This is a genomic window from Leifsonia sp. P73 (assembly GCF_051059105.1).
Lineage (GTDB): Bacteria > Actinomycetota > Actinomycetes > Actinomycetales > Microbacteriaceae > Leifsonia.
In genome coordinates, this window is the sequence record NZ_CP194931.1 from 4,073,485 (window position 1) to 4,130,447 (window position 56,963).

A 56,963-nucleotide genomic window follows, 5' to 3' on the forward strand; every position below is an offset into this window, starting at 1 on the left:
CGGAGCCGTGCGTGTGACGGTTGGGCAGGAGGTACCGCGCGCCGAGGCCGAGGATGGCGCCGGCGAGCGCGACGAAGAGCAGTTCCACGCTCGGAATCTAGCCGACGAAGCCGATGCGGCGCGACTCCTCGGTGCCGACCTCGACGTAGCCGATGCCCGCGGTCGGGACGATGTAGACGCGGCCCTTGTCGTCCGAGAGCTTCAGGATGCCCGTGCCGCTGGTGAGGCCGGCCTGGATCTGCTCGGTGAGCTCCTCGGCCGACAGGGCCGACTCGAAGCTGAGCTCGCGGGGGCGTTGACGATTCCGATGCGGATCTCCACGGGATGTGCCTTTCGAATCAGACCGGCGGTTGAAAGTTCAGACTACGGCACGCGGCTCGCGGGCTCCGGTCGCGTTCTCTGTCGGCGGACGCCGTTACCGTGAATGCATGTCCACCCGAGGTTTCCGTCCGCGCGTCGACGACGCGGCCGGTGGCCTCGCCGTCGCGCTCGACGACGCGCAGCGCGCGGTGCTCTCACTGCCGGACGGCGCGTCGGCCGCGGTGCTCGGCGCGCCGGGCACGGGCAAGACCACCGCGCTGGTGGAGGCCATCGCCGAGCGCGTGCACGAGCGCGGCTACGCGGCGTCGGAGGTCCTGGCGCTCAGCGCCTCCCGCACCGCAGCGACCGCCCTGCGCGACCGGATCTCGCTGCGGCTCGGCGTGCCGACGCCCGGCCCGTTGGCCCGCACGGCGACCTCCCTCGCCTTCCAGCTCTCCGGCGAGCAGGCCAGGCGCAACGGCTGGGAGCCGCCGCGGCTGCTCACAGGCGGCGAGCAGGACCAGATCATCGCCGAGCTGCTGACCGGCCATCTGGAGGACGGCACCGGGCCGGTCTGGCCGCCGTCGCTCGGGCCGGAGGTGCGCATCCTGCGCGGCTTCCGTACCGAGCTGCGCGAGCTCATCGGCCGCTGCGCCGAGCGCGGAGTGTCGCCGTCGCGGCTGGCCGAGCTCGGCGCGATCACCGGACGGGACGAGTGGCGCGCGGCCGGCCGGTTCATCGCGGAGTACCAGAACGTCCTCGACAGCTTCCGCGGCGGCTACGTCGACTCCGCCGAGCTGATCGCCTCCGCCGTCCCCGTCGTCGCCGAGGGAGCAGCCTCGACGGCCTCAGAGCGCTGTTCGTCGACGACCTCCAGGAAGCCACCGTGGCCACGATCGCGCTGCTGCGCGCCGTCGCGGCCCGTGGCATCGCGGTCATCGCGTTCGGCGACCCCGACGTCGCGTCCACGACCTTCCGCGGCGCGGAGGTCGCCGCGCTCGGCCAGCTCGGTGCGCGGCTGGGCGTGCCCGTGACGCGCGTCGTGCTCGGCACCGCGCACCGCCAGACCCCCGCACTGCGCGAGCTGACCTCGCGCGTCACCGAGCGGATCGGCGCGGCGGCCGCCGGCGTGCACCGCGTGGCCGTCGCGGGGCGCGAGCAGCCGGAGGACGCGGGCCCCGCCGTCGTGGTCGTGAAGGCGTCGTCGGCTCCGGCCGAGGCCGCGCGGCTCGCCCGGCTGCTGCGCGAGCGCCGGCTCATCGACGGCGTGCCGTGGAACCGGATGGCCGTCGTGGTGCGGTCGGGCGCGCACATCCCGGGCCTGGCCCGGTCGCTCGCCGTCGCGGAGGTCCCGACCACCACCAGCATCGCGGGGCGGCCGCTGCGCGACGACTACGCGGCGCGGCAGCTCATCACGATCGCGGGCGTCGCGCTCGGCGCGATCGAGCTGACCCCGGTCGTGGCGACCGAGCTGCTGCTCGGGCCGTTCGGCGGCCTGGACGCGATCAGCCTGCGCCGGTTGCGGCTCGCGCTGCGCCAGGAGGAGCTGGCCGGCGACGGCAACCGGCCCGGCGACGACCTCCTGGTGGAGGCGCTGGCCACGCCCGCGAACCTCGCCACCATCGACTCCTCGCCCGCCCGCCGGGCCGCGCGACTGGGCGAGACCCTGCGAGGCGGCCGCGAGAAGGCGGCGGCCGGCTCCACGATCGAGGAGCTGCTGTGGCACGCCTGGGAGCGCAGCGGCCTGGCCACGCGGTGGCTGGAGCAGTCCGAGCGCTCCGGGATCGTCGCCGACGAGGCCGACCGGCACCTCGACGGCGTCGTGGCCCTGTTCACCGCTGCCCGGCGCTTCGTGGAGCGCTCGCCCGAGCGTCCGGCCTCCGACTTCGTGATCGAGCTGCTCGGCGCGGAGGTGCCGGAGGACACCCTCGCGGCCCGCACGACCGGCGACGCGGTGCTGGTGTGCACGCCGAGCGCCACGGTCGGCCGGGAGTTCGACGTCGTCGCCGTGGCCGGCCTGCAGGAGAGCGTCTGGCCCAACCTGCGGCTGCGCGGCTCGCTACTGCACCCGCAGGAGCTGGACGACGCGCTCGACGGCCGCCGTGCCGACACCGTGGACGACGGCAGCGACACCGCGGACCAGCGGGCGGAGGTCCTGAGCGACGAGCTGCGGATGTTCGCGCTCGCGGTCTCCCGCGCCCGGCGTCAGGTGCTGCTCACCGCGACCGCGAATGACGACGAGCAGCCCTCGCCGTTCCTGCGACTCGCCGCAGAGCTGGCGGTCGAGGACGACGATGACGGCATCCACCCGCTGTCGCTGCGCGGCATGGTCGGCCGGCTGCGCCGCCGGCTGGTGACCACCGGCTCGCCCGACGCCGCCGACGCGCTGGCCCGGCTCGCCGAAGCCGGGGTGGAGGGCGCCGATCCCGCCGACTGGTACGGCCTCGCGGAGCCGTCGACGACCGAGCCGCTGATCGACCTGGACGACCCGGAGGCGCGGGTGAAGGTCTCGCCGTCGCGGCTGGGCACGTTCGAGAAGTCGCCGCTGGCCTGGTTCGTGGACGAGATGGCCGCCTCCCCGAGCGGCCTCGCCGCGGGCATCGGCACCGTGGTGCACGCCGTCATGGAGGAGGCCGCCGCGACGGAGGAGACGAGCGTCGACCTGCTCTGGTCCGGCATCGAGCGGCGCTGGGCGCAGCTCCAGTTCGAGTCGCCCTGGATCGAGGAGCGCGAGCGCCGCCGCACGCGCGGGCTCGTCGCCGGCGTCTCGGAGTACCTGCGCGACTTCGGGCGCGCCGGCGGCCGCCTGCTCGGGTCGGAGGGCGAGTTCCAGCTCGAACTGGGCCGGGCGCGCATCAGCGGCAAGATCGACCGGGTGGAGGAGACCCCGGACGGCACCGTGGTGATCGTCGACCTGAAGACCGGGCGCACGGTGCCCACGGCCGCGGAGACGGCGTCGCACGCCCAGCTCGGCGTGTACCAGCTCGCGCTGGAGCACGGCGCCGTCGAGGCGGCGGAGCTGCCGCCCGGCGGCGCGAAGCTGCTGTTCGTGGCCAAGGGCGTGCGCGGCAAGGCGTACCGCGAGGTCGTGCAGGAGCGCGTCGACGCGGAGGCGCTCGTCCGGCTGGAGGAGCGCGTGGCGCAGGCGGCCGAGGGCATGGCCGGCGCGACGTTCGCCGGGGTCGTCGACCTGGGCGACCGCGACCCGCATGCGGCCTACGGGTACCGCATCCATCTCGTCCCGGCGGTCAGCGCATGACGTGGGAGGCAGCACAGTGAACGACGACGGACTCCTGGAGCTCGCCGAGGACCAGCCCGGCCTGGACCTGGTCGAGCTGGCCTTCGCGGCCGAGGCGGCGGCTCCCGAGCCGCAGCGCCCGGCCCGCCGCCTGAGCGCGGCCGAGATCGCCGACGCGCTCGGCCTCCCGCGGCCGACGCAGCAGCAGCAGGCTGTCATCGAGGCGCCGCTCGCGCCCGCGATCGTGGTCGCCGGCGCGGGCAGCGGCAAGACCGAGACGATGGCGAACCGCGTCGTCTGGCTGCTCGCCAACGGGCTGGTGCGGGTGCCGGAGGTGCTGGGCCTGACCTTCACCCGCAAGGCGGCAGGCGAGCTCGCCGAGCGGATCCGGCGCCGCATCGAGCAGCTCGCGGCCTCCGGCCTCACCGACGTGGTCTTCGACCCGTTCGACGCGCCCGAGGTCGCGACCTACAACGCGTTCGCCAACGCGATCTTCCGCGAGAACGCCCTGCTGATCGGCCGGGAGCCCGAGTCGGCCATCCTCAGCGAGGCCTCGGCCTGGCAGCTCGCCCGCCGCGTCGTCGTGGGCTGCGACGACGAGCGGCTCGTGGAGCTCGACAAGAGCGTGGACGCGGTCACCACCGCTGTCCTCGACCTCAGCCGCGCGCTCAGCGAGAACGTGGCCGACGCCCGCGACGTGCACCGCATGGTGGAGGGCTTCGGCCGGCTGCTCGAACTGCCGACCGGTAGCGGGCGGGTCAAGGACGCCTACGCGTCGGTCCGCACCGCCGTGGCCTCGGTCGGCTCGCTGCGCCCGCTGCTCGACCTCGCCGAGCGGTTCGCGGACGAGAAGCGGCGGCGCGGCTTCGTGGAGTACTCCGACCAGGTCGCCCTCGCCCTGGCAGTGTGCGAGCGGTTGCCGGAGGTCGTCGCGGACTACCGGCGCCGCTACCGCGTCGTGCTGCTGGACGAGTACCAGGACACCTCGGTGGTGCAGACCCGGCTGCTGTCCGCGCTGTTCTTCGACCAGGCCGTGATGGCGGTGGGGGACCCGCACCAGTCCATCTACGGCTGGCGCGGCGCGAGCGCGGCCAACCTGGGCCGGTTCGCCCTCGACTTCACCGGGAGGAAGGAGGGCGCTGCCGCCTTCGCGCTCAGCACCAGCTGGCGCAACCCGACGACCGTGCTGGACGCCGCGAACGCGCTCGTCGCCCCGCTCTCGGCCGACTCGCCCGTGCACGTCGAGCAGCTGCAGCCGCGGCCGGGCGCGATAGTCGGCGAGCTCGACCACGCCTTCGGGCAGACCGTCGAGGACGAGGCGGCGACGATCGCCGAGTGGCTGCGCGTGCGGCTGGCCCAGCGGGATGCGCAGGGGATGCCGCCCTCGGCCGCCCTGCTCTGCCGGTCGATCAAGAAGATCGACGCGTTCACCGGCGCCCTCGCGGCGCGGGGGTGCCCTTCCACGTCCTCGGGCTCGGCGGCCTCCTGGAGCAGCCGGTGGTCGCCGACCTGGTGAGCGCGCTGCGGGTCATGCACGACCCGACGGCGGGCTCCGAGCTGATCCGGCTGCTGACCGGGGCGCGCTGGCGCGTGGGTCCGCGCGACATCGCCGCGCTGCGCCGGGTCGCGAGCTGGCTGGCCGCGCGCGACCACCGCTTCCAGACCCTCGACCCCGACGTGCGCGACCGGCTGCGCGGCTCGGTCGTGGCGGAGGAGTCGGCCTCCTGGTCGACGCGCTCGACTTCGTGGTGGAGGCGCCGGAGGGCCACGGCCAGCTCGGCGATTTCAGCGCGCTCGGCCTGGAGCGGCTGCGGGCGGCGGGCGGGCAGCTCGACCGGCTGCGCTCGCGGGCCGGGCTCGACCTCCTCGACCTGGTCACGCTCGTGCAGCAGGAGCTGCGGCTCGACATCGAGGTCGCCGCCAACGAGACCGCCCAGCTCGGCCAGGCCTCCCTCGACGCCTTCGCCGAGCAGGTGGCGTCGTATCTCGCCAGCGACGACCGGGCTACGCTCGGGTCGTTCCTGGCCTGGCTGGCGGAGGCGGAGCAGCGCGACAACCTGGCGCCGCGCAGCGAGGACGCGGAGCCCGGCACGGTGCAGATCCTGACCATCCACGGCGCGAAGGGCCTGGAGTGGGACGTCGTCGCGGTGCCGCGCCTGGTCGAAGGCGAGCTCCCAGGCCCGCCGCAGAGCAAGCGCGGCTGGCTGGCGTTCGGCCAGCTCCCCAACGAGTTCCGCGGCGACTCGGCCGAGCTGCCCGTCCTGCCGTGGCGCAACGCCGAGGACCAGAAACAGGTGGACGAGGCGATCTCCGCGTTCGAGGCGGCCAATGTGGCGCGCCACCTGGAGGAGCAGCGCCGGCTGATCTACGTCGCCGTCACGCGCGCGCGGCACAGCCTCCTGCTGACCGGGTCGTACTGGTCGACGCAGTCCCGGCCGCGGTCGCCCGGTGCGTACCTCCTGGAGCTGCAGCAGGCCGGGCTGCTGCCGGAGGACGCGTTCCCGCCGTGCGACGAGCCCGACGAGAACCCGCTGTCGCCGGAGTCGCGCACGGTGATCTGGCCGCTCGATCCGCTGGGCGTGCGCCGCACCAGGGTGGAGGCCGCGGCGGCGGCGGTGGAGGCGGCGCGCGAGCGCGGCCCGGGCGACGGCGGTGTGTACGCGCTCGACGTCGACCTGCTGCTCGCCGAGCGCGCCAGGCGCGAGGCGGAGGACGGCCTGGTCGAGCTGCCCGCGCGCATCCCGGCCTCCCGGTTCAAGGACTTCGTGAGCGATCCCGCCGGCGTCGCCGCCCAGCTCCGCCGCCCCATGCCGGAACGGCCCTACCGGCAGACCCGGCTGGGTACGCTCTTCCACCGCTGGGTCGAGGAGCGCTACGGCGTCGCAGGAGGGGCCACCGACGCGCTCGACGCCGCGGTCGCCGAGCTGGACGATCCCGCGGGTGAGCTGCTCCGTGCGGAGGCCCTGGCCGAGCTGCAGGCGACGTTCGCCGCGAGCGAGTGGGCCGACCGGGCGCCCGCCGAGGTCGAGCTGGAGATCCATGTCACGCTCGCCGGCCAGGTGGTCGTCTGCAAGCTGGACGCCGTCTACGCGGTGGACGACGGGCGCCACGAGGTCCAGATCGTCGACTGGAAGACCGGCAAGGCCCCCGCGACGCCGCCGACCTGGAGCGCAAGCAGCTCCAGCTCGCCCTCTATCGCCTCGCCTACGCGAAGCACGCGGGCATCGACCCGGCCCGTATCGACGCCGTGTTCTACTTCGTGGCCGACGACCGGGTCGTCCGCCCGGAGCGGCTGTACTCCGAGGCCGAGCTGGTCGAGCTGTGGGAGGCGTCGACGCGCTGAGGCGTCAGACCTCTTCGTCCACCGGGCGCATGCCGCCCGGCCGGACCGACGCGCGGTCGCCCGGCGTGCGGTCGAGCAGGGCCTCGACGTCGTCGATCGCCATGATCGGCCCGGTGGCCGTCGAGAGCGGGGTGACGGAGTTGCTGTGCACCCGGTCGACCAGGCCGTCGAGCATCTGCACGGCGTCGTCCACGATGTCCTGGTCCCGCAGCTCGCGGCCGTGCAGTAGCCAGCGGGCGACCTCCAGCTCGGCGTACAGCATCGCGCGCTGGGTGAACTGCCGGTCGGTGGCGACCTGGCGGGTGGAGGCATAAGCGAGGAGAGCGCCGTCGGTGGCGTCCGGGTTCATGGCGAGCAGCCAGTGCAGGTCGCGGGCGGGGTCGCCGACGCGCAGCGCCGACCAGCCGAGCACGCCGGTGACGGACTCGCCGTCGACCAGGAACGAGTCGGCGGTCAGCGCCCCGTTGATCACCGTGGGCTGGAACTGCCACACCGAGTGGTCGGCGACGGCGTCGCGCCAGCGGTCGCGGAGCGCCGCGGGCAGCTTGCCGGTCGCGGCGGCGGACTCGATCAGCGCCGCAGTCGAGGACAGGCACTCGGCGGCGGAGAGGACCGGGAGTCCGGCCTCCCCGACGAAGCTGGTCGGGAGCGTGTGCATGGCCGCGATGGCGTGGCCGATCGACCCGGCGAGGCCGTCGCCCGGCGGCACATCCTCCACGGCGACGTGCTCGCCGGGCAGGAAGTCGTAGACGATGGCGCGCGTGCCGCCGACCGGCGCCTGGCCCAGGTAGGTCGGCACGTCGAACGGGAGGCGGCTGCGGATGCCGGTGGTGAGCGCGCGCAGCGCGACCAGGTCGGAGCTCTGCTCGGTTTCCGCCGCCTGGGTGAGCGGGACGCGCACGATGCGCGCGCTCCCGTCGGCCGTCGTGAGCACGGCGGCGTCGAACTCGCCCGCGCCGTGTGCGGTGTGCGCGCGGGTTCCGGTGACATCCAGGTCGGGCACGGCCGAGCTGGCCAGCGCGGCTAGAGTGAGTGGGGATCTGGCCATGCACCTAGGCTAAATGGACATCCGCGCGTGGGCAGTTCCGCCACGCCTTGCATCTTTCTCCACGCCTCGAAGGGATCCCGATGTCGTCCGCATCGACGTCCGCGCTGCCGCTCGCCGCGCTCCCGCTCTCGCGCCACGCCATCGACCGCGATCACGCCGCCCGCGCGCGGCCGGCGCTGTTCGACGAGCTGTGGGAGGAGCCGACGACCCGGGTCCTCGCGCTCTGGAAGGGCAGGGCGCTGCTGACGCCGGAGAGCGTGGCCGCCGCGACGCCCGCGTCCGACGGCTGGAGCGCACCGGACGCCGGCCCCGCAGAGCTCGACCTCCTGACGGTGGACCGGGTGACGGCGGCGCTGATCCGCGTCTACCTCGGCCGCACGCTCGTGGACGTTCCCGGCCAGCCGGCCGGCTCCGCGGTCGTGCTGGAGGTGCTCACCGACGCCGCCGCGACCGAGCTGGAGCCGGACGAGGCGCGCTGGGGCAACCTCCGCACCGTCGCCACCGCCCTCAGCGACCGCGACGCCGGGCTCTTCACCGAGGCCCTGGCGATCGCGAACTGGCACGCCTCGCACACGCACTGCCCGCGCTGCGGCACGCCGACCGTGGTCGAGCAGGCCGGCTGGGTGCGGCGCTGCTTCGAGGACGGCTCCGAGGTCTTCCCGCGCACCGACCCCGCGGTCATCGTCACCGTGCTCGACGCCGACGACCGGCTGCTGCTCGGCTCGAACGCCATGTGGGAGCACTCCCGCTACTCGCTGCTGGCCGGGTTCGTGGAGCCGGGGGAGTCGTTCGAGTCCGCCGTCGAGCGCGAGATCTTCGAGGAGGCCGGCGTGCGGGTGACCGATGCCAGGTACAAGGGCTCGCAGCCGTGGCCGTTCCCGGCCTCCGTCATGGTCGGGATGACGGCGCGGCTCGCTGACGACCAGGCCCCTGCAGCGCTCGCGCCGGACGGCGAGGAGATCCTCGACCTGCGCTGGTTCAGCCGCGACGAGCTGTGGGAGGCGCGCGAGCAGATCATCCTGCCCGGCCGGTCCTCCATCGCCCGCGCGCTGATCGAGGACTGGTACGGCGGCCCGCTCGACGAGCCTCCCGCGCTGTGAGCGCGGCGTGAGCACGGCGACGGCCCCCGGTCCCGACGGCCTGCTGGGCGGTCTGGACGCGCAGCAGCGCGTGGCCGCCGAGGCCCTGTTCGGGCCGGTCTGCGTGCTGGCGGGCGCCGGCACGGGCAAGACCCGCGCGATCACGCACCGGATCGCGTACGGCGTCGCCTCGGGCGCGTTCACGCCGAACCGGGTGATGGCGCTGACCTTCACCAACCGCGCGGCCGCCGAGCTCCGCGGGAGGCTGCGGCAGCTCGGCGCCGGGGGCGTGTCGGCCCGGACGTTCCACTCCGCCGCCCTGGCGCAGCTCAACTACTTCTGGCCGCAGGTGGTGGGCGGCCAGCTCCCCAGCGTCCTCGACGGCAAGGGCCGCGTGCTCGGCCACGCCGCCGAGAAGCTCGGGCTGCGGGTGGACACCGCGACTCTCCGCGACGTCGCCGCCGAGATCGAGTGGCGCAAGGTCTCCAGCATGGGCCTGGAGGAGTACGCCGCGGCGCTGGCCTCCCGCCCGCTGCCCGGCAGCCTGAAGGCCGAGCAGCTCGTGGACTTCCACCGCGCCTACGAGGAGCTCAAGGACGAGCGCAAGCAGATCGACTTCGAGGACGTCCTCCTGGTCTGCGCCGGGATGATCGAGACCGAGCCGTCGGTGGCCATGCAGGTGCGCGAGCAGTACCGCTACTTCGTGGTCGACGAGTACCAGGACGTCTCCCCGCTGCAGCACCAGCTCCTGCGGCTCTGGCTCGGCACCCGCCGCGACCTCTGCGTCGTCGGCGACGCCAGCCAGACCATCTACTCGTTCGCCGGGGCGCGCAGCGAGTACCTGTTGGACTTCGAGCGGGAGAACCCGGGCGCCACCGTCGTGCGGCTGGAGCAGAACTACCGGTCGGCGCCGTCGGTGATCGACACCGCCAACCGGCTGATGCGCGGCCGCTCCGGCGCGCTGACCCTGCGCGCCGTCCACGAGGCGAAGGCCGGGGACGAGGTGCCGCCGCCCGCGGTGTTCGAGGACGACCGGGCCGAGGCGCGCGCCGTCGCCCAGAGCATCGCGGCGCAGCTGGAGGCGGGCGCCAAGCCGGAGAACATCGCGATCCTGTACCGCGTGAACGTGCAGGCGGCCGCGCTGGAGCAGGCTCTCGGCGACCTCGGAATCAGCTACCAGCTCCGCGGCTCCAAGCGCTTCTTCGACCTCCCGGAGGTACGCCAGGCGGTCATGACGCTGCGCGCGGCGAGCGTCGCGGCGACCGACGAGCCGCTGTTCAAGTCGGTCAGCGACGTGCTGCGGACGCTCGGCTGGTCGGTGCGGCCGCCGGAGGGACGTGGCGCCGTGCGCGAGCGCTGGGAGTCGCTCAACGCGATCATGGGGCTGGTGGACGAGATGCCGGAGGGCGCGACCTTCCGGCGCTTCACCGACGAGCTGATGGCCCGCCAGGCAGGCCAGCACGAGCCGACGATGTCCGCCGTGACCCTGGCGACGCTGCACGCGGCGAAGGGCCTGGAGTGGGACTCCGTGTACATCGTCGGCCTCTCGGAGGGACTGGTGCCGATCAGCTACGCCGCCGGCTTCGAGCAGATCGACGAGGAGCGCCGCCTGCTCTACGTGGGCGTCACCCGCGCCCGGCGCCGGTTGCGGCTGAGCTGGGCGCAGCGCGGAAGCCAGCCCGGTCGGCCGGTGTCACGGCAGGCGTCGCGGTTCCTGGCCGAACTGGCCCCGGTGCGGACGGCGGCGCAGCCAGCGGGCTGAGGCAGCCGCACTCGGGATGCGGCTCCCAGCGCAGCTCCGACCAGCGCGCGGCGTCCGCGTCGTAGCGCGCCGCGGCGTCGGAACGTCCGGGGGCGTCGCGCAGCAGGGCCAGCACCGCGCCGGCCGCGGCCGACGCCGCCGCTCCGCAGACCAGCTCCGTCTCGGCGGGCAGCGGTCGGGTGTGGAGCTGCGCCGCGAGCGCCGGCCACGCCGGGTCGGCGTCCCGGCGATGGAGGTCGACGCAGCGCAGGCAGGCGCCGTCGCCCGGCTGCACGAACGGCCCGACGGTCACCCCGCCGTCGCCGAACACCACCGCCAGGTGCGGGATGTCGCGGCGCAGCCAGCGCTGGTGCCTGTGCGGCGCGATCGCGAAAGCGCCGACCACGACCGCCGCCGCCGCGAGGTCGACCGCCGGGTCATCCGCCGCGAGGCCGCTGCGCACGTCGATCCCGGCCTCCGCCAGCAGGGCGAGGATGCGGGCCGCCGTCGGACCGGCGCCGTCGAGCACCACGATCGGCGCGGCGCCGACCCCGGCCTCCGGCGGCGACTCCAGCACCGGCCCGAGCCGCGCGAGCAGGGCGTCGACCGCGGCCGGTGCCGCCCCGGCGCCGCGGGCGATCATCCGCAGCGCGCTGCGCGTCGAGCCCGCCGAGAGCGCGGAGATCATCCGCTCCTCCGCGACGCCGACCGGTTCGAGGATCAGCAGCGGCCGTTCGACGCCGAACTGGAGGGCGCGCGGCGAGCGCCACACGCGGGGGATGCGGGGATCGAGTTGGTGGACCATCCCGCCATCCTGACGTGACGAGACGGCCGAGAGGCAGTTATCCACAGCTCCCGCGCGCTACGCACTTTATCCACAGGCGTCGTCGGTCGGCACGGCGCAGCGGGGTCGCAACACGCCGTAATCGCGTGGGCACAGCGGCGTGTTGCGACCCCGCTGCGGAGACACCCTGCGCTCAGCCCTCGGCGGGCCGGTCGCCGTCGCCGCGCAGCAGGTCCTCGATGGCCTGGTCCAGCTCGTCGCGCTCCGGCTCCTGGCCGGTGGCCGCGGCGGTGAGGCGGGCGACCAGGCGCGACGGGTCGTCGAGGTCCGCCGCCTGCGGGAGCAGGTCCGGGTGCGACCACAGCCGGTCGCGGGCCTCCTGGCCGACGGCGTCGGTCACGGCCTGCCACATGGCGGCGGCGTCGCGGAGCCGGCGCGGGCGCAGCTCCAGCCCGACCAGCGTCGCGAAGGCCGACTCGGCCGGCCCTCCCGCCGCGCGCCGGCGTCGCACGGTCTCGGCGATCGCGTCGGCCTTCGGCAGCAGGCGCGTGGCGCCGGCGGTGACGACGTCGACCCAGCCCTCGACCAGCGCGAGCACGGTCTCCAGGCGGCCCAGGGCCTCCTGCTGCTCCTCGGTCTTCGGCGGGATGAGCGCGCCGGAGACCATCGCCTCGCGCAGCTCCTCCGGGTTGGACGGGTCGAAGCTCTCGGCGAGCGACTCCAGCCGGTCGGTGTCGATCGTGATGCCGCGCGCGAACGCGGTGATCTGGGTGATGAGCTGCAGCCGCAACCACTTCGCGTGCCGGAACAGCCGCGCGTGCGCGAGCTCGCGCACCGCGAGGTAGAGCTGCACCTGATCGGTAGGGATGTCGAGCCCGTCGCCGAACTCGGCCACGTTCTGCGGGATGAGCGCCGCGGTGCCGTCGGCGAGCAGCGGGATGCCGATGTCGCCTCCGGAGACGACCTCCTTCGCGAGCTGCCCGACCACCTGGCCGAGCTGCATCGCGAACAGGGCGCCGCCGACCGAGCGCATGACCTGGCCGGCGTTCTGGATCATGCCCTGCATCTCCTCCGGAGCCTGCTCGGTGAGAACGCGGGTGAGCGCGTCCGAGATGCTGAGCGCGACCGGCTCGGCGAGCTGGGTCCACAGCGGCATGGTCTGCCGTGCCCACTCGGCGCGGCCGATGAGCTCGGGCGGCGTCGAGAGGCCCGCGACGGTGGTGGCCTCGTCCAGCCAGAGCGCGGCGACGTGGAAGGCCTGGTCGAGGGTGGAGCGCTCGGCCGGGGTCACGGCGTGGGCGCCCTCGGAGGCGAGGGTGCGCGCCTGCTGGTCGGCCAGGTCCCAGTTGATGCCGCCGCCCGGGTTCATCAGGGCGTTCTGGAGCTGCCCCAGGAGCTGCTGGATGGCGGCGGGGTCGTTCGGGAGGCCGGCGGCGCCCGCGAGCTGGCTCGGGTCGATGGAGGAGTCACCGGACAGGAACTCCCGCAACATGTCCCGGAACTCGTCGTCCGGTTCCTTGTTCGGATCGTCGGCCATCTGGCTCGCCCCCGTCTCGATTGGTGTCGGCCGCGCGATTACGGCTTTCCAGGCTTGGCATCTACGCTAGCCCGAGATCACCGCGAGCCGGGTGAGAATCGGCTCGGGCGATGCCGTGGGCGGTGCGCCCGTGGCGAACACGACCGAAGGGACCGCGCGTGACCCTGTTCACCGACGACGACAGACCAGCGCCGCTCCCGGACGGCCCGCGGGTCGCGCCGTCGCGCCGGACGATCGTCGGCTGGGTGGCCATCGCCGTCGCCGTCGTGCTCGCCCTGGTCCTTGCGCTCGCGCCTGCGCCGTTCGTGATCGAGCAGCCCGGCCCCGTCTTCAACACGCTCGGCACCGACCAGGCCGTCGGGAGCGTGCCGTCGGGCGACGCCAAGCCGCTGATCAGCATACCGGGCAAGACCACCTACCCGACCGGCGGCTCGCTCGACCTCCTCACCGTGTCGGTGGTCGGCAACCCCGACCAGAGCCCGAGCTGGCTGAGCATCCTCCAGGCCTGGTTCGACCCGAGCCGCGCGGTGACGCCGATCGACGAGGTGTTCCCGCCCGGGACGACCACGGAGCAGTCCAACGCCGCGAACGCGGCCCTGATGGTCGACTCCCAGCAGGACGCGATCGCCGCGGCGCTCAACCAGCTCGGCTACCACTTCCCGCAGGCGGTCGCGGTCAAGCAGCTCCTGCCGGGCACCCCCGCGGCGAAGGTGCTGAAGACGGGCGACGAGATCACCAGCGTCAACGGCGAGACCATCGAGAGCGTCGCCGCGCTGCGCAAGGCGGTCAACGCCAACGGCACGGGCAAGGCGGCCGAGATCGGGATCGTGCGCGACGGCGCGGCCTCCACGGTCTCGATCACGCCCACCGAGACGCAGGGCCAGGTCGTCCTCGGGATCGGCGCGGGCATGGACTACACCTTCCCGTTCGACGTGAACATCCAGCTCAACAACGTGGGCGGCCCGAGCGCCGGGCAGATGTTCGCGCTCGGGATCATCGACAAGCTGACGCCGGACAAGCTCAACGGCGGCAAGAAGGTCGCCGGCACCGGCACGATCGACAATGTCGGCACGATCGGGGCGATCGGCGGCATCCGGCAGAAGATGTACGCCGCCCGCGACACCGGGGGAGCGAGCTACTTCCTCGCCCCCGCGTCGAACTGCGACGAGGTCACCGGGCACATCCCCGCCGGGCTGCACGTGTTCGCGGTCAAGACGCTGAAGGACTCGCTCGCGGTGCTCCAGGCCGTGAGGAGCGGGTCGAGCACGGCGACGCTGCCGACCTGCCCGGCGTCCTGACCGTCGACCGGGCGCTCGGCGAGCATCCCGGCTCTTCACCGCCGGGCCGCAGCATTCTCCAAGCGACGCCCGCCTAGGATGGACCTCTGAGTCACCCCACGAGGAGCACGAGGGCCCACACGTGAGTTCAACCGCCGCAGTTCGACCCCCTGGACGTCGCCGGGCCGCCATCTGGATCACCCTCGGGGTGGTCGTGGCGCTGGTGATCCTGTTCTTCGTCTTCGCCGGGCTGTACGCCGACATCCTCTGGTACCAGCAGCTCGGGTACCTCAACGTCCTGACCACGCAGTGGTTCGCGGGCGCGGCGATGTTCTTCATCGGATTCTTCGCGATGGCGATCCCGCTCTGGCTGTCCATCCAGCTCGCCTACCGGCTGCGCCCGGTCTACGCGAAGCTCAACACGCAGCTCGACCGCTACCAGCAGGTCATCGAGCCGCTGCGCCGGCTGGCGATGTACGGCATCCCGATCGTCTTCGGCATCTTCGCGGGCGTCTCGGCGGCCAGCCGCTGGCAGGCCGCCGCGATGTGGCTGAACGGCACGTCGTACGGCAAGACCGACCCGCTGTTCCACCTCGACATCGGCTTCTACCTGTTCGCGCTGCCGTTCTACCGCAGCGCCGTGGGCTTCGCCTCGGCCGTCGTGCTGATCGCGCTGCTGGCCACGCTCGCCACCTGCTACCTGTACGGCTCCATCCGGGTCAGCGGCCGGGAGGTCCGCATCTCGAAGGCCGCGCGCGTCCAGATCTCGGTCATCGCCGGGCTCTACCTGCTGCTGCAGGGCATCAGCATCTGGCTCGACCGCTACGCCGCCGTGACGGACTCGAACGTCAACGACATGATCAACGGCGCCGCGTACACCGACGTCAACGCCACCATCCCGGCCCGCGCCGTGCTCGCGGGGATCGCGGTGCTCGTCGCCATCATGTTCTTCGCGACCGCGTTCATCGGGCGCTGGCGCTTCCCGCTCGTCGGCACCGCGCTGCTCATCGTCGCCGCCCTCGTCGTCGGCGCGATCTACCCGTGGATCGTCCAGCGCTTCCAGGTCGACCCCAGCCAGAAGACGCTGGAGACGCCGTACATCCAGCGTTCGATCGACGCCACGCGCGACGCCTACGGGCTGAGCAACATCGACGTGATCCCGTACAACGCGACCACCAACGCGCAGCCGGGAGCGCTCCGCCAGGACGCCCAGACCACCGCGCAGATCCGCATCATGGACCCCGCGGTGATCAGCCCGTCGTTCCAGCAGCTCCAGCAGTTCCGGCAGTACTACGCGTTCCCGCGCAACCTCAACGTCGACCGCTACCAGATCAACGGCAACGAGCAGGACGCCGTGGTCTCGGTCCGCGAGCTCAACCAGAACGGCCTCACCAGCCGGAGCTGGTTCAACGACACCGTCGTCTACACGCACGGCTACGGGATGGTCGCCGCCTACGGCAACCAGCGCTCCAGCGACGGCCAGCCCGTGTTCCTGGAGTCGGGCATCCCCAGCACGGGCACCCTCGGCCAGTACGAGCCGCGCGTCTACTTCGGGCAGCAGTCGCCCACGTACTCCATCGTCGGCGCCCCGTCGGGCTCCAAATCGGTCGAGCTCGACTACCCCGGCGGCGCCGACAACGCGCAGCAGACCTACACGACGTTCAAGGGCAACGGCGGCCCGAAGCTCGACAACGTGTTCAAGCGGCTGGTCTACGCGCTCAAGTTCCAGGACGAGCAGATCGTGCTCTCCGACGCCGTCAACAGCGACTCGCAGATCCTCTACGACCGCGACCCGATCAAGCGCGTCCAGAAGGTCGCGCCGTACCTCACGCTCGACTCCCAGGCCTACCCGGCGGTGATCGACGGCCGCATCAAGTGGGTCATCGACGGCTACACGACCAGCGACCAGTACCCGTACTCGCACGTCGGCAGCCTGAGCGATGCGATCGCGGACACGGAGACGCCGAAACCGGCCTACGCCTTCGACGACATCAACTACATCCGCAACTCGGTCAAGGCCACGGTCGACGCCTACGACGGCTCCGTGCAGCTCTACGCGTGGGACGCCAACGACCCGGTGCTGAAGACCTGGGAGAAGGTGTTCCCGACCACGGTCAAGCCGGTCAGCGACATGAGCGCGCAGCTCCTCAGCCACGTCCGCTACCCGTCCGACCTGTTCAAGGTGCAGCGCGCCGTGCTCGGGCAGTACCACGTGACCGACGCGGGCTCCTTCTACTCCCGCGACGACGCCTGGACGACGCCGAACGACCCGACCTCGTCGCCGTCGGACCCGACGCTGCAGCCTCCGTACTACCTGACGCTGCAGATGCCGGGGCAGGAGACCCCGTCGTTCTCGCTCTACTCGACCTTCATCCCGCAGGCCGCCAGCGACTCCAGTCGCTCGATCCTGAAGGGCTATCTGGCGGTCGATGCCGACGCGGGCTCGACGAAGGGAGAGGTGTCGTCCGGCTACGGCAAGCTCAGACTCCTGTCGTTGCCGTCGAGCGACACCATACCCGGGCCGGGTCAGGTGCAGAACAACTTCAACTCCGACCCGACCGTCTCGCAGGAGCTCAACCTGCTCAGGCAGGGCAAGACCGACGTGATCAACGGCAACCTGCTGACGCTGCCGGTCGGCGGCGGCCTGCTCTACGTCCAGCCGGTGTACGTGAAGTCGACAGGGGAGACGAGCTACCCGATCCTCCAGAAGGTGCTCGTCGCCTTCGGTGACAAGATCGCGTTCGAGGACACGCTCGACCAGGCCCTGGACGCGCTGTTCGGCGGCGACTCCGGAGCGAGCGCGGGTGACAACAACATCCCGACGACGGGTGGCGGCGGCTCGTCCGGCGGCGGATCGAGCGGCACAGGCTCCGGCACGGGCTCGGGCTCGGGGTCGACCGGCGCGAACAACGCCGCCCTGCAGCAGGCGCTGCAGCAGGCGAAGCAGGCGCTCGCCGACCGGCAGGCCGCGCTCAAGGCCGGCGACTGGGCCGCCTACGGCGCCGCGGACGCCCGACTGCAGCAGGCGCTCCAGCAGGCGCTGGCGGCCGAGGGCAACTCCGGCACCGTCACGAGCCCGCCCTCGACTCCGAAGGCGTCGACGACGCCGACGCCGACGCCGTCGAAGTAGGCCGATTCCGGCACGACGCGAACGACCCGCATCCGTGAAGGGTGCGGGTCGTTCCGTATGCTCAGCGACTGTACGAAGTGCGGTCGCGCAGTCTGCGAAGGGTCGCATCATCCTCAGAATTTCAGAGCTGAACCCTTGCGCCGACTTTGATTGTCTACTTTACTAACAAACATGCTCACTGATGCAGCGCGGCGTTCCGGCCCCTCCGGTCGGCGCCCGGTCGGCGTGGACGGCGCGATGGTCCCTGGCCGTGCGCTCCGTCCGCGCGCGAAGGTGCTTCCCGAGCACGCCCGCAACCACAACCGCTCGCTGGTGCTGCAGTCGCTCTACCGGAACGGGCGCGCCAGCCGCGCCGACCTGGCGAGGGAGACCGGCCTCACGCGCGTCACGATCTCCGACCTGGTCGCCGAGCTGATCGCCGAGGGCCTCGTGGTCGAGCTCGGCCAGCGCGACGACGCCCGCCCAGGCAAGCCGGCCGTTCTGCTGGACGTGAACCGCGCCGCCACCCAGATCGTCGGCGTCGACCTCAGCGAGCACGCCGAGTTCCGCGGCGCGGTGCTCGACATCGACGGCGCGGTCCTGCGCTCGGCCTCGGTCGAGCTGGCCGGCAGCCGCGGCGAGGAGGCCGTGGCGAAGGTGCTCGCGCTGGTGGACGAGCTGGTGGCCGCCGCGACCGCTCCCATCCTCGGCATCGGCGTCGGCTCGCCCGGCATCGTGGACGCGACCGGCACGGTCGTCGCCGCCCCCAACCTCGGCTGGACCGACGAGCCTCTGCAACGGCGGCTCGCCGAGCGGACGGGCCTGGCGGTGTTCGTGGCGAACGACGCGAACGTGGCGGTGCTCGCCGAGCACGGCTTCGCGGACGCGCAGGGCGACATGATGCTGGTCAAGGTCGGCCACGGCGTCGGCTCCGGCCTCCTGGTCGCGGGCGCGCTGGTCTTCGGCAGCCGCTTCGCCGCGGGGGAGATCGGCCAGGTGATGGTCGGCACCGACGACGGCGCCCAAGGGCCCTACGACCGCGAGAAATGCCTGGAGGCGTGGCTGGCCGTCCCGCGCCTGGAGGCGAAGGTGGCCGCGGCAGCCGCAGCGGGCGCGCCGGTCGAGCCCGTGCTCCGCCAGGCCGGCCAGCGCCTCGGCGTCGCCCTCGCACCGATCGTCGGCGCGCTCAACCTGTCGGAGGTGGTCCTGAGCGGCCCCGACGAGCTGCTCGCCGGCACGCTTCTCGACGCGGTGCGCGAGACGCTGAGGAACCGCACGATGGCCGGCTTCCACTCGGACGTCACCATCGGGATGACCAGCCAGGGCCGCGACATCGTGCTGCGCGGCTGCGTGGTCATGGTGTTGTCGGCCCAGCTCGGGGTCTCCTGATGACCCTGGTCGCGGAGACCCGGGCGCAGGACGACACGTCCGCCGGCTTCCGTTTCGCCCCGGGTGTGCGCGAGGAGCTGCCGGCCTTCCGCACGCGCTGCACGGTGGTCCGCCTGGCAAGCCTCGACAACGAGCGCCTCGGCGTCCCGCGCTGGTACACGCTGGCCGAGGCCTGGGCCGCACCGGGCTCTCCGGAGGACGCCCTCTGGTCGCGCAACCCCGTCATCGACGTGGACAGGGACGACCCGCCCGAGCCCGTGCTCGCGACGTGCGCGCCGGTGATCGTCCTCGGAGCGGGGCTCGGGACGCTTCCGTGGCAGCGCGCTGTCGTGGACGCGGTGCGGGCGCTGGGGGCGCGGGTGCTGGTCGTGGAGTTGGGGGAGGTGGTGGTGCCGGGGTATGCGGACATCGCCACCGGAGGGTACGGGCGGGTGGAGGGGGAGCGGCTACTCCGGCTGCTGTGCGGCGTCGGTGAGGCCTGAGGCGGCGGAGCCCCTCACCGCGCCCAGCTCACCCCGAGTGTCGCCTGCAACGCGTACTGCGCCGCGCCGCGGAACGGCTGCTCCTGCGCCGTCTTCGCGTACCGGAAGCTGAGCGGCATCGCCGCGCGGACGGGGTGGCGCGCCGCCTCCGCGCGCACGTGCCCGATGAAGTCCGGGCCGAGCTTCGGCGCGGCGCCGCCGAGGACGACGTTCGGCACGTCGAGGGCCGCGCCCACCATCAGCAGCGCCCGGGCCAGCGCGCGGGCGCCGGCCGCGATGCGCTCGCGGGAGGCGGGGAGCGCGGCGAGCGCGGCGACGTCGACCGCCTCCAGGTCGGCGCCGTGGGGGAGGCCGAGGAGGCTCGTCACCGAGACCACCTCCTCCAGGCAGCCGCGGTTGCCGCAGGCGCACAGCGGGGCGTCGTCGCCGAAGAGCACGGGGACGTGGCCGATCTCGCCCGCCCGGTGCGTCGCTCCCTGCAGCACATCGCCGTCGACAATGACCGCGGCGCCGACGCCCGTGCTGAGCGAGACGAAGAGCTGGTTGGCGCCGAACTCCTCGGAGATCGCGTAGTCGGCGATGGCCTCCGCGTCCGCGTCGTTGACCAGGTGGACGGGGGCGGAGACGACGCCGGCGAGCTCACGGCCGAGGTCGACGTCCACCCAGCCGAGCTGCACGCTCTCGCGGATCAGGTCGGCGTCCACGATCCCGGGGACCTGGACCGCCACGGCGACCACCCGGGCCGTCGTCGCGCCGGCGAGGCGGCGGACGATCGCGCGCACGTCCTCCACGGTCGCGGTCGCGGTGGTGCGGTGGGCGACGGACTGCACCACGTCGCCGAGGAGGTCGACCACGGCGCCGCGGACCAGCCCGGGCTGGACGATGACCGACAGCAGCACGTTGCGGGAGGCGTCGACGCGCAGCGTGGTCGCGCGCTTGCCGCCGGTGCTCTCGGCCAGGCTGCCCTCCAGGACCAGGCCGTCGGCGATGAGGCCGGCCAGCAGCGACGACACGGTCGCCGAGGTGAGGCCGGTGCGGCGCGCGATGCCGGCCCGGGTGGCCAGGCCCTCCCCGGACAGCACGAGCTGCAGGGCGCTGGTCAGGTTGCGCTCGCGCACGGCGGACTGCGTCGCCTTGCCGTGATCGTCAGCCACAGTCCTCCTCGCGGCGCGCGCCTCTCGTGGTGGCCCCCCGGTTTACGACCATAGCGAATGCGGCGCATGATGGACCGCATGGGATATGGCCTGATCCTCGTCGACGTCCAGCGCAACATGCTGGAGGGCGAGAGCGCCGTCGAGGGCGCCGCGGACTTCCGGGGTGTGCTCGCCGACCTGCTGGACGCCGCGCGGGACGCGGATGCCGCGATCGTGCACGTGAAGAACGACGGCCGCCGCGGCGACCCCGACGAGCCGGGCACGCCGGGCTGGGAGCTCGTCTTCGCGCCGCTGCCCGGGGAGCCGGTCATCCGCAAGGACGCAGCGAACGCCTTCGAATCCAATCCGGCGCTGGCGGACGTGCTGCGGGCGATGGGCGTCGACACCCTCGTCGTGGCCGGCCTGCAGAGCGAGTACTGCGTGCAGGCGACCGCGATCGGCGCGCTGGAGCGCGGCTTCGACGTGATCGTCCCGGCCGGAGCGCACTGGACCTACGACGACGGGGAGCCGGCGGCCGACATCGTGGAGCGCGTCACGCTCGACCTCATCGCGGCCGGGGTGGAGGTCCTGGAGCTGGACGAGGTGACGTTCGGCCAGAGCGCGTTCGGCTAGAGCGCTGCGATCCGCTCGCCCTCCAGCGCCTCCCGGATGCTGAGCGAGTAGATCCGCGACAGGCCCGGGCGCGCCGGGTCGCCGGTGACGTACGCCACCGACTCCACGTGCTCCTCGAACGCGTTCACCTTGTCGCGCGGGGCGCCGACGATGAGCTGGAAGCCGAGCCCGCGGAACGCCGCCAGCGCGCGCCCGGTGTACTCGTTGTCCGCCTTCACGAAGCCCTCGTCGAGGATGATCGGGGCGTAGGTGGGGGTGGCGTCCGTCCCGTCGCCGAGCCGGTACCGCAGCGCGGCGCCGAGCACGAAGGCGATGAGCTCCTGGCCCTCGCCGCCGGACTTGCCGGCGACGCCCTCGTGGACGATCTGGGTTCCGTCGGCGCGGGTCTCGATCGCCCGGAACTGGTAATGCTCGCGCGCGTCGAGCACGCGGCGCCGCCACGCCTCGCCCGCCCGGGAGCGCTCCTCCAGCCGGGACAGGTCGCGGCGGAGGTCGAGGAAGTCGCGCTCGACAGCGGCGGCGTCCCTCCTGTCGCCTCCCGCCGCCGTCGCGGTGTGCTTGCGCAGCGTGCGCGTGAACTCGTGGAGGTCGCTGTTGGACACCGCCCGCGGGTCGATGTCGAGCGTCGAGCCCTCCCGGAACTCGATTCCGCGCAGCGCGTTCGAGATCGGGCGGACGCCGCGGCGGATGGCGTGGCCGTCCTCCTCGATCTGGGTGAGCAGGGCGCGCAGGCTGTCGCCCATGCTCGCGCCGGCCTTGACCAGCCAGTCGGCCTTGGCGCGCGGGAGGTCGTCCTCCACGAGCACCCGGTGGATGGCCTGGACGGCGGGCAGGCTGTCGATGGTCGCGTCGATCTCGGCGCCGGGGTCGAGGTCGCGGTAGCGCTCGAACGTCACGACCAGGAGCTGCTCGCAGTGCTCGACGTTCTGCTGGTGGGCGTCGATCTGGTCGCGCAGCGCCGCCAGCGCCTCGGCGTAGCGACGGTCGACGTCGGCAGGCTCCCGCGGCGCCGCGAACGGCAGCGTGCCGAGCAGCAGGCGCTCCTCGGCGGTCAGCGCGCTGTTGTCCTCCAGGGCGTCGGCGACGCTGTCCTCGATGTCGATGAGGTCGGCGTGCTGCGACTCCAGCTCGTCCACGCGGGTCTGGAGGGCGGCGCCGCGCTTGGCGGCGTCGATGCGCTCGCGGTCGTGGCGCTCGGCCTCCTCCTGCAGGGCGGCCGCCTCGGGATGCGAGACGGAGACGTCGGCGAGCTGGGCGGCGAGCTCGGCGACGCGCGCAGCGTGCGACGCGACCTCGATGGCCTCCCACTCGATCGCGCGGACCGCGCCGAGGGCCTCGCTGCGGCGGCGTGCGTCGCCGTGCTCGGCCTCCGCGCGGTCCGACTCGGCGCGGGCCTCCGCCAGCTCGGCCTCCAGGGCGGCGAGGCGGGACGCGAGCTCGTGGATGCGCGGCGTGTTGTCGAGGCCGATCCAGGAGGCGGTGCGGCGGTCGTCCTTCACGACCCGTCCGCGTGCGGCCGAGCGCATGCCGGAGCGGGTGACCGCGCCGGAGACCCCGGCCGGCCGCGACGCGTCCAGCTCCTCCGGCGACTCGACGCAGAGCACGCTGCGGTCGGCCACCAGCTCGTCGTGCAGCCAGCCCCAGAACGGGCTGGCGTCGTCGAACTGCAGGAGGTCGGGCACGGTCCGCTCGATCGGATCGAGTGCCGGCGCACGACCGGCGGTGGCGGGCACCAGCACGACCCGGCCGCGCATGTCGGCCTCGTTCACGTAGCGGCGGACGGCGTCGAAGCTGCGCTCGTCCACGAGGAGGTGCGTCGCGACCTCGCCGAGCACGGACTCCACCGCACGGCTCCAGTCCCGGCGGCCCGCGGCGACCTCGAACAGCTCGCCCGCGTACGGCAGGTCTTCGGGAGACAGCCCGGTGCCCTCGGCGATCCGGCGGCGGCGCTCGTCGGCGTCGGCGGGGACGTTGCTGCGGCGCTGCTCGAACGACCGCTTCTCGGCGGTCGCGGCGGCGATGGCCTTCTTCGCCGCGTCGACGCGGCCGGCCAGCTCGTAGCGGTGCGCCTGCTGCTCGTCGTCGGCCGTGACCGCGGCGAGCAGCGACTCGGCCTCGCGCTGCAGGTCGGCGAGCTGGGCGGCGGACTCCGGGGCGGTCAGGCCCGCGCGGGCGAACAAGGCGTCGGCCGCCGCGCGCTCGCGGGTCTGTGCGGCGAGCACGCGCTCGGCGAACTCGAGCTCGCGGCGGAGAGCCACCGACGGGTCGCCGCCGGCCGCGGCGAGCCGCGCCTGGGCGTCCTGGTGCGCGCGGTGCGCCGCGCGCTCGGCGTTGTCCGCCTCCCGGCGCAGCGCCTCCTGCTCGCGCTTGCGGTCGCGGACCTCGTCCACCTGGCCGGACACCCAGTCGCGGACGCGTTCGGCCAGCCAGACCCGCAGGCGCGGGTCGGTCTCGCCGTCGGCGGGGGAGAGCAGGCGGCGCTTGCCGGTCGCGTCCTCGGCCGCCGCCGCGTACTGCTCGGCGCGGGCAGGGACGTCGGCCAGGACCTCCAGCTTGCGCCGCGTGGTCTCGAAGACGTCGTACAGCGCCGACGCCTCGCGATAGCTGCTGAGGGTCGTCTCCCAGCGGGAGAGCGCGCGCGGCTCGGTCAGCACGAAGCTCTTGAACAGCTCGTCGATGGAGAAGACGCCCTTGGACGCCTGAGCGCGGCGCAGCAGGGTGAGCGCCTTCAGTTGCGACTCGTCGCTGCCGCCGATGCCGAGCTCCTCGCAGAGCCGCACGCGCAGCTCGGGCTGCGAGGAGGTGACCAGGTCGCGCTCCGGGTGCACCAGCCGGGCGAGGGAGGCGCGGGTGAGCGGCGACGAGCTGCCGGGCTCCTGGACCAGCTCGTTGAGCCGGCCGAGCGGGAACTCGCCGTGGGCGAGCAGGTAGACGGTCGCGGTGGTGACCTCGTCCTGCGTGGAGGTGTCCGGCCCGATCCAGGCGAGGCGCGCGGCGGTGATCGTCTCGCCGAGCTCGGTGCGCCACGTGATCGCGGCGCCGCTCGGGAAGGCCGAGCCGAGCGGGCGAAGGAAGTGCGTCGTCGTGGTGTCGGAGCCGGCGTCCTTCACCTCGTCGGTCTTGCCGCGGGCGTAGCTGTAGACGGTGCGCTCGGAGCGCTGCCGGGAGTCGTCGCGCGCCGCACGGTTGAACTCCTGCGGGTTCGGCATGATGACGGCCGACATCGCGTCGAGCACGGTCGACTTGCCGCGCCCGGTCGGGCCGAGGATGGCGATGCCGCCGCGGCCCACCGGCATGCGGTGCAGGCCCTCGTAGCTTCCCCAGTTGAGGAGCTGGACGAGCTCGATGCGGAACTGGCCGCGGCGCAGCAGGCCGTCGTCGGCGGGCAGGTCGGTCACTCGGCGGCCTCCTCGGCGGCGGTGGTGTCGGTGGTGTCGGCGTCGCCGGCGGTCTCGGCGGGCGCGCCTGCGCCCTCCAGGAACAGCCGCTCCAGGTGGAGCAGCTCGGCGGTCCCGATCAGCGGCACGACGGCGGGCGAGACCAGGAAGAGGTCGGGGTCGTCCGGAGCGGGCGTCAGCAGCTCCAACCGGTCGAGGGCGGCGATCGCGGCGCGGATGCGGCGGTCCACGCGCACCTCGTCGTGGGCGGAGTCGCCCTGGAACCGGCCGAGGAACTCCGCGATGTGGTCGCGGCTGACGGTGACCGGCTCGTCCTGTGCGTCGGTGTACGCGTGCTCCTGCCGCAGCAGCACGAGCAGCAGCGAGGCGTCGCGGGACAGCGGCTTCTCGCGGCGCAGCAGCACGGGGACGCCGTCCTCGCCGTTCTGCCGTTTGAAGGCGACCTCGTGCTCGCGGTCGAGGTGCAGGGTCAGGAACAGCTCGCCGAGCCTGGCGCGGATGTCGTCCTCGTGGTCGAGGAGGCCGCTCCAGGCGTCCGGCTGCTTGGTGCGCGTGATGAACCGGCTCGTCAGCAGGGTGACGAGGGCCGTGCGGGCCTCGCGGGGGAGGGCGCCGGACGTCCGGTCGCCGAAGGCATCGGCCTCCTCGACCCCTTCGCTGCCGATCGGGTCCTGTTCGAGCGTGTCCGTCATCGGTCCTCCGCCTCCGTCTCGAGCGCGTCCCGTCCGAAGACGAGCAGCGGCATGGTCACTTCGCGGTCGCCGTCGGCCAGCTCCAGCGGCACGGTCTGGACGCCCTCCGCCACGGCGTCGTGCTCCGCGCCGAGCTCGATGAGGCTCACGGCCAGCCCGAGCCGGCGGAACTCCGGCGGGGTCTCCGCGTACACGTCGGCGCCCGTCACGGTCTCCGCACGCGAGAGCAGGGCGTCGATCGTCTCGCGCACCGCCGCCGCGCTGGTTCCCACGGCGAGCCGGAGCGCCTCGCGCTCGTGGTCGGGCAGCGGGTCGTCGTTCTCGGTGATCGTCACGCCGACCTCCGGGCGGCCGCGGTCGCGCCAGAGCTGCGTCTGGGTCACGTCCACGAGATCCCAGCCGCCGATGCCGAGCACGTCGCCGTCGACCAGCACAGGGCCCGGGCGGCGCTCCGTCCACAGGGCGCCGGCGTCGAGCGCGCGGGCGGCCAGGGAGAGCAGCCGGGCGTGCCGGTCGGAGCCGCTGCGGCTGAGGAACCGGCGCAGCGAGGAGGTCCAGCGGACGTACGTCTCCTGGACCGTCTGCTCTTCGGCGAGCAGCGACGTGATCAGGGTCTCGAGCTGCGCGCGCTGCCGCTCGGTCAGCTCGGTGCCGGGACGGGACAGCACGCGGTCGATGTCGGCGCGCATCCCGTCCAGCTGGCGGGAGGACAGCATCCCCGCGAACCCGCGGTAGGCCCGGCCCTCCGGGGTCTGCTCCAGCAGGTCGTTATCACGCAGGAAGCGGTCGACGAGCTCGCCCTTGCCGACGTGCTGCGAGGAGGCGGCGCGCGCGACCTCGCGGTGACGCTGCTCGACCATCGCGCCGAGCTGGCGGAAGTCCTCCGGCAGCGTCGCGGTGAGCCGGAGCACCTCGCGGAGCTGGCGGGCGACCGTCTCGGGGGAGGCCGCGACCGCTCCGTCGCGCGCGATGGCGTCGCGGCGCGCCTGCAGCTCGGCGATCTCCCGGTCGAGGCGTTCGAGCTGGGACTCCGCCGTGGGGTCGGTCAGCGCGGCGAGGTGGTGGACCGCGTGCGCGATGCTCGCGAAGCGCGCCTCCGACACCGCACTGTCCGGCTCCGCCAGCTCGCGGACGATCCGCAGCGCCTGGAGGGCGTACTGCGAGAGCCGGTAGCGCGCGCGGCCCTCGCCGGCGCCCGCGCGGGTGCGGACCAGCCAGCGGCTGTCCACCCAGCTCCGGCAGTACTCGACCGGTGACGTGCGCGAGGACTCGGCGTCGGCCGGCGGCTCGCCGTCGCCGTCGCGGTCGTCGTCCAGCGCGTCGAGCGCCTCGGCGACCTTCTGGTGGAACCAGTCGGCCGAGACCGTGCCGTCGGCGTCCTCGAGGTGGCGCGAGAAGAGCGGGAGGACCCAGCGGCCGTTGTAGCTGCGCAGCAGCGCCCAGGTGGGGTGCTCCTCCCAGACCGCCGCGACACGGCCGGCGTCGAGAGCCTCGTCCACTCGTCCTCCGGAATGCACTGCAGACAAAAAGCGGCCCGGACCTGGGGATTTCTCCTCAAGTCCGGGCCAGTTGGTTGCGGGGGCAGGATTTGAACCTACGACCTCTGGGTTATGAGCCCAGCGAGCTACCGAGCTGCTCCACCCCGCGGCACAAGAATTGACTCTAGCACGGGGCCGGGGCAGTGCGAAATCGGCTGCAGCCCCGGGCGAGTCCGGATCGCGTAGACCGGTCGTCCCAGTAGAGTTCTGGCAGGACCCGGAGGAAGGCGAATGGCGAACCCTGCGCAGAAGTATCGCGTGTGCGTGATCGAGGACGATCCGGACGTCGCGTTCTACATGAAGACAGTGCTCGAGAAGCGTGCCGACGCGCAGGTCGTCGCCGTGACGGACCCCTCCATCGCCCTCGACACCATCGCGGCGTTCGACCCCGATGTGGTGATCACCGACATCGAGATGCCCGGCATCTCGGGCATCGACCTCCTGCGCGAGCTGCGCGGCCGCCACCCGGGGATGCCCGTCGTCGTGATGACCGCGCACGTCTCGGTCGACTACGCCGTCTCCGCCCTGCGCGCCCAGGCCGACGAGTTCCTCACCAAGCCGATCGCCTCCTCCGAGCTGGTCGCCATCGTCGGACGGCTCGCGGAGGAGGGCCGCGCCAAGCGCGCCGCCAGCCAGCAGCAGGTGGTCCTCGCGATCGGCGCGCACCCGGACGACGTCGAGATCGGCGTCGGCGGCATCCTCTCCGCGCACCGCGACGCCGGCAACCAGGTGGTCATCCTCACCCTCTCCCGCGGCGCCCGCGGCGGCGACGTGGACGACCGTCAGCACGAGTCGCTCGCGGCGGCCGAACTGCTCGGCGCCCGGCTGTTCCTGGAGGACCTGGAGGACACCCGGATCTCGGCGGCCGACCCCACCGTGAGCATCATCGAGCGCGTCGTCGCCGAAGTGAAGCCGGACATCGTCTACACCCACTCCGCGCACGACCGCCACCAGGACCACCGCGCCGTGCACGCCGCCGTGGTCGTCGCGACCCGCGACGTGCGCACGGTGTGCTGCTTCCAGAGCCCGTCGGCGACCATCGACTTCCGGCCGACCCGGTTCGTGCCGATCGACGGCTTCACGGAGTCCAAGCTGCGGCTCATCGACTGCTTCCGCTCGCAGACCGAGCAGCGCGCGTACATGGAGCACGACTTCGTGCTCGCCACCGCGCGGTACTGGTCGCGGTTCGGCGGCGGCACGAGCTGCGAGCCGCTGGAGGTGATGCGCGACACGGCAGACATCTCGGTGCCGGCCGCGAGCATCCACACCGACGCCCGGATCAGAAGGAACCACGAATGACCCGGAGCGCCACCCGCGTCCTCGTCACCGGAGCCGGGGGACCGGCCGGGATCGCCGTGATCCGCTCGCTGCTGAAGCGCGACGACGTCGAGGTGCTCGCCGCGGACATGGACGGCTGGGCGAGCGGGCTGTACCTGGTGCCGGAGCCGGCCCGCCGGATCGTGCCACCGGGGACGTCGACGCAGTTCGTGGACGACGTGATCGCGCTGTGCGCCGCCGACGGCGTCGACGTGCTGTTCTCGACGGTGGACGTCGAACTGCCGGGGCTCGCCGCGCGGAGGGACGAGCTGGCCGCCGTCGGCACGGCCCTCGCCGCGCCGAGCCACGAGACGCTCGTGACCTGCCTCGACAAGTACCGGCTCGCGCGGGCGGTCGCCGGCCACGCCCGCCTCCCGGAGACCCGGCTGCTCGACCGCGACGGCGTGGGCGCGGAGTGGGTCTTCCCGGTGATCGTCAAGCCGCGCAGCGGCGCAGGCTCGCGCGGCGTCCGGCTCATCGCCGACCGCGCGGCGCTGGAGGCGCTGGGCGAGGACCGCAGCGTCATCATCCAGGAGAACCTCCCGGGCGAGGAGTTCTCGGTCGACGTGCTCGCCGGCCTCGACGGCAGCGTCATCGCCGCCGTCCCGCGCTCCAGGGAGCGGGTCGACTCCGGTGTCTCGATCGCCGGCCGCACAGTGCGCAGGGCCGAGCTGTCGGAGACCGCGGCGGACGTGGCGCGCGCCATCGGCCTGACCGGGGTCGCCAACGTGCAGCTCCGCTACAGCAGCGACGGCGTCCCCGCCCTGCTGGAGGTCAACCCGCGGTTCCCCGGCGCCATGCCGCTGACGATCGCCGCCGGCGTCGACATGCCGTCGCTGCTGCTCGACCTGGTGCTCGGCCGTCCCGTGCCGTCCGCCGTCGACTTCGCCGAGCTCGCCAACGTGCGCTTCCTGGAGGACGTCTTCCTCGATCCGAGCGACGTGCTCGTGTCCGAGAACGCCGCCCACACCGAAGGGCCGGAGGAGTGACAGGGCCGAGCCCTCTTCTGCTGGGCGACTACCACGTCCACTCCACCTTCTCCGACGACGCCCGCAGCACGCTCGCCGAGAACATCGCGGCGGCGCACCGGGCCGGACTGCGGACCGTGCGGCTGACCGACCACGTGCGCGCCTCCACCGCCTGGGTGCCGGAGTTCGTCGCAGCGGTCGCGTCCGAGCCCGTGGCGGACGGGCTCACCGTGCTCACCGGCGTGGAGGTCAAGCTGCTCGACGTCACGGGCGCCGTCGACACGCCCGCCGACCTCGTCGTCGGCGCCGGGGGCGTCGACGCCGTCGTCATCGGCGACCACCAGTTCCCCGGGACCGACGGGCCGTGGTCGCCCGAGGCCACGAAGGAACGCCTTGCCGCGGGCCTCTCGGCGGACGACGCTCTCGACCTCTTGATCGAGGCGAGCATCCGCGCCATGGAGGGCACGCCGCACGCGCAGCTCGCGCACTGGTTCTCCATCCTGCCGAAGGTCGGGCTCGCCGAGGAGCAGCTCGGCGCTTCCCGCCTGGCCGCCTGGGCCGCCGCCGCGGCGGCGACCGGGACGATCGTGGAGGTCAACGAGAAGTGGGCGTGCCCCGGCCCCGACGCCGTGCGCGCGCTGCGGGCCGCCGGAGCGCGTATCGTTGCCTCCACCGACAGTCATGACGCCGCCGACGTGGGCCGCTACGACCGGGTGGCGGCCGTGCTCGACGCCGCCGAACCGGAGGAGCAGGCATGAGTCCCGTCGACCTGACCCGCGTCCAGCGCGAGGAGCTGCAGCGCGAGCTCGACCGCAACCGACGCTGGGAGCTGCGGCTGCCGATCTACGGCGGCGTCGCCCTCCTGGTCATCGCCGCGATCGTCGTGGTGCGGGTGGTGTTCTTCCCGTGACGGCCAAGAGGGTCGTGATCGCCGACGACGACGCCGACATCCGCGGGCTCATGGTCATCGCCGCCAACCGCGCCGGGGTGGAGATCGCGGCCGCCGTCGACAACGGCCAGTCGGCGCTCGACGCGGTGAACGCCGGCGGCATCGACCTGGCGGTGCTCGACATCTCGATGCCGGGGCTGAACGGCGTGGAGGTCGCCGAGGCGATCCGGGGCGACGAGCTGACCAAGAGCACGCTCATCCTCATGGTGTCGGCCTCCGTGCAGCTCCTCACCGACCACGGCATCGTCGCCGACCGCTCGGACAGCTTCATCATCAAACCGTTCAGCCCGCGGGTGCTCTCCGAGCGCATCCGCTCGATGCTCGGACTGGGAGAACCCGCATGACGGTCGACCGCTGGCTCAGCCGCATCCCGCTCGAATCGCCCTCCGTCTTCGTGAAGCTGGTGCCGACTCTGGTCGGCTACGTCATCGCGCTGGGCCTCTCGCTCATCCCCGGGGTGGTGAGCGCGCACATCCCGCTCTTCGTCGCCGCCTCGGTGGCGGTGATGGTCGGCGCCTTCCTGCTGGCGATACTGGTGCCGTGGACGCGGATCGACGTGCACTGGAACGTCGTCGTGCCGCTGGTGGCGATGCTCTCGATCGGCCTGATGCGGATCGGCACCGGAGGCAGCACGTCGTCCATCGGCGTCATCCTGCTGCTGCCGTTCGTCTGGATCGCGACGGAGGAGGGCCGTCGCAACATCGTGATCGCCGCCCTCGGCATCTTCGTTGTGCTGATCGGCCCGATCCTGGTCGATGTCGGTTCGACGAGTCCCGCCGACCTGATCCGCGCCTTCTTCTCTCCCATCATCTACGCGATCGTCGCCGCGGTGGTCAACGAGATCGCCCACCGCTCGCGCAGGCAGCTGGAGGCGACCCGCGCCGCCGCGGAGCAACGCGAGGAGCTGCTCGCGCAGGCCGTGCGCACGCAGGACGAGCTGGTGCTCAACGAGGCCAGGCTGAAGACCGCGAACCGGCTCATCCAGAGCATCTGGAACGCCGTGACGGAGCAGTCGGTGATCGGCACCGACCTCGACGGAGTGATCGACGTCTGGAACCCGGGCGCCGAGAAAATGCTCGGGCTGACCGAGAAGCAGGTCGTCGGCGCCGACCGCAAGGTGATCGAGTTCCACCTCGTGAGCGAGCTGGAGGAGCGGCTGCGCGACATGGACGCGCGCTTCACGACGGTGGCGGGGATGGACGACTTCTCCGCGCTCGTCGACACCGTGCGGGCGGGCTATGCCGACGTGCGCGACTGGACCTACGTGCGTGCCGACGGCAAGCAGGTGCCCGTCCAGGTCGCCGCGACGCCCCGCCTGGACGAGAACGGCCACCGCGTCGGCTTCATCTTCGTGGCCACCGACATGACGCAGGCGCGGGAGTTCGCGCGCCTCAAGGACGAGTTCGTCGGCCTCATCTCGCACGAGCTCCGGACGCCGCTCAGCTCGATCCTCGGCTACCTGGAGCTGATGCGCGACGACGACGAGGCCCCTCTGTCGGACGAGCAGCTGCAGTACCTGGGCGTCGCCGAGCGCAACGCGCACCGTTTGCTGCGGCTGGTCGGCGACCTCCTGTTCACCGCCCAGGTGGAGTCCGGCCGGTTCCCGATCGACATCAAGGACGCGGAGCTGCGCTCGGTCGTCGCCGCCTCCGTCGAGTCGGCCACCCCGGTCGCCGCGATCGCGGGCGTCGAGCTGGTCTGCGACGTGCCGGACGAGCCGGTGGAGGTGCGCGGCGACACCGTGCGTCTCGGCCAAGCGGTCGACAACCTCGTCTCCAACGCGCTGAAGTTCACGCCGGTCGGCGGGAAGGTCACCGTCTCGCTGCACCGCGAGGGCGACGAAGCGGTGGTGGCCGTGACCGACACCGGCATCGGCATCCCGGCGGTCGAGCTCAGCCAGCTCTCGCAACGGTTCTTCCGCGCCTCCACCGCGACGCGCAACGCGGTCCCGGGCGTCGGCCTCGGCCTCACGATCACCAAGGCGATCGTCACCGCGCACGGCGGCCGGCTCGACATCGCGAGCGAGGAGGGCGTCGGCACCTCGATCAGCGTCCGGCTCCCGATCGAGACGCCGCTCCCGGTCGCGGAGGCGGTGCCAGGGGCGGAGGCCCGGCCGTGACCGGCGTCGGCGTCGCGGTGGCGCAGTTCACACCGGGCGACGACCGGGTGCACAACCGGGACGTGGCGGCGGCCCTGATCGCCGTCGCGGCCGCGCGCGGCGCGCGGCTCGTCGTGCTGCCGGAGTACTCCTCCTACTTCACCGACCCGCTCGGGCCGTCCTTCGCGCGCAACGCGGAGCCGCTCGACGGGGAGTTCGTCCAGGCGCTCCAGGCCGCGGCGCGCGAGCACGAGGTCTTCGTGATCGCCGGGCTCGTCGAGCAGACCGGCGTGCGCGACAAGTTCGCCAACACGCTCGTCGCGGTCGGCCCGGCCGGCGAGCGGCTCGCCGTCTACCGCAAGCAGCACCTGTACGACGCGTTCGGCTCCACGGAGTCCGACTGGGTGGTGCCCGGCGACCTCGCCCTGCCCGAGGTGTTCGAGGTGGACGGCCTCCGGATCGGGATGCAGACCTGCTACGACCTGCGCTTCCCCGAGGTGACGCGCCGGCTGGCGGACGCGGGCGCCGAGCTGGTCGCCGTGCCGGCCGAGTGGGTGCGAGGGCCGCTCAAGGAGCAGCACTGGTCGACGCTGCTGGCCGCGCGCGCGATCGAGAACACCCTGTACGTCGCGGCGGCCGACCACACGCCGCCGATCGGCGTCGGCTCCAGCGCGATCATCGACCCGATGGGCGTCGTGCTCGCGGGGCTGGGGGAGACGACGGGCGTCGCCGTCGCGGAGGCGTCGGCCGAGCGCGTCCAGGAGGTCCGCCGGAGGAACCCGGCGCTCGCGCTGCGGCGCTACCGGGTGGAGCCGATCGACTGAGCAGCCCCCGGGGCGGTCAGCCGCCCAGCGCGGCCAGGCGGGACGCGGCCTCCTCCAGCACCTCGACGCGCTTGCAGAACGCGAACCGCACCAGCGACGCGGTCCGCTGCGCGTAGTCGTCGCGGCAGAAGGCGGACAGCGGAACGGCGACCACCCCGGCGAGCTCGGGCAACCGGCGGCAGAGCTCGACCGCGTCGGGATGCCCGAGCGGCGCGGCGTCCGCGACGACGAAGTAGGTGCCGTCGCTGCGGTGCACGTCGAACCCGGCCGCCCGCAATCCCGCCGACAGGACGTCGCGCTTGTGCGCGAGGGCGGCGGCGATCCCGGTGAAGAACGCGTCGGGGAGCGCGAGCCCGGCGGCCATCGCCGGCTGGAACGGCGCGCCGTTCACGTAGGTGAGGAACTGCTTCACGGCCAGGATCGCCGTCACGAGCTCCGCGGGCGCGGTCAGCCAGCCCACCTTCCAGCCGGTCGTGTTGAAGGTCTTGCCGCCGGAGGAGATGGTGACGGTCCGCTCCCAGCCGCCGGGCAGCGTCGCGACCGGGATGTGCTGCGGCCCGAAGGCCAGGTGCTCGTAGACCTCGTCCGTGACGACGATCGCGTCGTGCCGGTGGGCGAGCTCCACGACCGTCGTCAGCGTCTCCCGGTCGAGGACCGCTCCGGTGGGATTGTGCGGCGTGTTGACCAGGATGACCCGGGTGCGGTCGGTCACCGTCGCGCGCAGCCGGTCGAGGTCCGGCCGGAACGCGGGGGGCTCCAGCGGGACGGTGCGGTGCACGCCGCCGGCGAGGGAGATCACGGCGCCGTACTCGTCGTAGAACGGCTCGAACGTGACGACCTCGTCGCCCGGCTCGAGCAGCGCGAGCAGCGTCGCGGCGATGCCCTCCGTCGCGCCGGCGGTGACCAGCACCTCGCGGTCGGGGTCGACCTCCAGCCCGTAGAACCGCCGCTGGTGATCGGCGACGGCGTGCCGCAGCTCCGGGACGCCGATGCCCGGCGGGTACTGGTTCGCGCCGCTCCGGATGGCGTCGACCGCAGCGTCGAGCACGACGGCGGGGCCGTCCTCGTCGGGGAAGCCCTGTCCGAGGTTGATCGCGCCGGTGCGCACTGCGAGGGCGCTCATCTCGGCGAAGATCGTGGGGCGGACGACGCCGTCCGCGCCCAGCAGTCCCGCGCCGCGCGCGGCGGCCCTCCATGCGCCGGAAACCGTCATGGATCCAACCTAGGGCCTCGCTCCCACCGCATCCATTCGTTACGTTGGGAGGAGTCATCGGGAGGCGGAAGGTCGCCCACAGGACCCGCAAATAGAACGCTCAGGTTGGCATCCCAAGCTGTCTAGTGCTTGGAAGGAGCACCACACCATGACCGACACCCCGATCACCCCGGAGCCCGCGAAGCCCCAGAACGACGCCGACGCCGACGCGGTCGTGGATGCCGGCGCGGCTCGTCCCGCCGAGACCCCCGCTGCGGCTCCGGCCCCGGCCGCGGAGCAGCCCGCTGCCCCGGCAGCCGAGCAGGCCGCGCAGCAGCCGGCCGCTCCGGCAGCAGACCACGGCTGGACCGCTCCGGCCGCCGCTCAGCCCCCGGCGCAGCAGCCGACCGCCGAGCAGCCGACCGCGCAGCAGCCCACGGCGCAGCAGCCGACCGCGCAGCAGCCGACCGCGCAGCAGGGACCCATCCCCGTCGCCAACCACACCCAGCCGACCCAGCCGGTCGCCCCCCAGCAGCCCTACGGCCAGCCTGCGGGCGCACAGCAGCCGCAGCCGCAGCCCAACTACGGCAACGGCTCGTTCGGCCAGCCGCACGCCTACGCGCAGGCTCCCTACGCCCAGCAGCCCGGAGCCCAGCAGCCCTACGCCCAGCAGCCCGGAGCGCAGCAGCCTTACGCCGCCGCGCCGGGCACCGGTGAGAAGGCGCCCCGCAAGCGCAACACCGGCCTCATCATCGCCACGCTCGCCATCGGCGCGCTCATCGGCGGCATCGCCGGCGCCGGCGCCGGGATCGGCCTCTACTCGGCCACCGGCAGCAACGCGACGATCAAGACGGTCTCCGGCCCGCAGAACATCACCGTCAACGACACGAACAACGCCACGACGGTGACCGCGGTCGCCGCCAAGGCGTCGCCCAGCGTCGTCACCATCTCCGTCAGCGCCTCCAGCGAGGGCGGCACCGGCTCCGGCGTCGTGCTCAGCTCGGACGGCTACATCCTCACCAACACGCACGTCGTCACCCTCGACGGCGCCGCGTCCAACGTGAGCGTCAGCGTCACCGACAACAACGGCAAGATCTACACCGCCAAGATCGTCGGCACCGACCCGACCACCGACCTCGCGGTCATCAAGCTCGACGGCGCCAGCGGGATGACCCCGATGAACTGGGCCGACTCCAGCAAGCTGAACGTGGGCGACACCACGGTCGCGATCGGCGCCCCGCTCGGCCTCTCCGGCACCGTCACCGACGGCATCGTGAGCGCGCTGAACCGGTCGATCAGCATCGCGTCCTCCGCGGCGCCGAAGTCCAGCGACGGGTCGAACGGAGGCGGCAGCGGCGACGGCAGCTCGCAGAACCCGTTCAACTTCGACTTCCCGAACCAGGGCGGCGGCTCGTCGCAGAGCGGCGCCCAAGGCACGATCTCGCTCCCGGTCATCCAGACCGACGCGTCGATCAACCCCGGCAACTCGGGCGGCGCCCTGCTCAACAGCAAGGGCGAGCTGATCGGCATCAACGTCGCGATCGCGAGCGCGGGCGGCAGCAGCTCCTCCGGCAGCCAGTCGGGCAGCATCGGCGTCGGCTTCTCGATCCCGTCCAACCTGGCCAAGCGCGTCTCCGACGAGCTCATCAAGAACGGCAAGGCGACCCACGGCCTCCTCGGGGCCTCGGTCGGCGACGCCGCGCAGGACAGCAAGGCGACCACCGTCGGCGCGTCGATCAAGTCGGTCACCTCCGGCGGAGCGGCGGCGAGCGCTGGCCTCCAGGCCGGCGACATCGTGGTCAACTTCAACGGCCTCCCGATCACGGACGCGACCGACCTGACCGCTCAGGTCCGGGCGCTCCCGGCCGGAGCCAAGGCCGACCTGACCTACATCCGGGGCGGCCAGTCCAAGACCACCTCGGTCACCCTGGGCTCGCTCCCGGCGAACTGACCCGGACCCTGCCGGAAGGCCGTCCCGCACCGCGGGGCGGCCTTCCGCGCGTCCCGGCGCCGACGGGTCGCCCAGGCGCCGGCTGATAAGCTCGGCGCGACCCGAACGACGAATGGATCAGATGCCGGACGACAACGTGAACACCCTCCCCGGTGTGTCCTACGTGATGCCCGTCCTCAACGAGGCGACCCACGTGCGGGCGGCGGTCGACAGCCTGCTGGCGCAGGACTACACCGGTCCGTTCGAGGTCACCATCGCCCTCGGCCCCAGCATCGACGGCACCACGGAGCTGGTCGCGGAGCTCGCCTCCGTCGACTCCCGCATCCGCGTCGTCGACAACGACGTGGGCTCGACCCCGGCGGGCCTGAACCTGGCGATCCGCTCCTCGCAGTACCCGGTCGTGATCCGTGTCGACGCGCACAGCGTCCTGCCTCCGGACTACGCCCGCATCGCGGTGGAGGCCATCCAGGAGACCGGCGCCGACAACGTCGGCGGCCTCATGGACGCCCAGGGCACCACGTCGTTCGAGCGCGCGGTCGCCCGGGCCTACGGCAGCCGGATCGGGCTCGGCGGCACCAAGCTCCACGTCGGCGGCGCGGCCGGCCCCGCCGAGACGGTGTACCTCGGCGTGTTCCGCCGCGACCGGCTCCTGGAGGTCGGTCTCTTCGACGAGGAGATCAAGCGCGGCCAGGACTGGGAGCTCAACCGGCGCATCCGGCAGGCGGGAGGGACCGTCTGGTTCACGCCGCGCCTGCGCGTGGTCTACCGGCCGCGCCCCAACCTGTACCGGCTCGCCCGGCAGTTCTTCTCGACCGGCATCTGGCGCGGCGAGCTCGCGCGGCGCTTCCCGGCCTCCAACGGCGTGCGCTACTTCGCCCCGCCGGTGATGGTGCTCGGCGTCGCGCTCGGGGTGCTGCTCGGCCTCGGCGGTGTGCTGCAGGCGCTGCTCGGCGCGACCCCGTGGCTGCTCTGGGCGTTCGCGATCCCCGCCGCCTACCTGGTCATCGTGGTGGCGTCCGCGTTCGTCTGGGGACGGCGCGACGGCTTTTCGTCGTTCCTCTGGTTTCTCGTAGTCTTGCCGTGCATCCATTTCAGCTGGGGCACCGGGTTCATCCTCGGATACCTGTCGCTCACGCGGAACATCACCGCACACACCGGAAGGTAGGCATGTCAGCAGCGGGACCGGCGGCGCACGGAGCGCGGCCAACGTCGATCGCCGAGCTCAAGGCCGTGGCGCAGCCGCCCGAGGTGCGCGGGCGCCGCAACGCCGAGCACTGGACCGCGTCGCTGTACCTGCGCAACCTGTCGCCGTACCTCACCTGGTTCCTGCTCAAGACCTCCATCTCGGCCAACGGCGTGACCGGGCTGATGATCCTGACCGGCTGGGCGACCGCGGCCAGCCTCCTCATCCCGGGGATCGGCGGCGCGGCGCTGGCGCTCGTCCTCGGCCAGCTGCAGATGCTGGTGGACTGCTGCGACGGCGAGGTGGCGCGCTGGCGGAACACGTCGTCCCCGGCCGGGATGTTCCTGGACAACGTCGGCCACTACACGACGGAGACGCTGATCGCGATCGCGCTCGGCGTCCGCGCCGCCGGCTTCCCCTTCGAGGCGCCGCAGGACTACCTCTGGACGAACCTCGGCACACTGCTCGCCCTCATCATCGTGCTCAACAAGGCGCTCAACGACATGGTGCGCGTGGCGCGGGCCAGCGCTGGCCTGCCGAAGCTGGCCGACACGGAGGCCGCCTATGCGCCGACCCACGGCGTCGTCGCCACACTGCGCAAGGCCGCCAAGTTCCTGCCGTTCCACCGGATGTACCACTCGGTCGAGCTGACCATCCTGATCTTCGTCTTCTCGATCGTCGGCCTGTTCATCGGCTCGCCGCTCGCCGACCGCATCCTGCTGTCGATCCTGGTCCCGCTGGCGCTGCTGGCGGCGATCGGGCACTTCGTGGCGATCATGTCCTCCAAACGGGTCCGTGGCTGACCCCACGGTCGGCGTCGTCGTGCTCACGCAGGGCACGCGGCCGGACGACCTGCTGCGCGGCGTGCGGTCCGTCCTCGCCCAGGACGGCGTGACCACCGACGTCGTCGTGGTCGGCAACGGCTGGGACCCGGCGACGTCCGACCCGCCGCTGCCGGCCGGGGTGGCGACGCTGGCGCTGCCGGAGAACCTCGGCATTCCGGCCGGGCGCAACCGGGGCGTTCCGCAGGTGGCGGGGGAGTACCTGCTGTTCCTTGACGACGACGCCGACATCCCGTCGCCCGGCTTCCTGCACGACGCGATCGGGCTGCTGCGCAGCGACCCCGGCATCGGGATGATCCAGCCCCGGCTGCGGGCGCGCGACGGCAAGCCGTCCCCGCGCCGGTGGATCCCGCGGATACGCAAGGGCGACCCGGAGCAGTCGTCGGCGGTGTTCTCGGTGCTGGAGGCCGTGATCGTGCTCCCGCGCGAGGTGTTCGAGCGCGCGGGCGGCTGGGCCGACCCGTTCTTCTACGCCCACGAGGGCATCGAGCTCTCCTGGCGCGTCTGGGACCAGGGCAAGCGCGTCTGGTACGCGGGCGACCTGGTCGCCGAGCACCCGGCCGTCTCGCCCACCCGCCACTCGTACTACTACCGGCTGAACGCCCGCAACCGCGTGTGGCTTGCCCGCCGCAACCTGCCCGCGGTGCTGGTCCCGCTCTACGTGGGCTCGTGGACGGGCATCCAGCTCCTGCGCTGGTTCCGCAAGCCGGACGTCCTGCGCGCGTGGTTCGGCGGCTGGCGCGAGGGCTGGAGCACCGACCCGGGCGAGCGCAGGCCGATCCGCTGGCGCACGGTGCTGCGGATGACCGCAGCCGGGCGGCCGCCGGTCGTTTAGCGCTCGGGTTGTGCCGGCGCGGCCTCGATGGCGGCCTGACCTTCGGCTGCCCCCGGTCCCACCGCCTGCACGTCCTTCGCGCCGCGTCGCAGGGCACGCGTCGGAATCGCGCCGCGCAGCACCGCCCCCGCCTGCACCACACGCCGTCCGGTGCTCGCGCCGAAGCGCCGCACGGCTCCCGGCCCGTCCGCGGGCGTCAGCGCCTCCGGGATGACGAGCGGCGCCGCCCCGAAGGCCAGCCGTGAGTTGGTCACCACGCGCCGGCCGAGGATGTGGTTGCCGGTCCCGCCGACGACCGCGCCGATGCCGAACGGGATCGCCCTGGCGACGATCGACGCCCCGCCGCGCACTGCGAACTGCCGGATGAAGACGTTCCGCAGCCGGTCGACCAGGGGCCCGACGACCATCGACGGCAGCGTGGTCGTGACGAGCTCGCCCCAGTACGCCGTGCGGGTCACCCCGTTGCCGGCCACCTGTGCGGCGAGCTGGCGCACCAGGTCGGAGCCCTCGCGGCCGAGCATCATGGTGAGGACGAGGGCACGTGCACGCGCCGGGTCCTCCACCGCGATGCCGTGCAGCTCGCTGAGCGACTGAGCGTACAGCGCGGTGGCCTCCAGGAACGCGGCGGTCTCCAGCCCGGAGAGGGCCAGGGTCACGCCCGTGCCGATCGCGGGGATGACCGCGGTGGCGCCGACCGCCGCGCCGCCGGTGGTGACCGCCGCGAGATACCGCCGTTCGAGGATGGCGGCGAGCTCGCCGGCCGTCGCATCGGGGAACCGCCGCCGCAGCCCGCGCAGGTGTGCGAGGACCACAGGGCGCTGGATGCCGAGGTAGCGGTCGAGGGTGTTGTCGACGGCGCGCGGGGTGTCGCCACCGCGGGGCGGACCGCCGGTCGGGGAGACGATGGGCTCGGGTCGCTTGGTCATCTTTACCGAGTGTATGCCTCCACGCCGCTGCGACCAGGCCGGCGACGCGGTCGACCCCTCAGCGTCGTCTGTCGCGCTCCCGCAGGAACTCGTCCGCCGACAGCACGTCGAACTCGGCGGGCAGGTCGTCCCGCGACAGGCCTTGGGTCAGGAGTGCGATGTCGGTGCCGAGGACGCTGGCGATCCGCAGCATGGTGACGAGGCTGGGGTTGGCGAGGCCGCGCTCGATCTTGCCGTAGTTGGTGACGTGCATCTGGGCGAGTTCGGCGATGCTCTCCTGGCTGAGGCCGAGGGCGATTCGGGCGTTTCGTACCTTGGCTCCGAAGTGGATCGCGGCAGGAGAAGGCGGTTGTTTCATGCTCCCTGCCTATCCGGTTGCCGATTCCGGAACCAGAGCGCTCGCCCCGGCGTCATTGGTGCCGGAGGCCAGGAGTTCCGAAAATGCATGCCTGCAGCCGCGGCCGACCGCGCACACGGCGCGGCCGGCTGCGGCGCAGAGGCGGCAGGGATCGTCGCATGTTTCATGCCTCATGCCTATCCGGTTGCCGATTCCGGAGCCAGAGCGCTCGACACTCTGTCATTCGAGCCTGAGGCCCGGAGTTCGGAAAATGCCTGCACCTCAGAAGCTGACCTGCCAGAGGTACTCATGCCCATCCGGCGGGAACCAGCGCACGACCAGCAGCGTGTCGCGGGCGGGGTCGTCGCTGCCGCTGAGGCTGGCGCGCACGGCCTCACCCGGCCGGATGCACGACGGTGAGCTCACCCGCACGGACGAGCTGCCCGCGATGCTCACGGTGACGCCGCGGAGCTCCTCGGCGCTGGTGTTGACGAGGCGGAAGTGGGGCGCGCCGCTGCGATCGACGGTCCAGGGGACGCGATACGCGTAGTGCGTGTCGCGGAGTGGGGCGAGTGGGTTGCGAAGGTTCCGAACGTGTCTCATGCGGACCAAGTTAATGACCCCTCCGACGCCCCAGCGCCGAAATCGGGCCTACAGACCACTTTTGGGGATAACTCGTGCGAATTCTTTTCCGTGGAGGACATTCATCCCGGCCAGAAACCCGTTACGACCAGGAGTTTTCTACGCCCCGTAATCCTGGTTGTAGAGGTCGAGCACCTCGTCGATCGGGCCGTCCAGGACCAGGCGGCCCTTGTCGAGGTAGAGCCCGCGGGCGCAGAACCGGCGCAGGTCCTTCTCGTTGTGCGAGACGAAGAAGAGGGTGCGGCCGCTGGCGAGGAGCTCCTCGATCTTCGCGTAGCACTTCTCCCGGAAACCCCGGTCGCCCACCGCGAGCACCTCGTCCACCAGCAGCACGGGCTCCTCGAGCTGCGCGATCACCGCGAACGCGATCCGGACCTTCATGCCGCTGGAGAGGTGCTTGTACGGAGTGTCCACGAAGTCGCCGATCTCGGCGAACGCGATGATCTCGTCGAACCGCGCGTCGATCTGCGGCCTGGTCATCCCGTGCAGCCCGGCCGTGAGGTAGACGTTGTCGCGCACGGTGAGGTCGTCCACGAAGCCGCCGGTGATCTCGATGAGGGGAGCGACGCCCTCGGTGACCTTCACCGTGCCCTCGTCGGGCAGCAGCACGCCGGCGACGAGCTTCAGCAGGGTGGACTTGCCCTGGCCGTTGCGGCCCACCACGCCGATCGCCTCACCCGGCGCGACGCGGAACGACACGTTCCGCAGCGGCCAGAAGTCGTCAGGACGGGCGCGGCGCGTGCGCCCGGCGAACAGGTCCTTGAACGAGCGACGCGCGCCGCGGTTGCGCTTGAACCGTACGCCGAGGCCGGTGACGTCGATGACGGCTGACACCTAGATCTCCTTGAGGACGTCGCGCTCGAAGCGCTTGAACACGAGCCAGCCGATCCCGAGCAGGAGCAACGACATCAGCGCGGCGACGATGACCAGGTACCAGTCCAGCTCCTCGGGGAAGAACGCCGACCGGTAGAGGCTGAAGATGCCGGTGAGCGGGTTGAACGCCGACCAGAAGTGGAGGGAGAACAGCGTCTCGGTCTGGGTTCCCGGGTTCGCGGCGACGTACGCGGCGCAGTGCTTGGCGGCCACTCCCGGGCCGCAGCCGCCCGGGAGGTCGCGCGCGCTGTAGATGATCGGCGACGCATAGAAGAGGAACCGCAGCGCGAGCTTCACGGCGCGCTCCAGGTCGCGGAAGAACACCACGAGCGGCGCGACGATCAGTCCGACGCCGACCGTGAGGACCACCTGGATGAGGACGGCCAGCGGGAAGAGCAGGATGTCGACGTTCACCTTCGCGCCGGTCACGATCGCGAAGATGGCGAGCACGGGCAGCGAGAGCAGGAACTCGATCCCCTTGGCGGTGACGATGCGGTTCACCCAGATCGTGCGGGGGATCATCGTGGAGCGGATCAGCTTCGCCTCGCGGATGAACGCCCGTGTGCTGTCCGACACAGCGCCGTTGAACCACATCCACGGCAGCAGCGCCGCGAGCAGGAAGACGATGTAGGGGTTCTCACCGACGTTGCGGTGGAAGATCACCGTGAAGACGAACCAGTAGATCGCGCTCATGACGAGCGGATCGAGGATCGACCACAGGTAGCCCAGCGCGCTGGTCGAGTAGCGGACGCGCAGGTCGCGCACCGTCAGCAGCCACAGGGAGTGGCGGTACCGGGCGGAGCGCGTCCGCTGCGCGGGGCGCAGATCGGCGGAGGTAGTGGTCACGGGAACCTATCGTATTGATCGCAGGCTGCGTGTTCGCGTCACGCGGCCCTTCGACTATACGAAAAGATTCGCGCGCTCCAGGTCCTCCTGGAAGTCCACCTCGACGGCGTACAGGTCGGAGATGTCGACCGGCTCGGCCAGCAGGCGGTCCTGCTCGATCGCGAGCTCGATGCCGCGCTCGAAGTAGTCCTGGTCGGCGACGCGCTGGAGCTGGCGCAGCAGGGCGGCCTTGTCCTTGCTGGAGATGTAGTTGATGCCGACGGCCTCGCCCAGGCCACCCTTGACGGTCTTGGACAGCTCGTGGATGTAGCCCTCGGGGCCGGTGGTGTACTTGACCTCCTCGTCGGCGACCGACGAGGTGTTGACGGTCACGAAGGTCTGGTCGCGGGCCACCATCGCGGCGCCGCGGACGAGGACGGCCGGGTCGAAGACCACGTCGCCGTTCATCCAGAGCACGCCGCCGGGGCCGGAGGCCTGCAGGGCGCGCATGAGGCTCTTGGAGGTGTTGGTCTGGTCGTACTGCTCGTTGTAGACGAACTCGGCGTCCGGGAACGCCTCGATGATGTGCTCGAGCTTGTAGCCGACGACGATCGTCACCGTGACGTCCTTGCCGAACGCGGCGTGGATGTTGTCGAACTGCTGCTGCATGATGGTGCGGCCGTCGTTCAGCTCGGTCAGCGGCTTGGGGAGGCTCCGGCCGAGCCGGCTGCCCATGCCCGCCGCGAGGATCACTACCTGGGTCGTCACAATCTTCTCCTTGAATCCGCGCGAACCCCGTGTGGGTGTGATGCTGCGGGGCTTCGGCGCCCGCCACCCCCGGGATGTCACCGGGAGTTCATTCACGCTTTACGTGTTTCGACACGCCTTCATGCCTGCACCAGAATACCGGCGACCCTCATCCGGGGGCAGGGGTTGACGTGGGTCGTTGTGCGGTCGTTATGTTCCTCACAGGACTTTCCTAGGCAGTCTGAGAAGCCTGAGGCCGGGACTGCGAGGTCACCCGTCGGGGGTACGCAAGCGGTTCTGTCTTGGTACGGTTGCGTGGTGAGTTTCGAGCGCGCGCGACCCGGCAGCAGCACCGATCCGGAATCCGGCGCGCCCGAATCCAGGGGGACCACGAGGGGGAGCGGATGTCCGAGATCGCGCAGTCCGAGCCGGAGCAGGCGGCGCCCTCCGCGCGCCCCGCGGCCAAGCGGGCACAGCCCAAGACGGCCGCCGCCGCGGCGGGGTCGAGCACGCGCACGCCGACGCCGCGCAAGCGCGCGACCGCCGCGAAGACGACGAAGCCGCGCACGGTGAAGGCCGTGGTCGAGACGGTCCCCGCGGTCGCCGCACCCGCCGAGCCTCCTGAGCCGGTCCGTCCGGCGCCGGCCGTCGACACGCGGCCGAGCGTGCTCACCGTCCACGGGCTCAGCAAGCGCTACGGCTCGATCGTCGCCGTGGACGGCGTGTCGCTGGATGTGCGCGAGGGCTCCTTCTACGGCATCGTCGGCCCGAACGGCGCCGGCAAGACCACGACACTGTCGATGATCACCGGATTGCTGCGTCCCGACGAGGGCCGCATCGTGGTGCACGGCGTCGACGCCTGGACCGAGCCGGTGCGCGCCAAGCACGTCATCGGGGTGCTCCCCGACAAGCTGCGCCTGTTCGACCGCCTCACCGGCGCGCAGTTCCTGCACTACGCCGGCACGCTGCGCGGGCTGTCCGCCAAGACGGTCCACGCGCGCACCGCCGACCTCGCGAACGCCTTCGGCATCGCCGACGCCCTCGACCGGCTGGTCGCCGACTACTCGGCGGGCATGACCAAGAAGATCGCGCTCGCGGCCGCGATGATCCACTCGCCGCGCCTGCTGGTGCTGGACGAGCCCTTCGAGTCCGTCGACCCGGTCTCCGCCGCGAACGTCGTGGACATCCTGCAGCGCTACACCGCGGCGGGCGGCACCGTCGTGCTCTCCAGCCACGGCATGGACATGATCGAGCGGGTCTGCGACAGCGTCGCCATCATCGTCCGCGGCCAGGTGCTCGCGGCCGGGACCATCGACGAGGTGCGCGGAGAGCAGACCCTGGAGGAGCGGTTCGTCGACCTGGCGGGCGGACGCAAGGCGGCGGAGGGCATGGAGTGGTTGCACAGCTTCTCGGACTGAGGCTCAGGCTCCTGGGCAACTCCTTCCGGCGCAGCCCCTGGCAGGTGGCCGGCCTGGTGCTGGCGCTCGGGTACGGCATCCTGACGATCGTGCTGGTGTTCGGCGCCCTGGTGGCGGCGCGCCTCGCGCCGGACGTCGCCGACGTGCACGGGGTGCTCACGGTCGTCGGCTCGATCGTCGTCGCCGGCTTCCTCCTGCTTCCACTGCTGTTCGGCGTGGACGACGCGCTCGACCCGCGCAAGTTCGCGCTGTTCGGCATCCCGGAGCGGGAGCTCGCCCGCGGCCTCGCCCTCGCCGCGCTGGTCGGCGTCCCCGCCCTCGTGCTGTTCGTCTGCTCGCTGGGCACGGTCGTCACCTGGTCCCGCGACCCCGGCGCGGCCGTGCTCGCCGTGCTGTCGGCGCTGATCGTCGTGCCCACCTGCGTTCTCGCCTCGCGGATCTCGACGGCGCTCGCGTCGCTCCTGGTCCCGCCGCGCCGCTCGAAGGAGGCCGGCGGGGTCATGGCGATCCTCGCCCTGGTCCTGATCGCCCCCGTGCTGATCCTGCTGCTCACCGTCGACTGGGGCCGCGACGGCCTCGGCACGCTGAACGGCTTCGCCGGCTGGCTGCAGTGGACGCCGCTCGGCGCGGTCTGGAGCATGCCGGGCGCCGCGGCCGAGGGCGACGGGGAGCGGCGTTCGTGCAGTTCCTGATCGCCGTCGCGACCGTCGGCGTGCTCTGGCTGGTCTGGCGCACCCTCGTCGCGCTGGTGCTCGTCGCGCCGGAGCGGGAGGAGCGCGTGCGCGACCACCACGGCCTCGGCTGGTTCGCCCGGCTCCCCGGCGGCCCGACCGCCGCGATCGCCGCGCGCTCGATGACCTACTGGGGGAGGGACGCGCGCTACTGGGTCGCCCTCGTGGTGGTCCCGGTCATCCCGGTGTTCGTGGTCGTGGCGCTCGCGCTCGGCGGCCTCCCGATCCACTTCGCCTCGCTGGTGCCGCTGCCGCTGGTCTGCCTGTTCCTCGGCTGGACCATCCACAACGACGTCGCGTTCGACAGCACGGCGGTCTGGCTGCACCTGGTGTCGGGAACGCGCGGCATCGCGGACCGGCTCGGGAGGATGTTCCCGCCGGTGCTCATCGGCATCCCGGTCATCGTGGTGGGCTCGATCGTGACCGCGGCGGTGTACGGCGACTGGGCCGTGCTGCCCGCGGTCGCCGCGCTGTGCGGGTCCATCCTGGTGATCGGACTCGGCCTGTCGAGCGCGTTCTCCGCATTGTTCCCGTACCCGGCGACCAAGCCGGGCGACAGCGCGTTCATGCAGCCGCAGAACTCCGGCGCGTCGGCCGCCCTCGCCCAGGCGTTCAGCTTCTTCGCGATCGTCATCCTGGCGTCGCCCGCGATCGTCTTCCTCGTCCTCGGCCTGACCGTCAACCCGTTCTGGCTCGGCATCTCGCCGATCGCGTCGGTGCTGGTCGGCTTCGCCGCGCTCGGCGGCGGACTGTGGGCGGGCGCGCGGGCGTTCGACAAGCGCGGCCCGGAGCTGATGGCGTTCGCCAACCGCAACGACTGAGCGACGTGCCTGCGCGACGTGCCTAGACTGGGACGATGAACGACGCCAGCATCCTCGAACCCGGCGGCGAGCCGGGAGGCGGTGGCACCTCCACCCTGGAGCGGCCCGATGTCCGGGAGACCCCGCAGAACTCCGAGCCGGGGGATCACGAGCGCTTCTCGCACTATGTGAAGAAAGAGCAGATCCTGGAGTCCGCGATGACCGGCAAGCCCGTCAAGGCGCTCTGCGGCAAGATGTGGACCCCTGGCCGCGACCCGGACAAGTTCCCGGTCTGCCCCACCTGCAAGGAGATCTACGAGAAGCTGCGGGACGAGTAGCCCGCTCAGCCGAAGATCGTCGGCAGCACCGGGTCGCCCCTGCCGAGCCGGAACGCCTCGTCCGGCAGTTCCCGCATCGCGCTCGCGCGGTGCTCGCGCGCCCGGGCGGTGCCCTCCGGGCCGAGGTGCTCGCGGTGCAGCTCGCCGTCCGTGACCAGCGGGACGAGGAGGTCGCGGCCGGTGTCGTCGGGGATGTCGCCGGCCTCCACGATGTGGACGACCTCCGCGACCGCGCGCCCCGACGCGTCGAGCCGGCGCACCGGGTGCTTGCGGCCGGGGATGCTCGGCTTGCCGTCCGACTTCTTGGCCACCGGCACCCACGCGCCGTCGTCGCCGCGGTGCGCGACGAGCTTGTAGACCATCCCGGAGGCCGGTGACCCTGAGCCGGTGACGACCGACGTCCCGACGCCGTACGAGTCGACGGGCGACGACGACAGCGCGGCGATGGTGAACTCGTCCAGGTCGTTCGTCACGGTGATGCGCGTGCGGGTCGCGCCGAGCCGGTCGAGCTGCTCGCGCACCTGGCGGACGAGCTTCGGGAGGTCGCCCGAGTCGAGGCGGACGGCGCCCAGCTCCGGGCCGGCGACCTTCACCGCCGTCTCGATCGCGCGCTCCACGTCGAAGGTGTCGACCAGCAGCGTCGTGCCGGGCCCCATCGCCGCGACCTGCGCGCGGAAGGCGTCCTCCTCGCTGTCGTGCAGCAGGGTGAACGCGTGCGCCGCCGTGCCCATGGTCGGCACTCCCCACGTTCGGCCGGCCTCCAGGTTGGAGGTCGCGCCGAAGCCCGCGATGTACGCGGCCCGCGCGGCCGCGACGGCGCTGCGCTCGTTGGCCCGGCGCGAGCCCATCTCGGCGAGCGGGCGCCCGGCGGCGGCGGTGACCATGCGGGCCGCGGCGGAGGCGACGGCGGAGTCGTAGTTGAAGACGCTGAGGATGAGCGTCTCCAGGATCACCCCTCCGCGAACGGCGCGTCCACGATCAGGAACGGCGAGCCGGGGAAGTACACCTCGCCCTCGCGGTAGCCCCGGATGGTGCCGGAGAACCGGAAGTCGGCGAGCCAGTCCAGCGTCTCCTGGCGCACCACGTCGTGGTCGCGCAGGAACTCCAGCTCGGCGTCGCCGAAGCGGAAGCGCTCGATCAGCTCCAGCAGCCGCCCGGTGCCCGCGATGACGCCGTAGCGCCGGCCGGTGGGCAGATGGCGGGTGAACGCCTCGAACACGCTCTCGCGGTCGTGCGTCCCCCCGAGCAGTGCGGCGTCGAGCATCGTGAGCTCGTAGCGGTCGGTCAGGAGCGCGGAGGACTCGGTCACGGCTCCACCTTAGCCACGGCGCGGGCGGGTAGGCTGGACTGCTGTGACGGATGCGCCGATTGGGATCTTCGACTCGGGGGTCGGCGGGCTCACCGTCGCCCGGGCGATCCGCGACCAGCTCCCGAACGAGTCGCTGCTCTACGTCGGCGACACCGCGCACTCGCCGTACGGGCCGAAGTCGATCGCGGATGTGCGCCGCTACTCCCTGGAGGTCCTCGACTTCCTGGTCGATCAGGGCGTCAAGCTGATCGTGATCGCCTGCAACACCGCGTCCTCCGCCATGCTGCGCGACGCCCGCGAGCGCTACTCCGTGCCGGTGATCGAGGTCATCCAGCCGGCCGTGCGCCGTGCGGTGTCCGCCACCAGGACGGGCCGCGTCGGCGTCATCGGCACGGCGGGCACGATCTCATCCCGCGCCTACGAGGACGCCTTCGCCGCCGCGCCGTCGCTGGAGCTCTTCACGCAGGCCTGCCCGCGCTTCGTGGAGTTCGTGGAGGCCGGGATCACCAGCGGCGAGGAGGTGCTGCGCGTCACCGCCGAGTACCTCCAGCCGTTGCGCGAGGCCGACGTGGACACGCTGGTGCTCGGCTGCACGCACTACCCGTTCCTCAAGGGGGCCATCTCGTACGTCATGGGCGAGGGCGTCTCCCTCGTCTCCAGCGACACCGAGACCGCCAAGGACGTCTACCGCACGCTCGTCAGCCGCGGCCTGGAGCGCACGGAGACCACCCCGCCCAGCATCCGCTACGAGGCGACCGGGGACGACACCGACTACTTCCTGCGCCTCGCGCACCGGTTCATCGGCCCGGAGATCTTCCGCGTCGACCTGGTGCACACCGGCGTGATCGACCTCCCGCTCTGACCCACGACCACCGTTTCCGACCGAGGAGAGAACTGTGACCGACATCACCCGCGCCGATGGCCGCACCCCCGACGGGCTCCGGCCCGTCACGATCGAGCGCGGCTGGAGCCGGCAGGCGGAGGGCTCCGCGCTCGTCTCGTTCGGCAACACGCGCGTGCTGTGCACGGCCTCCTTCACGAACGGCGTGCCGCGCTGGATGACCGGCAAGGGCAAGGGCTGGGTCACCGCCGAGTACGCCATGCTGCCGCGCTCCACGAACGAGCGCATGGACCGGGAGTCGGTCAAGGGCCGGATCGGCGGCCGCACCCACGAGATCAGCCGCCTGATCGGCCGCAGCCTCCGTGCGGTGGTCGACATGAAGGCGCTGGGCGAGAACACGATCGTGATCGACTGCGACGTGCTCCAGGCCGACGGCGGCACCCGCACGGCCGCGATCACCGGCGCCTACGTCGCGCTCGCCGACGCGCTGGAGTGGGGCCGCGAGCACCGCTTCATCGGCCAGAAGGCCACCCCGCTGATCGACTCGGTCTCCGCGGTCTCCGTCGGCATCATCGACGGCACGCCGATGCTCGACCTGGCCTACGTGGAGGACGTGCGCGCCGAGACCGACATGAACGTCGTCGTCACCGGCCGCGGCCTGTTCGTGGAGGTGCAGGGCACGGCGGAGGGCGCGCCCTTCGACCGCGGCGAGCTGAACTCCCTCCTCGACCTGGCGCTCGGCGGCACGACCGAGCTGGCCGCCGTCCAGCGCGCGGCGCTGGAGTCGTCCGCTCTCGGCATCGAGGGCTGATGGTCCGCGTCGTCCTCGCCACCCACAACCGGCACAAGGCCCGGGAGTTCCAGCAGATCCTCGGCGACGCCGTCCCCGGCCTGGAGATCGTCGGCTACGACGGACCGGAGCCGGTGGAGGACGGCGTGACGTTCGAGGCGAACGCGCTCATCAAGGCGCGCGCCGCGGCCGCCCACACCGGCCTGCCCGCGCTGGCCGACGACTCCGGCATCTGCGTGGACGCGATGGGCGGCGCGCCGGGGATCTTCTCGGCGCGCTGGGCGGGGCGGCACGGCGACGCGGAGGCCAACCTCCGGCTGCTGCTCGACCAGCTCGCCGACCTCCCGGACGGCTCGCGCACGGCGCACTTCACCGCGACCCTGGCGCTGGTGTCGCCGGACGGGCGGGAGTCCGTGGTCGAGGGACTCTGGCCCGGCCGGATCGCGCACGAGGCGCGCGGCGAGCACGGCCACGGCTACGACCCGATCTTCGTGCCGGACGGGCACGAGGGCACCGCGGCGGAGCTCGGGCCGGAGGTCAAGAACGCCGAGAGCCACCGCTCGCGGGCCTTCGCCGCCATCGTTCCCGCCCTTCGGGAGCTGGTCGCGGACGCGCACTGAGCGCCGCGCGGTGAGAATGAGAACGGCACTCATTCCTATCTAGCCGGTGCGCTGGCACGCCGCGGCGACTTCGACATACCGTAGAAGAACCATGAGCCACGACCACGGCCACTCGGCCAACCGCAACCGCCTCCTGATCGCCATCGGGATCGTCGCCGCGGTGCTCGTCGTCCAGGTCGTGGGCGCGTGGCTGAGCGGTTCGCTCGCGTTGCTCGCCGACGCCGGCCACATGCTGAGCGACCTGACCGGCCTGGTCGTCGCGCTCATGGCCACCATCGTGGCGGCCCGCCCGGCGACCGACCGGCAGACGTTCGGCTACCGCAGGGCGGAGGTCTTCGGCGCGCTCATCAACGGCCTGATCCTCGTCGTGGTGGCGGTGTTCGTGACCGTCGGGGCGATCGGCCGGCTCGTGTCGGGGGAGACGGAGGTCCAGTCCGGCCCGATGCTCGTGGTCGCCGCCATCGGCCTGGTCGCGAACCTGGGCGCCCTGCTGCTGCTGCGTCCCGCCGCCGATCACTCGATCAACATGCGCGGCGCCTACCTGGAGGTGTTCGGCGACCTGATCGGCTCGCTGACCGTCATCGTCGCGGCGCTGGTGATCATGTTCACCGGCTTCGCGCCCGCCGATGCCATCGCGTCGCTGCTGATCGCCGCGTTCATCGTCCCGCGCGCGGTGCTGCTGCTGCGCGACGTGGTGCGCGTGCTGAGCGAGGCGGCGCCCGCGGACACGGACGTCGCGGAGATCCGCGACCACATCTTGGGGACGAAGGGCGTCGTGGCCGTGCACGATGTGCACGTCTGGGCGATCACCTCCGGCGCGCCAGTGTTCACCGCGCACGTCGTGGTCGAGCCCGCCGTCTTCCGCTCCGGGGCGACCGGCGACCTCCTGGACGAGCTCTCCGGCTGCCTGGCGAAGCACTTCGACGTGGAGCACTCGACGTTCCAGCTGGAGCCGGCCGAGCACGCCGCGCACGAGGACGAGTTCCACCGCTGAGCGGCAGACGAGGGGCACGTAAACGCCCCAAAGACGCACTTTTCGGGGCGCTTACGTGCCCCTCGACGTCAGGCGTCAGGCGTCGGGCGTGGGTCGCGGCTCGGCGACGTCGGCCCCGGCCTCCGCCTCCAGGCGCTTCTTCTTCGCCTTGTGCAGCGACTGGAAGTAGTGGAACAGCGTCGGGATGAGCGTGATCACCACCGCGCCGATGAGGATCAGGTCGATGTAGTGCGTGACGAAGTTCGCGATCGGCGGGATGTACCCGATGAGGTAGCCGAACAGCGTGAGCCCCGCGCCCCAGAGCAGGGCGCCGATCGCGTTGTAGAGCGAGTACTTCTTGTAGTTCATGTGCCCGACGCCCGCGGCGACCGGGGCGAAGGTGCGCACGATCGGCACGAACCGCGCCAGGATGACCGCGAGCGCGCCGAACCGGTCGAAGAACGCGTTGGTGCGCCGCACGTTCTCCATGCTGAACAGGCCGGTCTCCTTGCGTTCGAACACGCGCGGCCCGGCCTTGTGCCCGATCAGGTAACCGACCTCGCCGCCGAGGAACGCCGCGAACGAGATGGCCAGGCACACCCACCAGATGTCGACGCCGAAGACGCGCGAGGTGTGGGTGAGCAGGCCGGAGATCACCAGCAGGGTGTCGCCGGGCAGCAGGAAGCCGACCAGGAGGCCCGTCTCGGCGAACACGATGCCGCACACCACGAGCAGCGCCCACGGGCCGGCCGCGGCGATGATCGTGTTGGGGTCGAGCCAGGGGATGAGGCCGGCGTGATGGATCACGTGTCTCCAGGGTTTCGGGTGGCGGATTCAGCCCCGAGTTTAGTGGGCGCAACCTGCACGAACCGTGCGAATCAGGGCACTCCCGGCGAAGATCACCCTGTGGACCCACTGAACGCGGCCGGTGTTCATCCCGTGGATGGACGATGAAGTGCGGGAGAAGGGACTCGAACCCTCACGCCGTGAAGCACAGGAACCTAAATCCTGCGTGTCTGCCAGTTTCACCACTCCCGCGGTCGCGCTGCGCGCGGCTACGACAATAGCTCATCCACGCGCGGCGCGACCTCGCGGCCCAGCAGGTCGATGGCCCGCAGGAGGTGGTCGTGGCCGAGGGTGCCGTTGCTGAGCTTGACGTCGAACCGGGTGAGGCCGAGGCCGCGCGCGGCGTAGGCGATCTTCTGCGCGACCGTCTCCGGCGAGCCGACGACGAGGGCGCCGTCCTCCGCCGCCTCGTGCTCGAAGCGCGCGCGGGTCGCCGGCGGCCAGCCGCGCTCGCGGCCGATCCGGTTCGTCATGGCCTCCCAGTGCGGCCAGAGCAGGTCCTTGGCCTCCTGGTCGGTCTCGGCGACGAAGCCGGGGAGTGCACGCCGATCGGGAGGTCGGTGTCCTGGCCGAACTGCTCCAGCGCGTTGCGGTAGAGCTGGGTCAGCGGCTGGAAGCGCATCGGCCCGCCGCCGATGATCGCGACCATGAGCGGGAGGCCGTAGCGCGCGGCGCGGACCACGGACTCCGGGCTGCCTCCGACGCCGATCCAGGTCTTCAGGAGACCGTGCTCGATCGGGGGATAGACGGACTGCTCGGTGAGGGGCGGCCTCAGCGTGCCGCTCCAGGTCACCGGCTCCTGCCGGCGGACGGCGGCGAACAGGTCGAGCTTCTCGTCGAACAGCTCCTCGTACTGGCCGAGGTCGAAGCCGAAGAGCGGGAACGACTCGATGAACGAGCCGCGGCCGAGGATGACCTCCGCCCGGCCGTTGGAGACGCCGTCGAGGGTCGCGAAGCGCTGGAACACCCGGACCGGGTCGTCCGAACTGAGCACGGTGACCGCCGAGCCGAGGTGGATGCGCTCTGTCTGGCCCGCGATCGCCGCGAGCACGACCTCCGGGGCGGCTACCGAGAAGTCCTTGCGGTGGTGCTCGCCGATCCCGATGAAGTCGAGCCCGGCCTGGTCGGCCGCCACGCCCTCCGCGACGACGTTGCGCAGCACCTGTGCGTGCGGCAGCGGCTTCCCGTCGGCGTCCAGCGTGATGTCGCCGAACGTGTCGATCCCGATCTCCAGCCGTGCGGCCATGTCCGTCCTCCTGCTCGATGCGTATGCATACGAATCGAACGGTACGGGACCCGACGCTATTCCGGCAGCCCCTCCGCGGGTCCGTCCGCGACCCGCGGCCGGCGCGGGATGTAGCGCGGGATGAAGCGGGCGAGCAGCCCGGCGCCGACCAGGCCGAGCACGCCCATCACCCCGCTCGCGAACGCGATCGAAACCAGCGCGGTCAGCAGCGAGACCACGAGCGGCGCCACCGCCTGGCCCGCGTCGCCGGTGAACCGCCAGGCGCCGAGGAACGCCGCGGGGCTCTCCTTCGGCGCCAGGTCGGCCCCGAGCGTCATGATGATGCCCGAGCCGATGCCGTTCGCGAACGCGAGGAACAGCGAGACGCCGATGTACCAGACCACCGCGCCCGGCAGGTCGTGGCTGACCGACAGTACGAGGAAGCCGATCCCGAGGCCCAGCATGGAGGGCACGACGCTCCACATCCGGCCGAACCGGTCCATGAGCTGGCCGCTGGCGTAGAACAGGGCGAAGTCGACGGCGCCGGCGATGCCGATGATGAGGGCGGTGTTCGCCTCGCTCAGTCCGATCGAGACGGCCCAGAGCGGCATCAGCACGGTCCGCGCCGACCGCACGGCCGCGACGAGGGAGATGCCGGAGCCCATCCGCGCGAGCACGCCGCGGAACGCCCAGATCGTCGCGAAGAGCCCGCGGGTGCGCTCGTCGGCGTCCTCCTCGCCCTCCGTCAGCGGCTCGCCGCCGTGGCCGGGACTGGTCGGCGCCGGGCCGAACATCCGCTCGGGGTCGGGGAGCACCAGCAGGACGACGACCGAGCCCAGGCAGCTCACGATGAAGATCCAGAACACCGACTGCGTCGAACCGGTCGCCGCGATCACCACGGAGGCGACCAGCGGGCCGATGAACCAGCCCGCGCGGAAGATGCCGCCGAGCGTGGACAGGGCGCGCGCCCGGTAGCGGACGGGGACGTACGTCGTCATGAACGCGTGCCGGGCGAGGGCGAAGACGGCGGTCGCGAGCCCGACCACGAAGATGCCGGCCATGAGCACCCAGTAGTTCGGTGAGAGCAGGCAGACCACCACGCCCGCCACCGCGACAGCGGCGGCGCCGATCATGGCGGTGCGCTCGCCGATCCGGGAGACCACCCAGCCGCTCGGGATGTCGCCGGCCAGCTCGCCGAGCATGAGCATCGACGCGATGAAGCCCGCCATCGCCAGGGTCGCGCCGAGGTTGCCCGCGGCGATCGGGATGATCGGGATGATCGCGCCCTCGCCGATCGAGAAGAGCAACGTCGGCAGGAAGGCGGCGAGTGCGACGGAGCGGAAGGAGAAGGGGCGCTCGTCGGAAGTCATTTGCTTAACACAGTACAACTGCTCGGTGGGCGTCCGCCCGGTCGTCGCCGGTAGGCTGGAGGACGCCATGATCGAACTAGACCTCTCCCCGCAGATCGCGGAGCTCCGCTCGACCCTCGCCGACATCGTCGCCGTCGTGAACGTCGAGAAGCTCCGCGCCGACATCGCCGACCTCAGCGAGAAGGCCGGGGCGCCCGACCTCTGGGACGACACGGCGAACGCGCAGAAGGTCACCAGCGCGCTCAGCCACCGCCAGGCCGAGCTCGGCCGCATCACTTCGGTGGAGAGCCGCCTCGACGACCTCGAAGTGCTGATCGAGCTCGCCAACGAGGGCGACGACGAGGAGTCCGCCGCCGAGGCCAAGGCCGAGCTGGAGTCCCTTCAGAAGACGCTGGGCGACCTCGAAGTGCAGACGCTGCTGAGCGGCGAGTACGACGAGCGCTCGGCGATCGTCACCATCCGCTCGGGCGCGGGCGGCGACGACGCCACCGACTTCGCCGAGATGCTCATGCGCATGTACCTGCGCTGGGCGGAGCAGCACAAGTACCCGGTGAAGGTCATGGACACCTCCTACGCGGAGGGCGCGGGCATCAAGTCGGCGACCTTCGAGGTCGATTCGCCGTACGCGTTCGGCACGCTCTCCGTGGAGGCCGGCACGCACCGGCTCGCCCGGATCAGCCCGTTCGGGTCGGCGGACAAGCGCCAGACCTCCTTCGCGGCGGTGGAGGTCATCCCGCTGATGGAGGAGGCCACCGCCGTCGAGGTGCCGGAAGGCGACATCCGCGTCGACGTGTTCCGCTCCTCCGGCCCCGGCGGCCAGTCGGTCAACACGACCGACTCCGCGGTCCGCATCACCCACCTCCCGACCGGCATCGTCGTCTCGATGCAGAACGAGAAGTCGCAGATCCAGAACCGCGCGGCCGCGATGCGCGTCCTCCAGACCCGCCTGCTCCTGCTCCAGAAGGAGGAGGAGGCCGCCAAGAAGAAGGAGCTCGCCGGCACCATCACCGCGAGCTGGGGCGACCAGATGCGCTCCTACTTCCTCTACGGCCAGCAGCTCGTCAAGGACCTGCGCACCGGTTACGAGTCCGGCAACCCCGCGTCGGTGTTCGACGGCGACCTGGACGGCTTCATCGCCGCGGGCATCCGCTGGCGCGCGGGCTCGAAGGACGAGGACTAGCCGGTCACAGGACTCCCGTCGCCCGCGCTCAGCGCGTGTGCCGGGGACTGTCAGGCTTGCGGCCCGCTGGCATGTCGCTACTGTGGAACGCGGAAGTGTTGCTTAGTCTCTAACAGTCATGATCCGGTTCGAACACGTATCCAAGCAGTATCCGGGAACCGCACGCCCGGCACTCAACGGCATCAACCTGGAAGTGCTGCGCGGCGAGTTCGTCTTCCTGGTCGGCGCGTCCGGCTCGGGCAAATCGAGCTGCCTGCGGCTGATCCTCAAGGAGGAGCGGCCCACCAAGGGCGGCATCCATGTCCTGGGGCAGGACCTCGGCACGATCTCGTCGCGCAAGGTCCCGTACTTCCGCCGCAACATCGGCGTGGTCTTCCAGGACTTCCGGCTCCTGCCGAACAAGACGGTCTTCCAGAACGTCGCGTTCACGCTCCAGGTGATCGGCAAGTCGCGCGGCTTCATCCAGGAGGCCGTGCCCGACGTGCTCGCGATGGTCGGCCTCGACGGCAAGGCGCAGCGCCTGCCGCACGAGCTGTCCGGCGGTGAGCAGCAGCGCGTCGCGATCGCCAGGGCCGTCGTCAACAAGCCGCAGATCCTCCTCGCCGACGAGCCGACCGGAAACCTCGACCCGGCCACCAGCGCCGGGATCATGTCGGTGCTCGCCCAGATCAACGCGGGCGGCACCACGGTGCTGATGGCCACGCACGAGGCGGCGATCGTCGACCAGATGAAGCAGCGCGTGATCGAGCTCGTCGGCGGCCAGATCGTCCGCGACGAGCGCCACGGCGGCTACGGCGTGACCTCCGCCATCCCGCTGCCGCGGCCGACGGCGGACGGGCTCGCGGCGCCGTCCGCGCCCATCCCGACAGTGCCGGTGTCCGCAGCTGCGGCCGCGCCCGCTCCGTCGGAGCCGATGACCCGTCCGCACACGCCGGTCGCGAACCCCACCGGGCCGGTCCCGGTCGCGTATCAGCCGGCACCTCCCGCGCCCGCGCAGTATGCGCCGGAGCAGGCCCCGGCAGTGCCCGCGCCTGTGCCGGTCGCCGTGCCCGCCTCCGCGGGCGAGGACCTCCCGGATCACCTGAACTTCACCGCCAACCTCGACCTGAGCGGACTGCGCGACGCGTCCGACCGCGACGGCGAACAGAATGTGGGTCCCACGAAATGAGATTCGGGCTCATCTGGTCCGAGGTCGGCAACGGCCTGCGCCGCAACCTCTCGATGGTCGTCTCCGTCGTCCTCGTCACCTTCATCTCGCTGACCTTCGTCGGCACGGCCGCGCTCCTCCAGCT

At 72.2% G+C, this 56,963-nt stretch carries 48 protein-coding genes, 2 tRNA genes and 4 pseudogenes (2 of these 54 only partly in view); 32 read left to right on the forward strand and 22 right to left on the reverse strand.

Annotation, left to right across the window (positions count from 1 at the left end):
* Together ACQ86L_RS20925 and ACQ86L_RS20930 are read right to left on the reverse strand one after the other, a co-directional pair.
* On the reverse strand, positions 1-88 hold the 5' portion of the coding sequence (locus ACQ86L_RS20925; protein WP_434317097.1) for a hypothetical protein. The gene continues 215 nt to the left of window position 1, outside the view; the window shows 88 of its 303 coding nt (coding positions 1-88); it begins with the start codon at positions 86-88; the stop codon falls past the left edge of the window.
* Positions 89-97: 9 nt separating this feature from the next.
* Entirely contained in the window at positions 98-265 is a 168-nt protein-coding gene (locus ACQ86L_RS20930) for a DUF3107 domain-containing protein (protein WP_434318942.1), read from the reverse strand.
* 163 nt (positions 266-428) lie between these two features.
* On the opposite strand from ACQ86L_RS20930, the gene ACQ86L_RS20935 reads away from it, so the two are divergent.
* From ACQ86L_RS20935 to ACQ86L_RS20945, 3 genes and pseudogenes are all read left to right on the forward strand, one after another.
* Entirely contained in the window at positions 429-1,334 is a 906-nt protein-coding gene (locus ACQ86L_RS20935) for a UvrD-helicase domain-containing protein (RefSeq protein WP_434317098.1), read from the forward strand.
* Between the two features lie 1,532 nt (positions 1,335-2,866).
* Positions 2,867-3,559: a RecB family exonuclease gene (locus tag ACQ86L_RS20940; RefSeq protein WP_434318943.1), complete on the forward strand. Its 693-nt coding sequence runs from the start codon at positions 2,867-2,869 to the stop codon at positions 3,557-3,559.
* Between the two features lie 76 nt (positions 3,560-3,635).
* Positions 3,636-6,881: pseudogene (locus ACQ86L_RS20945) on the forward strand (UvrD-helicase domain-containing protein).
* 4 nt (positions 6,882-6,885) lie between these two features.
* On the opposite strand, the gene ACQ86L_RS20950 reads toward ACQ86L_RS20945, so the two are convergent.
* On the reverse strand, positions 6,886-7,929 hold the full coding sequence (locus ACQ86L_RS20950) for a phosphotransferase (protein ID WP_434317099.1): 1,044 nt from the start codon (positions 7,927-7,929) through the stop codon (positions 6,886-6,888).
* An 80-nt stretch (positions 7,930-8,009) separates the two neighbouring features.
* On the opposite strand from ACQ86L_RS20950, the gene nudC reads away from it, so the two are divergent.
* Both nudC and ACQ86L_RS20960 read left to right on the forward strand, forming a co-directional pair.
* Entirely contained in the window at positions 8,010-9,029 is a 1,020-nt protein-coding gene (gene nudC / locus ACQ86L_RS20955; protein WP_434317100.1) for an NAD(+) diphosphatase, read from the forward strand.
* Between the two features lie 7 nt (positions 9,030-9,036).
* On the forward strand, positions 9,037-10,770 hold the full coding sequence (locus ACQ86L_RS20960) for an ATP-dependent helicase (protein WP_434317101.1): 1,734 nt from the start codon (positions 9,037-9,039) through the stop codon (positions 10,768-10,770).
* A 16-nt stretch (positions 10,771-10,786) separates the two neighbouring features.
* Here ACQ86L_RS20960 and ACQ86L_RS20965 read toward each other — a convergent pair.
* Together ACQ86L_RS20965 and ACQ86L_RS20970 are read right to left on the reverse strand one after the other, a co-directional pair.
* Positions 10,787-11,554: pseudogene (locus tag ACQ86L_RS20965) on the reverse strand (hypothetical protein); the annotation flags it as partial.
* Positions 11,555-11,726: 172 nt separating this feature from the next.
* Positions 11,727-13,070, reverse strand: a complete 1,344-nt coding sequence (locus tag ACQ86L_RS20970; RefSeq protein WP_434317102.1) for a zinc-dependent metalloprotease — start codon at positions 13,068-13,070, stop codon at positions 11,727-11,729.
* A gap of 158 nt (positions 13,071-13,228) precedes the next feature.
* Here ACQ86L_RS20970 and ACQ86L_RS20975 point away from each other — a divergent pair, with 158 nt between their 5' ends.
* The 4 genes from ACQ86L_RS20975 (at position 13,229) to ACQ86L_RS20990 (ending at position 19,327) form a co-directional block, all read left to right on the forward strand.
* Positions 13,229-14,368, forward strand: a complete 1,140-nt coding sequence (locus ACQ86L_RS20975; protein ID WP_434317103.1) for a YlbL family protein — start codon at positions 13,229-13,231, stop codon at positions 14,366-14,368.
* A 121-nt stretch (positions 14,369-14,489) separates the two neighbouring features.
* On the forward strand, positions 14,490-17,477 hold the full coding sequence (locus ACQ86L_RS20980) for a UPF0182 family membrane protein (RefSeq protein WP_434317104.1): 2,988 nt from the start codon (positions 14,490-14,492) through the stop codon (positions 17,475-17,477).
* A gap of 171 nt (positions 17,478-17,648) precedes the next feature.
* Positions 17,649-18,845 carry an ROK family transcriptional regulator gene (locus ACQ86L_RS20985; RefSeq protein WP_434317105.1) on the forward strand — a complete coding sequence of 399 codons (1,197 nt, stop codon included), beginning with the start codon at positions 17,649-17,651 and terminating at the stop codon, positions 18,843-18,845.
* Complete coding sequence (locus ACQ86L_RS20990) at positions 18,845-19,327, forward strand: hypothetical protein (RefSeq protein ID WP_434317106.1); 483 nt, start codon at positions 18,845-18,847, stop codon at positions 19,325-19,327. The genes ACQ86L_RS20985 and ACQ86L_RS20990 overlap by 1 nt, the downstream gene beginning before the upstream one ends.
* A gap of 14 nt (positions 19,328-19,341) precedes the next feature.
* On the opposite strand, the gene ACQ86L_RS20995 is transcribed toward ACQ86L_RS20990, so the two are convergent.
* Positions 19,342-20,481: an ROK family protein gene (locus ACQ86L_RS20995; RefSeq protein WP_434317107.1), complete on the reverse strand. Its 1,140-nt coding sequence runs from the start codon at positions 20,479-20,481 to the stop codon at positions 19,342-19,344.
* A 66-nt stretch (positions 20,482-20,547) separates the two neighbouring features.
* Between ACQ86L_RS20995 and ACQ86L_RS21000 the strand changes: the two genes are divergently transcribed.
* On the forward strand, positions 20,548-21,093 hold the full coding sequence (locus ACQ86L_RS21000; RefSeq protein WP_434317108.1) for an isochorismatase family protein: 546 nt from the start codon (positions 20,548-20,550) through the stop codon (positions 21,091-21,093).
* On the opposite strand, the gene ACQ86L_RS21005 is transcribed toward ACQ86L_RS21000, so the two are convergent.
* From ACQ86L_RS21005 to ACQ86L_RS21020, 4 genes are all read right to left on the reverse strand, one after another.
* A complete protein-coding gene (locus tag ACQ86L_RS21005; protein WP_434317109.1) occupies positions 21,090-24,491 on the reverse strand; it encodes an ATP-binding protein in 3,402 nt (1,133 codons plus the stop codon). The genes ACQ86L_RS21000 and ACQ86L_RS21005 overlap by 4 nt on opposite strands.
* Positions 24,488-25,183 carry a DUF4194 domain-containing protein gene (locus ACQ86L_RS21010; protein ID WP_434317110.1) on the reverse strand — a complete coding sequence of 232 codons (696 nt, stop codon included), beginning with the start codon at positions 25,181-25,183 and terminating at the stop codon, positions 24,488-24,490. Before ACQ86L_RS21010 ends, ACQ86L_RS21005 begins: the two co-directional genes overlap by 4 nt.
* Positions 25,180-26,682: a DUF3375 family protein gene (locus ACQ86L_RS21015; RefSeq protein WP_434317111.1), complete on the reverse strand. Its 1,503-nt coding sequence runs from the start codon at positions 26,680-26,682 to the stop codon at positions 25,180-25,182. The genes ACQ86L_RS21010 and ACQ86L_RS21015 overlap by 4 nt, the downstream gene beginning before the upstream one ends.
* A gap of 71 nt (positions 26,683-26,753) precedes the next feature.
* A tRNA-Met gene (locus tag ACQ86L_RS21020) sits at positions 26,754-26,830 on the reverse strand.
* 122 nt (positions 26,831-26,952) lie between these two features.
* On the opposite strand from ACQ86L_RS21020, the gene ACQ86L_RS21025 reads away from it, so the two are divergent.
* The 7 genes from ACQ86L_RS21025 to ACQ86L_RS21055 are packed head-to-tail and all read left to right on the forward strand — an operon-like array spanning position 26,953 to position 32,877.
* A complete protein-coding gene (locus ACQ86L_RS21025) occupies positions 26,953-28,020 on the forward strand; it encodes a response regulator (RefSeq protein WP_434317112.1) in 1,068 nt (355 codons plus the stop codon).
* Complete coding sequence (locus tag ACQ86L_RS21030; RefSeq protein ID WP_434317113.1) at positions 28,017-29,027, forward strand: ATP-grasp domain-containing protein; 1,011 nt, start codon at positions 28,017-28,019, stop codon at positions 29,025-29,027. The genes ACQ86L_RS21025 and ACQ86L_RS21030 overlap by 4 nt, the downstream gene beginning before the upstream one ends.
* The gene (locus tag ACQ86L_RS21035) at positions 29,024-29,764 is read left to right on the forward strand and encodes a PHP domain-containing protein (protein WP_434317114.1); all 741 of its coding nucleotides are present in this window, start codon (positions 29,024-29,026) and stop codon (positions 29,762-29,764) included. The genes ACQ86L_RS21030 and ACQ86L_RS21035 overlap by 4 nt, the downstream gene beginning before the upstream one ends.
* Positions 29,761-29,916 (forward strand): hypothetical protein, encoded by a 156-nt coding sequence (locus ACQ86L_RS21040; protein WP_434317115.1) that lies wholly within the window; start codon positions 29,761-29,763, stop codon positions 29,914-29,916. The genes ACQ86L_RS21035 and ACQ86L_RS21040 overlap by 4 nt, the downstream gene beginning before the upstream one ends.
* Positions 29,913-30,299 carry a response regulator gene (locus tag ACQ86L_RS21045; protein ID WP_434317116.1) on the forward strand — a complete coding sequence of 129 codons (387 nt, stop codon included), beginning with the start codon at positions 29,913-29,915 and terminating at the stop codon, positions 30,297-30,299. Before ACQ86L_RS21040 ends, ACQ86L_RS21045 begins: the two co-directional genes overlap by 4 nt.
* Entirely contained in the window at positions 30,296-32,074 is a 1,779-nt protein-coding gene (locus ACQ86L_RS21050; protein ID WP_434317117.1) for a sensor histidine kinase, read from the forward strand. The genes ACQ86L_RS21045 and ACQ86L_RS21050 overlap by 4 nt, the downstream gene beginning before the upstream one ends.
* Positions 32,071-32,877, forward strand: a complete 807-nt coding sequence (locus tag ACQ86L_RS21055; protein WP_434317118.1) for a carbon-nitrogen hydrolase family protein — start codon at positions 32,071-32,073, stop codon at positions 32,875-32,877. The genes ACQ86L_RS21050 and ACQ86L_RS21055 overlap by 4 nt, the downstream gene beginning before the upstream one ends.
* Positions 32,878-32,893: 16 nt before the next feature.
* Here ACQ86L_RS21055 and ACQ86L_RS21060 read toward each other — a convergent pair whose 3' ends face one another.
* Positions 32,894-34,090 carry a pyridoxal phosphate-dependent aminotransferase gene (locus tag ACQ86L_RS21060; RefSeq protein WP_434317119.1) on the reverse strand — a complete coding sequence of 399 codons (1,197 nt, stop codon included), beginning with the start codon at positions 34,088-34,090 and terminating at the stop codon, positions 32,894-32,896.
* 148 nt (positions 34,091-34,238) lie between these two features.
* Here ACQ86L_RS21060 and ACQ86L_RS21065 point away from each other — a divergent pair, with 148 nt between their 5' ends.
* The 4 genes from ACQ86L_RS21065 to ACQ86L_RS21080 all read left to right on the forward strand — a co-directional run bounded on the left by ACQ86L_RS21065 (position 34,239) and on the right by ACQ86L_RS21080 (position 38,880).
* On the forward strand, positions 34,239-36,020 hold the full coding sequence (locus ACQ86L_RS21065) for a trypsin-like peptidase domain-containing protein (RefSeq protein ID WP_434317120.1): 1,782 nt from the start codon (positions 34,239-34,241) through the stop codon (positions 36,018-36,020).
* Between the two features lie 121 nt (positions 36,021-36,141).
* Complete coding sequence (locus ACQ86L_RS21070) at positions 36,142-37,185, forward strand: glycosyltransferase family 2 protein (RefSeq protein WP_434317121.1); 1,044 nt, start codon at positions 36,142-36,144, stop codon at positions 37,183-37,185.
* Between the two features lie 2 nt (positions 37,186-37,187).
* On the forward strand, positions 37,188-38,006 hold the full coding sequence (locus tag ACQ86L_RS21075) for a CDP-alcohol phosphatidyltransferase family protein (protein ID WP_434317122.1): 819 nt from the start codon (positions 37,188-37,190) through the stop codon (positions 38,004-38,006).
* Complete coding sequence (locus ACQ86L_RS21080) at positions 37,999-38,880, forward strand: glycosyltransferase family 2 protein (protein WP_434317123.1); 882 nt, start codon at positions 37,999-38,001, stop codon at positions 38,878-38,880. The genes ACQ86L_RS21075 and ACQ86L_RS21080 overlap by 8 nt, the downstream gene beginning before the upstream one ends.
* Here ACQ86L_RS21080 and ACQ86L_RS21085 read toward each other — a convergent pair.
* The 6 genes from ACQ86L_RS21085 to ACQ86L_RS21110 all read right to left on the reverse strand — a co-directional run bounded on the left by ACQ86L_RS21085 (position 38,877) and on the right by ACQ86L_RS21110 (position 43,251).
* Entirely contained in the window at positions 38,877-39,806 is a 930-nt protein-coding gene (locus ACQ86L_RS21085) for a hypothetical protein (RefSeq protein WP_434317124.1), read from the reverse strand. The two genes, ACQ86L_RS21080 and ACQ86L_RS21085, sit on opposite strands and share 4 nt — an antisense overlap.
* 58 nt (positions 39,807-39,864) lie before the next feature.
* Positions 39,865-40,164 (reverse strand): helix-turn-helix domain-containing protein, encoded by a 300-nt coding sequence (locus ACQ86L_RS21090; protein ID WP_434317125.1) that lies wholly within the window; start codon positions 40,162-40,164, stop codon positions 39,865-39,867.
* Positions 40,165-40,425: 261 nt separating this feature from the next.
* Positions 40,426-40,746: a hypothetical protein gene (locus tag ACQ86L_RS21095; RefSeq protein WP_345839497.1), complete on the reverse strand. Its 321-nt coding sequence runs from the start codon at positions 40,744-40,746 to the stop codon at positions 40,426-40,428.
* A 138-nt stretch (positions 40,747-40,884) separates the two neighbouring features.
* Complete coding sequence (locus ACQ86L_RS21100) at positions 40,885-41,619, reverse strand: ABC transporter ATP-binding protein (RefSeq protein WP_434317126.1); 735 nt, start codon at positions 41,617-41,619, stop codon at positions 40,885-40,887.
* Entirely contained in the window at positions 41,620-42,504 is an 885-nt protein-coding gene (locus ACQ86L_RS21105; protein WP_434317127.1) for an ABC transporter permease, read from the reverse strand.
* A 54-nt stretch (positions 42,505-42,558) separates the two neighbouring features.
* Positions 42,559-43,251, reverse strand: coding sequence for a phosphocholine cytidylyltransferase family protein (locus ACQ86L_RS21110; RefSeq protein WP_345839495.1), 693 nt, complete (start codon positions 43,249-43,251; stop codon positions 42,559-42,561).
* A gap of 383 nt (positions 43,252-43,634) precedes the next feature.
* Between ACQ86L_RS21110 and ACQ86L_RS21115 the strand changes: the two genes are divergently transcribed.
* The 4 genes from ACQ86L_RS21115 to ACQ86L_RS21130 are packed head-to-tail and all read left to right on the forward strand — an operon-like array spanning position 43,635 to position 46,517.
* Positions 43,635-44,648 (forward strand): ABC transporter ATP-binding protein, encoded by a 1,014-nt coding sequence (locus tag ACQ86L_RS21115; RefSeq protein WP_434317128.1) that lies wholly within the window; start codon positions 43,635-43,637, stop codon positions 44,646-44,648.
* On the forward strand, positions 44,624-45,340 hold the full coding sequence (locus ACQ86L_RS21120) for a hypothetical protein (RefSeq protein ID WP_434317129.1): 717 nt from the start codon (positions 44,624-44,626) through the stop codon (positions 45,338-45,340). The genes ACQ86L_RS21115 and ACQ86L_RS21120 overlap by 25 nt, the downstream gene beginning before the upstream one ends.
* Complete coding sequence (locus ACQ86L_RS21125; protein WP_434317130.1) at positions 45,328-46,200, forward strand: hypothetical protein; 873 nt, start codon at positions 45,328-45,330, stop codon at positions 46,198-46,200. Before ACQ86L_RS21120 ends, ACQ86L_RS21125 begins: the two co-directional genes overlap by 13 nt.
* Before the next feature lie 35 nt (positions 46,201-46,235).
* Positions 46,236-46,517, forward strand: a complete 282-nt coding sequence (locus ACQ86L_RS21130; RefSeq protein WP_370057043.1) for a DUF3039 domain-containing protein — start codon at positions 46,236-46,238, stop codon at positions 46,515-46,517.
* Positions 46,518-46,522: 5 nt separating this feature from the next.
* On the opposite strand, the pseudogene ACQ86L_RS21135 reads toward ACQ86L_RS21130, so the two are convergent.
* A pseudogene (locus ACQ86L_RS21135) lies at positions 46,523-47,826 on the reverse strand (nicotinate phosphoribosyltransferase).
* Between the two features lie 43 nt (positions 47,827-47,869).
* Between ACQ86L_RS21135 and murI the strand changes: the two are divergent.
* The 4 genes from murI (at position 47,870) to ACQ86L_RS21155 (ending at position 51,071) form a co-directional block, all read left to right on the forward strand.
* On the forward strand, positions 47,870-48,688 hold the full coding sequence (murI, locus tag ACQ86L_RS21140; protein ID WP_434317131.1) for a glutamate racemase: 819 nt from the start codon (positions 47,870-47,872) through the stop codon (positions 48,686-48,688).
* Between the two features lie 34 nt (positions 48,689-48,722).
* Entirely contained in the window at positions 48,723-49,478 is a 756-nt protein-coding gene (gene rph, locus ACQ86L_RS21145; RefSeq protein ID WP_434317132.1) for a ribonuclease PH, read from the forward strand.
* A complete protein-coding gene (gene rdgB, locus ACQ86L_RS21150; protein ID WP_434317133.1) occupies positions 49,478-50,077 on the forward strand; it encodes an RdgB/HAM1 family non-canonical purine NTP pyrophosphatase in 600 nt (199 codons plus the stop codon). Before rph ends, rdgB begins: the two co-directional genes overlap by 1 nt.
* A gap of 91 nt (positions 50,078-50,168) precedes the next feature.
* Positions 50,169-51,071 carry a cation diffusion facilitator family transporter gene (locus ACQ86L_RS21155; protein WP_434317134.1) on the forward strand — a complete coding sequence of 301 codons (903 nt, stop codon included), beginning with the start codon at positions 50,169-50,171 and terminating at the stop codon, positions 51,069-51,071.
* A gap of 75 nt (positions 51,072-51,146) precedes the next feature.
* Here ACQ86L_RS21155 and ACQ86L_RS21160 read toward each other — a convergent pair whose 3' ends face one another.
* From ACQ86L_RS21160 to ACQ86L_RS21175, 4 genes and pseudogenes are all read right to left on the reverse strand, one after another.
* Positions 51,147-51,857 carry a DedA family protein gene (locus ACQ86L_RS21160; protein WP_434317135.1) on the reverse strand — a complete coding sequence of 237 codons (711 nt, stop codon included), beginning with the start codon at positions 51,855-51,857 and terminating at the stop codon, positions 51,147-51,149.
* A 149-nt stretch (positions 51,858-52,006) separates the two neighbouring features.
* Positions 52,007-52,088 (reverse strand) — tRNA-Leu (locus ACQ86L_RS21165).
* A 17-nt stretch (positions 52,089-52,105) separates the two neighbouring features.
* A pseudogene (locus tag ACQ86L_RS21170) lies at positions 52,106-53,142 on the reverse strand (LLM class flavin-dependent oxidoreductase).
* 56 nt (positions 53,143-53,198) lie between these two features.
* Positions 53,199-54,491 carry an MFS transporter gene (locus ACQ86L_RS21175; RefSeq protein ID WP_434317136.1) on the reverse strand — a complete coding sequence of 431 codons (1,293 nt, stop codon included), beginning with the start codon at positions 54,489-54,491 and terminating at the stop codon, positions 53,199-53,201.
* Between the two features lie 67 nt (positions 54,492-54,558).
* Between ACQ86L_RS21175 and prfB the strand changes: the two genes are divergently transcribed.
* From prfB to ftsX, 3 genes are all read left to right on the forward strand, one after another.
* Positions 54,559-55,671 carry a peptide chain release factor 2 gene (gene prfB / locus ACQ86L_RS21180; protein ID WP_434318944.1) on the forward strand — a complete coding sequence of 371 codons (1,113 nt, stop codon included), beginning with the start codon at positions 54,559-54,561 and terminating at the stop codon, positions 55,669-55,671.
* A 118-nt stretch (positions 55,672-55,789) separates the two neighbouring features.
* The gene (gene ftsE / locus ACQ86L_RS21185) at positions 55,790-56,839 is read left to right on the forward strand and encodes a cell division ATP-binding protein FtsE (RefSeq protein WP_434317137.1); all 1,050 of its coding nucleotides are present in this window, start codon (positions 55,790-55,792) and stop codon (positions 56,837-56,839) included.
* Positions 56,836-56,963, forward strand: the 5' portion of a protein-coding gene (gene ftsX / locus ACQ86L_RS21190) for a permease-like cell division protein FtsX (RefSeq protein WP_434317138.1). It continues 778 nt past the right edge of the window; the window shows 128 of its 906 coding nt (coding positions 1-128); its start codon is at positions 56,836-56,838; its stop codon lies off the right edge, out of view. The genes ftsE and ftsX overlap by 4 nt, the downstream gene beginning before the upstream one ends.

Coding starts and splice junctions, on each gene's coding strand:
- ACQ86L_RS21175 (WP_434317136.1), bottom strand. CDS start 54,491: ATGACTTCCGACGAGCGCCCCTTCTCCTTCCGCTCCGTCGCACTCGCC.
- ACQ86L_RS21130 (WP_370057043.1), top strand. CDS start 46,236: ATGAACGACGCCAGCATCCTCGAACCCGGCGGCGAGCCGGGAGGCGGT.
- ftsE (WP_434317137.1), top strand. CDS start 55,790: ATGATCCGGTTCGAACACGTATCCAAGCAGTATCCGGGAACCGCACGC.
- ACQ86L_RS20990 (WP_434317106.1), top strand. CDS start 18,845: ATGACCCTGGTCGCGGAGACCCGGGCGCAGGACGACACGTCCGCCGGC.
- prfB (WP_434318944.1), top strand. CDS start 54,559: ATGATCGAACTAGACCTCTCCCCGCAGATCGCGGAGCTCCGCTCGACC.
- ACQ86L_RS21030 (WP_434317113.1), top strand. CDS start 28,017: ATGACCCGGAGCGCCACCCGCGTCCTCGTCACCGGAGCCGGGGGACCG.
- rdgB (WP_434317133.1), top strand. CDS start 49,478: ATGGTCCGCGTCGTCCTCGCCACCCACAACCGGCACAAGGCCCGGGAG.
- nudC (WP_434317100.1), top strand. CDS start 8,010: ATGTCGTCCGCATCGACGTCCGCGCTGCCGCTCGCCGCGCTCCCGCTC.
- ACQ86L_RS20935 (WP_434317098.1), top strand. CDS start 429: ATGTCCACCCGAGGTTTCCGTCCGCGCGTCGACGACGCGGCCGGTGGC.
- ACQ86L_RS20970 (WP_434317102.1), bottom strand. CDS start 13,070: ATGGCCGACGATCCGAACAAGGAACCGGACGACGAGTTCCGGGACATG.
- ACQ86L_RS21060 (WP_434317119.1), bottom strand. CDS start 34,090: ATGACGGTTTCCGGCGCATGGAGGGCCGCCGCGCGCGGCGCGGGACTG.
- ACQ86L_RS21155 (WP_434317134.1), top strand. CDS start 50,169: ATGAGCCACGACCACGGCCACTCGGCCAACCGCAACCGCCTCCTGATC.
- ACQ86L_RS21010 (WP_434317110.1), bottom strand. CDS start 25,183: ATGACGGACACGCTCGAACAGGACCCGATCGGCAGCGAAGGGGTCGAG.
- ACQ86L_RS21075 (WP_434317122.1), top strand. CDS start 37,188: ATGTCAGCAGCGGGACCGGCGGCGCACGGAGCGCGGCCAACGTCGATC.
- ACQ86L_RS21050 (WP_434317117.1), top strand. CDS start 30,296: ATGACGGTCGACCGCTGGCTCAGCCGCATCCCGCTCGAATCGCCCTCC.
- ACQ86L_RS21000 (WP_434317108.1), top strand. CDS start 20,548: ATGATGGACCGCATGGGATATGGCCTGATCCTCGTCGACGTCCAGCGC.
- ACQ86L_RS20985 (WP_434317105.1), top strand. CDS start 17,649: ATGCTCACTGATGCAGCGCGGCGTTCCGGCCCCTCCGGTCGGCGCCCG.
- ACQ86L_RS21095 (WP_345839497.1), bottom strand. CDS start 40,746: ATGAGACACGTTCGGAACCTTCGCAACCCACTCGCCCCACTCCGCGAC.
- ACQ86L_RS21025 (WP_434317112.1), top strand. CDS start 26,953: ATGGCGAACCCTGCGCAGAAGTATCGCGTGTGCGTGATCGAGGACGAT.
- ACQ86L_RS21085 (WP_434317124.1), bottom strand. CDS start 39,806: ATGACCAAGCGACCCGAGCCCATCGTCTCCCCGACCGGCGGTCCGCCC.
- ACQ86L_RS21115 (WP_434317128.1), top strand. CDS start 43,635: ATGTCCGAGATCGCGCAGTCCGAGCCGGAGCAGGCGGCGCCCTCCGCG.
- ACQ86L_RS21065 (WP_434317120.1), top strand. CDS start 34,239: ATGACCGACACCCCGATCACCCCGGAGCCCGCGAAGCCCCAGAACGAC.
- ACQ86L_RS20950 (WP_434317099.1), bottom strand. CDS start 7,929: ATGGCCAGATCCCCACTCACTCTAGCCGCGCTGGCCAGCTCGGCCGTG.
- ACQ86L_RS21040 (WP_434317115.1), top strand. CDS start 29,761: ATGAGTCCCGTCGACCTGACCCGCGTCCAGCGCGAGGAGCTGCAGCGC.
- ACQ86L_RS20940 (WP_434318943.1), top strand. CDS start 2,867: ATGGCCGCCTCCCCGAGCGGCCTCGCCGCGGGCATCGGCACCGTGGTG.
- ACQ86L_RS21090 (WP_434317125.1), bottom strand. CDS start 40,164: ATGAAACAACCGCCTTCTCCTGCCGCGATCCACTTCGGAGCCAAGGTA.
- ACQ86L_RS21070 (WP_434317121.1), top strand. CDS start 36,142: ATGCCGGACGACAACGTGAACACCCTCCCCGGTGTGTCCTACGTGATG.